We start from the raw sequence: 57,671 nt of genomic DNA on the forward strand, positions 1-57,671 counted from the left end.
GCTGATTTTGGCTTTTGCTCTGATAGCGACTGGGCAGAATATCCGCCCCTTGCCTTAGCTGCATTTCAGCTTTTTTTAATACACCTTCATACCAAGGTCTATTGCCCTTAAAATGGCTGTTTTGATTTGATGACGAGCCTGCCCCTATAATGAGAGGCGGTGACGGCAAAAAGGCCGCTTGGTACCGCTGATTAACCACGCCCATACTCAATGCAGATAGAGGTTTAGCTAAGCCATCACTAGCCAAATCTGCGAGCATCTGTGCCACCCAGGCACGTGCTTCAGCCAACGCTTGTGACGTCGCCTGATCTTGTGTCTGACTCAGCGCGGTGACTTTGGGCAAAATCTCCAGACAAGCACCGCTGGGCAAGACTAGTTGTGCCAGATAATGACCCACAACCAGACTCATTTCGCCTCGGCTAACTTCAATACGAAAGCAAGGCAACGCTTGCTCAATAAGATATCTAAAGTCACCGGGAGATTCAAAATCCGCTATCGTCAGCCTTTGATGCTCCAAGCAGCTTATCACTGCTTTCACTCGACTATTCACCCTACTCAACCCTATTCACCCTAGGCCGGTTAGCAGAAGACTGCTTGGAGACGCTGGGTGCTAAGCTTGGGAGAACACTGTCTTTGTTTGGCCAGCTAGCGGGCGTCATAGGGGTCTTCACTTGAGACACTGTATAGCTGCTGATATGGCGCTGCTGTGAGATAAATAGATTGTGATTCGAGGCTTAAACTTGGGTTTTCCGCCACCGCCACAAAGGCTTGTGCAAATAAGCCAGATTCGGCCGAATGGCGCTGCTCATAAGCCTCAGCAGCAAAGAGGCTTGCATGAGGTTCATCTGCAGCATAGTTGAGCGCATCTGGGTGATACAGTAAGCTATAGGACACAGAGTTATCACCATACAAGATCTGATGTAGGCTCTGTAGTAGATACGCCTCACCTCTATGTAAGCTAATAAAGGCCATGATTTGTGGCACAATCTGGCGATACAAACGCTTAGCAAGCTGGCGTATGTCATCAATACCCATGAAATAGGACTGCCCTAATTGTGCTTGCTCACCGCACAAGGCGGTTAATCGCTGATTTATACTCAGCATCATTTGTGCTAAATCAACCTCTTTTCCTGCATCATCTTTTAATACGCTAAGCAAGCTGGCATCCGAATAGCAAGTGACAAAATCAAAGCGGCGCCTAAAGGCCATATCAAGCACAGCGAGCGAATGATCTTGGGTATTCATAGTGGCATAGATATCTACGTTGCTGGGCACCATAAACTGCCTTCCTGAGTAGGCCAGACGCACACTCATAGGGGTTGCCCCACCCGCACGTTTGCTCGGCTCAATCACGCTCATAAGCTCACCAAACACCTGCGCTGTATTGGCCCGATTTATCTCATCGATAAGCATTGCGTAACGGTGCTCAGGGTCACTTGCCGCCTTAGCACACAGCGCCAAGAATGCCCCTTGCTGAATCTCATATTGCATCTGACCGGTCTGTGCATTGATAAGCGGCCGAATGCCTTCCACAAATTCATCATAACCATAAGACTGATGGAAACTGACTAGGCAGCTACGGCTAACTGTATGCGTCTGATGATAATGATGGCGTGCACTGTCATCATATAACGACAGTAACTCAGACAGCTGCTCCGTTAAAATAGGTTTTAGCTCATCGAGCAAATACCACTGGCTCGTTTCGGTCTTATCGAAGTAATGATTGGCTGAGCGCTGGGCGCTATTGACTGTGGTTGAGTCAGGATGGGTGTGCGTGTTGAGCTGTACCCATAAGGTCTGATTGATGTTTTCATTGCGCTTATTGGCTGCTGCCTTATCGATAATCAGCGGATGCTGCATCATCTCTGGCACGGTCATCAGCCGATCTTCGAGCAGCAGTACCGCACAGACCACATCACACCAGCCATAATGACTGATCTGCTGTATGCGCCAACTGTCCCAGCAGACTGCGATGCTGTCATCATAGCGCTTTTGTAACTCAAGCAAACGGTAGGTCTTACCTGTCCCAGCGACGCCAGTAAAAATCACGTTGGTCGGCTCAGTGGGCAGTGCAGCTATTGGGGCATTCAAAATATCTTTCACTCACTATCAGATGTCGGTATTTGCGTTGTATATTAAGCCATATCTCAATGCCGTAGCACAATGGTCCTGCTAATTACTTAATCGGCAACCTATTTTTGTGAACTGACTGTCACCTAGAGTTGGCGAAGCGCTTTGCTATAATAAAACACAAGGTATAACACCACAGTTGTCTATCATGACAACATTCGATGAATGAAAGGACGCGTTATGAGTCAGTTAGGAAGTTTATTACAGCAAGCCACAAGCCTTAGCAAAAGCGCGGGCAAAGTTGCCACAAAGGCGGCCACTCGCCTAAATCTGCCATTACAAGGTGCTCAATTAAAAGCTACTGAGACGTCGCATCAACCTTTAGATGTGAACAACCCTTTTACCAAAATCCTAAAAACAGTTCAGCGGTTGCCTGACAGCACTCAGTCTTTTGTATTAACCAAAGTCTTTAGTAAGATTGTACCCTATGTGGGCACCACAGGTATTGTCTATGAAACAGTCACGCCCAATAAATTGGTCGTCAGCTTAAACAATAAAAAAGGCGTGCAAAACCACATTGGCACGGTGCACGCTGTGGCAGTAACTTTATTGGCAGAGACTGCCACAGGGTTTATATTAGGAGTGAACTTGCCGTCAGATAGAGTGCTCTTGGTCAAATCTTACGAGGTAAATTTCTATCGCCCTATTAAGACAGGTCAAATTGCCGCCATTGCCACTTTAAGCGACGAGCAGCGCCAATATATATTGGACAATGCCAAAGGTGAAATGGTCATTCCTTGTGTGATTGAAGACCGTCAATCAGATAGCGAACGCGCCCCGATTACTGTTGAGATGACCTGGGCCTGGATTCCTAAATCCGAGCTAAAGCAGCGCCGTGAAGGTAAAGATAACAGTAACTCTACTACAAAATAATGCGCCACTTGATCGATTTAGCTGAATAAGCCGGCAGGTTAACGGGCTAATACTCCACCATTCCGCCGCGCATCTCATCGATCAAGCTCATAAACTCGCCTCGCCACTCGCGAATGGTCTGTTCATCAGGCAGCCACTGGTTGGACAAGGTCACCACATTGACGATTAAATCATGAGTTGAGGTGTCCATACCCGTGCTGTCTGGGGCCGGAGCATACTGACAGCGCTGATAAGCTTTAGTGATATTAGCCAGTACGCCCGACTCAAGTGACAGCTTAATACGCTGTAGCTCAGGAGATATTAAGGTTTTGTTGTGCAGAGCCTTCTCAATATACTCAATACTCGGGGCACTGGTGTCCAAATTATAAAAATAGGCCAACTCTTGTAAAAAGGCCAATAGTGCGCCTTGCAAATGAAATATCGCAGTCTCACAGTGCGCCTGATACAGCTGCTTATCAGTGGTCTCTCCAGCCTGTTTACAAGCCAATCTACAAAAATAGAACTTTTGGTTGGTGCGGTCTGCTTGATAGCGCGCCACTCTGCCCTTGTCTGCCATAATCATCCCCAGTTGGCACTTATTTAAAACATAACTGTAGCATAAAAAATACTATTGCAGCAGACAGTTAAACGCACTCAAGATTCATTATTTACTCGGAAAATCATAGCTCTTATAAATCTCTAGCACACCCTTTTCTTTGTCAATAAACAGTCTTTGAACCCCAAATCCACGATTTATCATGTCTGGGTTTTTATGGTAAATATCAATGGTTTTGGCCGCTTTAAAGTCAGATGAATAACTGTTTACGCCTCTGTTTTGCATCAACGGCTTTAGCTCACTGCCATTAATACGATAAGCAATCACCGCCGAGTTGGGAATAAATGATTGTTTTGAGCCTAATCGGCTACCCTCAGGAATCTTGACATAGCCATCGGTCAACAGTAAACGCTCTAAGTCAAAGCTATATTTGTCTACCTTAAAATCAGTACGTACTTTAGGGTCGGTATACCAGCGGTAATTGTATAAATCCACACCGCGATTGAGCTGTTTGTATAAATGATCAGTGATACCTTTGTAGCTGTCTGCCTTCATTTTAAGAGCTTTGCCATCATACGTGGCGCTAAACCCTGGACAGCTAATGCTAAAGCTTGGATCAGCATCTTTATTCAGATCGCCCATACTCACGGTCTTTGAGCGATTTGGCACACTGCTGGCAACTTTCCAATTGGCATTAACATCTAAGCCATCTTTCATCGACATGAGCATGATATTTAGACTATCACAATCTGGCACCGTCTCTGAGGCGTAAGCTGGCATACTCAAAGCTAAGGATACAGCGGATGTTATTAATATAATTTTTTTCATAACCGCCTCAAAATAAAATCAAACATAATCAAAATTGCTAATTATCCAAAACTATAGGGTATAAAAATTTATCAAACAACAGCTTATCGAGCATCTGTCTATTTATTCAATCTATTTATTCAATGCCTATCACTAGGCTAACCATAACTTTAACTCAGTCCACAATTTTAACTCAGTAACCATACAGACACCTTAACCTAGTCGTCATTTTGGTTAATATTCTAAAAGCTAGCTTACACTGATAAAGGTTAATTAATAGTCAATCAATCTTGGTTTATATATTTTGAGTGGATTAAGTCACTATAGCATAATTTTTAGGCACAAAAAAAGCCGGCATAGCGCCAGCTTTTTTTATCTCATAACAGTATGCTTGAAGCTCATTTAATAGCAGCTTTGGCCTATTTGTCTTGACTCAACTCTTGAGCAAACGCTTCATCGAAGCTTCTGAAGTCTTGAGCTGAGGTCGTGGCTTCGATATCAAAAGCGGCATCTAGAGCACTTTCAACATCATAAGCAGGTTTGCCTTCTTTGGCTTTTTTGCGCGCCGCATGATAAGCAAGACCTGTACCCGCTGGGATCAGACGACCCACAACCACGTTTTCTTTTAGACCACGTAGCTCATCAACTTTACCCTCAACAGCAGCAGCAGTTAATACGCGTGTGGTTTCCTGGAACGAAGCCGCTGAGATGAAGCTTTCAGTTGCCAAGCTGGCTTTGGTGATACCCAATAACTGACGTTCAAACTGTACTGGGAATTTATCTTCAGCAAGCAGTTTTTCGTTAGTGGCTTTCACATCAGCGTATTCCACCTGATCGCCCTTGAAGTAGTTTGAATCACCGGCATCAGTAATTTCTACTTTACGCAACATCTGACGGATAATCACTTCAATGTGCTTATCGTTGATCTTAACGCCCTGCAAGCGGTATACATCCTGTACTTCATCCACAATGTAGTTAGCCAGCGCAGTTTCGCCTTGTAGACGCAAGATGTCATGCGGATTTAATGGGCCATCTGCAATAACTTCACCACGGGCAACGGTTTCGTTCTCGAACACGTTGATTTGGCGCCATTTTGGAATCAGCTCTTCATGTACTTCGCCATCTTCATTAGTGATGATGAAGCGGTTCTTACCTTTAGTTGATGAGCCGAAGCTTACCACACCTGACATCTCTGCCATGATGGCATGATCTTTCGGACGACGTGCTTCGAACAAGTCAGCAACACGTGGTAGACCACCGGTAATATCTTTGGTACCTGACGTGGCTTGTGGTACACGGCCTAATACCGAACCTGCTGTCACTTCTTCGCCATCAGAAACACGGATAATGGTCTCAGCAGGTAAGAAGTAAACCACTTCTTTACCGCCCGTAGTATCTAGAATAATCGCTGGACGTAAGTCTTTTGAGTTACTTGGACGGTCTTTTGAACCCAAGATTTCAAACGAGCTCATACCGGTTGCTTCATCAATCTTAACGGTGGCAGTTGAGCCATCGATAATGTCGCTGAAACGTGCCTTACCCGCGAATTCTGTGATAATTGGGTGCGTGTGCGGATCCCATTTAGCAATCGCTTGTCCGCTTTCAACTTCATCACCGTCTTTCACCAGTACGCTTGAACCATAAGGAACTTTATAGCGCTCACGCTCACGGCCAACATCATCAGCAATACCGATTTCAGCTGAACGCGATACGATAACTAAGTGACCATCCACGTGGTCCACCGTCTTCATGTTATGGAAGCGGATGAAACCTGTGTTGCGGGCAGAGATGCTATTGTCTACTGAAGTAGAACTTGCGGCACCACCCACGTGGAACGTACGCATGGTTAACTGAGTACCTGGCTCACCGATTGACTGAGCCGCCATAACACCCACAGACTCACCAATATTCACTTTGTGACCACGTGCCAAGTCACGGCCATAACACTGAGCACACACACCGTGTGGTACATCACAAGTAATAACTGAGCGTACCCATACTTCATCGATACCATTGTCATCAATAACCGTTACGCCATGCTCATCAATCAGCGTACCTGCGGCTAATAACACCTCATCTTCACGGCTCATCACATCACGAGCAACCACACGACCTAGAACACGGTCACCTAGTTTCTCAATGATTTCACCGCCTTGAATGTGTGGTGTCATGCGAACGCCTTTTTCGGTACCACAATCGTTCTCAGTGATTACCAAATCTTGCGCCACGTCAACCAAACGACGAGTCAAGTAACCCGAGTTGGCTGTCTTAAGTGCCGTATCGGCAAGACCTTTACGCGCACCGTGGGTCGAGATGAAGTACTGAAGAACCGATAGACCTTCACGGAAGTTGGCCTTAATCGGGGTTTCAATAATAGAGCCATCTGGCTTAGCCATTAGACCACGCATACCGGCCAACTGACGAATCTGCGCTGCACTACCACGAGCACCAGAGTCTGACATGATGAAGATAGAGTTGAATGATTTTTGCTCTTCTTCTTCACCTTGTGCGTTGATAACGATATCAGTCGCCAAGTTATCCATCATCGCTTTAGCCACTTTGTCGTTGGTACGTGACCAGATATCGACAACTTTGTTGTAGCGCTCACCAGCGGTTACGAAACCTTGCTCAAACTGTTGTTCGATTTCACGAACTTCAGCATCAGCCGCTTCGATAAGCTCTTTTTTCATTGGCGGGATAACCATATCCTCGATACCAATAGACACACCTGATAGGGTTGCTTGAGCAAAACCTAGGTACATTAATTGGTCAGCGAAGATAACACTTTCTTTCACGCCGCGCGTACGGTAGCAAGAGTTCATTAGTTTTGAGATGTTTTTCTTAGTCATCTCAACGTTACACTCAGCAAAACGCATACCTTTTGGCATGACATTCCAGATAAGTAGACGACCGGCCACAGTTTCTTGCAGCGTGGTTTGTTTGGTCGAGTTACCCTCTTCATCAAAGATGGTCTCAGTCACACGTACTTTAATTTTGGCGTTTACATGTAGGTCGTTTGAACCAATAGCGCGTAATGCTTCGTTAACGGTCGCAAAGATCATGCCTTCGCCTTTAGCCTTAACTGCTGAACGGCTGATGTAGTACAGACCCAGTACAACGTCTTGTGATGGCACAATAATCGGATCACCGTTAGCAGGTGATAGAATGTTGTTGGTTGACATCATCAACGTACGGGCTTCTAGCTGTGCTTCTAGAGTCAATGGCACGTGTACTGCCATTTGGTCACCGTCGAAGTCAGCGTTAAACGCGGTACATACCAGCGGATGCAGCTGAATGGCTTTACCTTCAATTAGTACAGGCTCAAATGCTTGAAGACCCAATCTGTGTAGCGTTGGCGCACGGTTTAGTAATACTGGATGCTCACGGATAACCATGGCCAGCATATCCCAAACTTGTGGCTCTTCACGCTCTACCATCTTCTTCGCTTGTTTGATGGTTGTTGCCATGCCGTGTGACAATAGTTTTGAGTAAGTAAATGGCTTGAATAGCTCAAGTGCCATTTTCTTAGGCAGACCACACTGATGTAGACGCAGTGTTGGACCAACAACAATCACCGAACGGCCAGAGTAGTCAACACGCTTACCTAGTAAGTTTTGACGGAAACGACCTTGCTTACCTTTAATCATGTCAGCAAGCGATTTCAATGGACGCTTGTTGCTGCCCGTGATGGCACGGCCACGACGACCGTTATCAAGTAGCGCATCCACTGACTCTTGTAGCATACGTTTTTCGTTACGTACGATAATGTCAGGGGCGTTAAGCTCTAATAGACGCTTTAAACGGTTGTTACGGTTAATCACACGGCGATATAAGTCGTTTAGATCTGAGGTCGCAAAACGGCCGCCTTCTAGCGGTACTAGAGGACGTAAATCTGGTGGTAGTACGGGCAAAATGCTCATAACCATCCACTCAGGCTTGTTATTAGAGTCACGGAAAGCTTCTAATAATTTTAGACGCTTAGACATCTTTTTAAGCTTGGTTTCAGAACCAGTATTTGGAATCGCTTCACGTAGATCATCAATTTCTAAATCGATATCGATATCTTTTAACAGGTCTTGAACCGCTTCAGCACCCATTTTAGCGATGAACTCATCACCAAATTCTTCTAATGCTTTGTAGTAGTCTTCATCATCAAGAAGCTGATACTTCTCTAAAGACGTCATGCCAGGATCGGTTACCACATAGCTTTCAAAATACAATACGCGCTCGATATCACGTAGTGTCATATCAAGTAATAAACCGATGCGGCTTGGTAATGACTTTAAGAACCAAATGTGCGCAACAGGGCTGGCAAGATCGATGTGGCCCATGCGGTCACGACGAACTTTGGCAGTGGTCACTTCTACGCCACATTTTTCACAGATTACGCCTTGGAATTTGCGGCGCTTGTACTTACCACATAAACATTCAAAGTCTTTTACTGGACCAAAGATTTTGGCACAGAATAGACCATCACGCTCAGGCTTAAAGGTACGGTAGTTAATGGTTTCTGGTTTTTTTACTTCACCATGTGACCATGATTTAATAGTCTCGGGAGCTGCCAATGTAATCTGAATGCTATCAAATTCACGTTTGCCGTTGTCGGCAGGGCTTTTCATAATATCGAGTAAATCTTTCAAGTTGCTTCTCCGTTATATGTGTTCACAGTATCTGGGTCAAATTAATAATTTGAATAATGACCCTAAGCTACCGTTTGAAGGCAATGAATTAGGCTGAGTTTAAGGGAACGACTAACGCAGTAGATGCAAACCATTTAACAAAATGTTCTGCATCTACCCGATTCAACACTAGTTGCTTTCTTTTAGCTCAATATTAATACCCAGTGACTTAATCTCTTTGGTCAATACGTTGAACGATTCAGGCATGCCTGGGTCCATGTACTGCTCACCATCGACGATGTTCTTATACATACGCGTACGACCTTCAACATCATCCGATTTCACTGTTAGCATCTCTTGCAACGTGTAAGTTGCGCCATATGCTTCTAGTGCCCAAACTTCCATCTCACCGAAACGCTGACCACCAAACTGTGCTTTACCGCCTAATGGCTGCTGTGTTACTAATGAGTATGAACCGGTCGAACGGGCATGCATCTTGTCATCTACTAAGTGGTTTAGTTTCAGCATGTACATGTAGCCCACCGTCACAGGACGGTCAAACTTCTGACCAGTACGGCCATCATACAAAGTCTGCTGACCTGAGCTTGGGTAACCGGCAAGCTCTAGTAGCTCGTCAATTTGAACCTCACGGGCGCCATCAAATACAGCGGTACCCATAGGCACACCATCACGTAGGTTTTGAGCCAATGCACGGATATCATCATCGCTCAAGCTGTCTAAATCAACTTGTTCACCGCCTACTTTGTTGTAAATCTTGTCTAAGAATTCACGTAGCTCAGTGACTGCCGCTTGCGCTTTGATCATGCCGTTAATCTTGTCACCAAGACCTTTAGCTGCCATACCTAAGTGAGTCTCAAGTACCTGACCGATATTCATACGAGAAGGTACACCCAGTGGGTTTAGTACGATATCAACTGGATTACCGTTTTCATCATAAGGCATGTCTTCAACCGGCATGATGCGAGATACCACACCCTTGTTACCATGACGACCGGCCATCTTATCACCTGGCTGGATGCGACGTTTCACCGCTAGGTAAACCTTAACGATTTTTTGTACACCGTGTGCTAAGTCATCACCAGCAGTCAGCTTGCGTTTTTTCTCAGCGAACTTGGTATCGATGTCTTTTTGCTTATCGACCAAGAACTCTTGAATTTGAGTCAAACGCTCAGCGATTTCTTCTTCAACAGGCTGAATGTCTAATAACGTTTCTAAAGACATTTCTAGTAGCTCAGACTCAGCCAGTACTGTACCTGACTTAAGACCTGCACCACCACTGATGGCCTGACCATCTAATAAGTGGCTGATACGGCTACGTGCGGCTTCTTCAAAAATACGTAGCTCTTCTTTTAAGTCTTTGCGGTAGTTGTCCAGCTGCGACTTCTCGATTGATTTTGCACGAGCATCTTTTTCTACGCCATCACGGGTAAAGACTTGAACATCGATAACCGTACCTTTGGTAGAGGTTGGCACACGTAAAGAGGTGTCTTTAACGTCTGCTGCTTTTTCACCGAAGATGGCTCTTAGTAGCTTCTCTTCTGGCGTTAATTGTGTCTCACCTTTTGGCGTTACTTTACCAACTAAGATATCGCCTGCATCTACTTCAGCACCGATATAAACGATACCTGACTCATCAAGAGCAGATAGCGCGGCTTCACCCACGTTTGGAATATCGGCAGTGATTTCTTCAGTGCCTAGTTTTGTGTCACGCGCCACACAGGTTAATTCTTGAATGTGGATGGTTGTGAAACGGTCTTCTTTCACCACACGCTCTGATAATAAAATCGAGTCTTCGAAGTTATAACCGTTCCATGGCATAAAGGCCACACGCATGTTCTGACCTAGAGCCAACTCACCTAAGTCAGTTGATGGACCATCAGCTAGGATGTCACCACCAGCGATTTCGTCACCTTGGTTAACAATGATGCGCTGGTTAATACAGGTGTTCTGGTTAGAACGGGTGTATTTGATTAAGTTATAGATATCGATACCCGCTTCACCCGCTTGCATCTCATCTTCATTAACACGAACCACGATACGTGACGCATCAACGTCTTCAATCACACCACCACGGCGAGCGATAACACACACACCTGAGTCGCGAGCTACGTGACGCTCCATACCGGTACCTACTAACGGCTTATCAGCACGTAAGGTAGGAACAGCCTGACGTTGCATGTTCGAACCCATCAAGGCGCGGTTAGCATCATCATGCTCTAGGAATGGAATTAAGCTTGCTGCAACAGAGACAACCTGACTAGGTGATACATCCATATGCGTCACTTTATCACTTGGCATACGTACCGATTCACCACCGCTACGTACCATTACCATCTCTTCAGCCAGTACGCCGTTTTCATCCAATTCAGAGTCAGCCTGAGCGATAACCGTGCCGACTTCTTCGATAGCTGATAGGTACTCGATATCGTCAGTAACTTTACCATCTACTACTTTACGATAAGGGGTTTCTAAGAAACCAAATTCGTTGGTCTTAGCAAAGGTGGCTAATGAGTTGATTAGACCAATGTTTGGACCTTCAGGCGTTTCAATAGGACACACACGACCATAGTGAGTATTGTGTACGTCACGAACCTCAAAGCCTGCACGCTCACGAGTTAGACCACCTGGGCCTAATGCTGAGATACGACGCTTGTGAGTAATCTCTGATAGCGGGTTGTTTTGGTCCATGAACTGAGACAACTGGCTTGAACCAAAGAACTCTTTTACCGCAGCCGCAACAGGTTTTGAGTTGATCAAATCTTGTGGTGACAAATTATCAGATTCAGCAGAGCTTAAACGCTCTTTCACCGCACGCTCAACACGCACTAGACCAACACGGAATTGGTTCTCAGCCATTTCACCAACAGAGCGAATACGACGGTTACCTAAGTGGTCAATATCATCCACTTCACCAATACCGTTACGGATATTGATAAGCTCTTTTAACACATCAATGATGTCTTCTTTGGTTAATACGCTCTGCTCACGTTTAACATCTGGATCATCACTATTAACAAACTCACGACCTAAACGGCGGTTGAACTTCATACGGCCAACGTTAGATAAGTCGTAACGATCGGCGTTGAAGAACATGCTCTCAAACAACTTCTCAGCAGTATCAATCGTTGGTGGCTCACCTGGACGCATCACTTTATAGATTTCGATTAATGCTTCTTCGCGGCTACCGGTGCTGTCTGCACGTAAGGTATCAGCGATATACGCACCATGATCGATGTCGTTGGTGAATAAAATCTTGAATTCTTTGATTGATTCACTGGCTTCAAAGGCACTTAGCTTAACCAATAACTCATGGTCAATTAGGGTGTTTGCTTTTGCAATCACTTCATCATTGACAACGATATCTTCGGCAAGAATACGCTCATATAGGTACTCATCAGGCACAGCCAGTTTTTTCATACCAGACTGTTCGATTTGACGAATACGGCGCGCATTGATACGTTTGCCTTGCTCAACCAACACTTCACCGTCTGGTGATACGATATCGAACTGAGCCATTTCACCACGTAGGCGATCTGCAACTAGGTCAATTTCAAATTGCTCTTCGCCTTTATAAACCGATACTTTTTCAAAGAAGGTATCTAGGATCTCATTAGTGTCCATGCCTAGAGCACGTAGAATGATAGTGCCTAGCAATTTACGACGGCGGTCAATACGAGCGAATACTAAATCTTTAGCATCAAACTCGAAATCTAACCATGAACCACGGTAAGGAATGATACGGGCGTTATAAAGCACCTTACCACTTGAGTGTGACTTACCTTTATCGTGGTCGAAGAACACACCAGGTGAACGGTGTAATTGCGACACGATAACACGCTCAGTACCATTAATAATAAAGGTACCGTTATCGGTCATTAATGGGATTTCACCCATATATACATTTTGCTCACGGATGTCTTTAATAGCAGCCTTGCTATTTTTGTCTTTGCTATCTTTGTCTTTGATAACCAGACGGATTTTGACACGTAAGGGTGCTGCAAAAGTAGAACCACGAGAAATACACTCGCGCTCATCGAACTCTGGTGCACCTAAGTAGTACTCAACAAATTGTAGTTCGGCGTTGTTTGAATTACTTTCGATTGGGAAAATAGATGAAAATGCAGCTTGTAGGCCTGTATTCTCACGCGCTTTAGGCTTTTTATTTTCCTGCAAAAATTGCTCATAGGAATCCACTTGAATTGCCAACAGATAGGGAATATCCATTACATGTGGCAACTCGGCAAAACTTTTGCGAATACGTTTTTTTTCAGTATAGGAATATGCCATCGAGAGTCCTTACAGTAGACAGTAAAATAAAAATGATTCATTTTTAAAAATTAAGCGATCAGTAATTAACTAAAAGACCCAAATTCTAAATAGGAATCATCAGATTGAAACAGTGAGAATGACCTTTGATAAATGCCTGTTGTGCATAACAATCATGACGTTTTGACTCATTATTTGAGTGTCGACGCCGCCAAACCCATTACAAACGTTAATAGCCAATGGTTATTATAGTAATTGATACAAAAAATGTGGTTAAATTAGGTTAAAAGAAGCCAAATGACAGATGCAAAAAAACCCCAAGCACGAGCGTACCTAGGTCTAAATAAAAAGGATAGAAGCTAACGATGTTTTAAACATGCAAATTGTCTGTCCCTTGGTCTGTATTAATCGCTAAACGTTCGTTAAGCTGAAAATAAATAAGATATTAACGTGACGCTTGCCAACCATTTAGGCTAATACAAAAGGTCAAGTGCGAGATTATACAATACCTCATTCCCAAACACAACCCCTAAAGTGCTCGATAAAAAAAGCCAACAATGCATAGTACATTGTTGGCTTCGTGGTTAAGTAGGGTTTGATCCCTGCTTAACCAAACTCATAACAGATAAAAATCTATTATTTAAGTTCTACAGTAGCGCCAGCTTCTTCAAGCTTTTTCTTAAGCTCTTCTGCTTCTACTTTGTTAGCGCCTTCTTTGATTGGAGCTGGAGCGCCTTCAACTAGTTCTTTAGCTTCTTTCAAGCCAAGGCCAGTTGCTTCACGTACGGCTTTAATTACGCCAACTTTCTTGTCGCCGAAGCTTGCAAGAATTACGTCAAACTCGTCTTTTTCTTCAGCAGCAGCAGCGCCACCAGCAGCAGCAGCAGGTGCAGCAGCAACAGCAGCAGCAGCTGTTACGCCGAATTTTTCTTCCATTTCGCTGATTAGTTCAACGATATCCATTACTGACATTTCAGCGATTGCGTTTAACACATCTTCTCTAGATAGTGCCATGGGATTTCTCCATTTTCTGATAAATTTAAAGGGATTAATTAAGATCAATACAGTTTAATTATGCCACTAGGCGATAGTCTTGCTGTATCGATCGAAAATAACTTAGTCGCTTACTTATATAAGTTAAGTAGCTATAAACTAAGCGGCTTCTTTTGCGTCTTTTACTGCTGCAACAGTACGTACAAACTTGCCTGGTACTTCTTTCATAGTACGTGCAAGCTTGGTTACTGGTGCTTTCATTGTTGCCATCAAGATAGATAGTGCTTCGTCGCGTGTTGGAAGTTTAGCTACGCGCTCAATTTCCTCAGGACCAAACAACTCACCACCAACTGATACAAGCTTTGGCTCTAAAGCTTTGTGTTCTTTAGCGAATTCGTGAATTACACGAGCAGCAGAACCTAAATCTTCAGTAGAAAAAGCCAGTAACAATGGGCCAACCATCTTATCTGACATGCACTCAAAGCTAGTACCTTCAAAAGCACGCTTAGCTAGCGTGTTTTTAACAACTTTAAGTACAACACCTTTCTCACGAGCTTGGTTACGTAGCTTAGTTAACTGAGCTACTTCAAGGCCATGATAATCAGCAGCAACTGCTGAATAAGCATTTGCAGCAACTTCAGACACTTCAGCCACAACTTTTTGTTTCTGTTCTAGCGTTAATGCCATGAGTTGACTCCTTGATCTCATCATCATTGCCGCAGCAATGTTGAATTGACGTTTCTATTACTAAAGTATAAATACCGGTTAAGCCAAGACGTACTTGTCATCAACCAGCGACTTTAATAACGCTGAATACGGCACCTTTATCAGAATGAAGGAGAAACCAAATTAGTAAACTAACCCATTCCCACGATCAAACTTTTTTGGGTCACCGTCTGCGTAGGCCAATGCTAGGCTAAATAAAACACAATGGTTCGATTTAACACTGACATCAATTAACAGCATCGAAGGCAAACCTAAGATACCTACCTACGGTCTTAGACAGCATAGCTTTGGCTAAGCTGACCTAATATTATAAATTTTTAAATTCGGTAGGAATTAGGGCGATTATTCGCCCTATTCCTTATGTTTTTTCTTTATCTTTTAAGCTTACTTAGCTACTCGGTATGGTAGTGGATCTAATGCGATACCAGGACCCATGGTGCTAGATAAAGTAATTTTTTTGATGTAGATACCTTTAGAAGTAGCTGGCTTAGCACGACGGATGTCTGCTAATAAAGCCTGTACGTTCTGCTGGATTTGTTCAACAGTGAAACCAACCTGACCGATAGTGGTGTGGATGATACCTGCTTTATCTACACGGTAAGTCGCCTGACCTGCTTTAGCGTTTGCAACTGCTTCAGCAACGTTAGGAGTAACGGTACCTACTTTAGGGTTAGGCATTAGGCCACGTGGACCTAGGATAGTACCTAACTGACCAACAACACGCATTGCGTCTGGTGCTGCGATAACAACGTCAAAGTCTAGGTTGCCCGCTTTAACTTGTTCCGCTAGATCATCCATACCCACTACATCAGCACCGGCTTCTTTAGCAGCATCAGCAGCAGCGCCTTGGGCGAATACAGCAACACGCTTAGTTTTACCAGTACCTGCAGGTAGGTTAGTTGCACCACGAACCACTTGGTCTGATTTACGTGGGTCTACGCCTAGGTTGATAGCGATATCAACTGACTCTTTGAATTTAAGAGGTGGTAGGTCGTTTAAAATGCTTACCGCTTCTTCAAGCGTATAAAGCTTTTGGCTTTCTACACGCTCAGCGATCATTTTTTGACGTTTAGTAAGTTTACTCATTTACACACCCTCCACATCGATGCCCATTGAACGTGCAGTACCAGCGATGGTACGTACAGCAGCGTCCAGGTCAGCAGCAGTCAAATCAGCATTTTTAGTTTGCACGATTTCTTCTAGCTGTGCACGAGTAACTTTACCTACTTTAGTAGTATTTGGAACACCAGAACCTTTAGCGATACCAGCAGCTTTACGCAGCAAGAAGGCAGCAGGTGGTGACTTCATGATAAATGTGAATGATTTATCAGCGTATACTGTGATTTCAGTAGGAATTGGCAGACCTGGTTCCATGCTGGCAGTTGCCGCATTGAACTCTTTACAGAATGCCATGATGTTCACACCTTTTTGACCTAGTGCAGGACCAATTGGTGGTGAAGGGTTTGCTTTGCCAGCAGGCACTTGTAGTTTGATGTAACCATCAATCTTCTTAGCCATGAGTTTTCTCCTTTACGGGTGATAACGCTTTCTGCTCACACTTACTATCTTGATGTAAGCAGAGCCATCCGCTCCCCGGGGGTTAAAATATTTAGCTCAGTTGCTATCGTCGTCAGCCAATCAGCTTAACTTCTCAACTTTACTAAACTCTAATTCGACCTGAGTTGGTCTGTTAAATACGTTTACAGTCAGTTGTAGCTTAGATTTCTCGTAATCCACTTTTTCGACTAGGCCTTTAAAGTCAGTGAAAGGTCCGTCAATAACCAGAACTTCTTCACCTGGCTCAAATAAAGTCTTAGGACGTGGTGCTTCTTCACTTTGTTTAAGACGATTTAAGATACGATCGGCTTCAACTTTAGTAATGGGTGCTGGATTCTCTGGTGTACCGCCAATGAAGCCGGTAATACGCGGACAGTCATTTACAATATGCCAAGTATCATCATTCATTTCCATTTCTACTAATACGTAGCCTGGAAAGAATTTACGCTCACTTTTACGCTTTTTGCCGTCTTTCATTTCAACGACTTCTTCGGTTGGTACCAGTACTTCACCGAATTTATCAGCGAACTCACTGCGATTGATACGATCCGTCAAGTAGCGTTGGACTTGCTTTTCATATCCTGAAAATGCCTGCACGATATACCAGCGCATATGTTTCTCCATGACGTCAATCAAACGATTGCTGATTAAAAAAAACAGGCTGTAAAGCTGATATAACCCTTATGAAGTTATATGAAGCCCAGCCCTAACAATTCTTTTTTATAACTAATTTTTTAACTTGTACTGCCGCTTATCTTATTTATCACTAACCCAGTGATTAACCGATAAAGATACCAACCAACCAGTTAAATAGGTTATCAAGTAACCACACAATAACGGCTACGATACCGATTACCAATAAAGACTGCCAAGTATACTGAATGGTTTCATTCTTACTTGGCCAGGTAACACGGCGTAACTCTATGCTGGCGTCTTTAAGCAATACCTTAAAGCTGCGTCCTTGATTGGTCAGTGCCAAACAAATAATGGCCAACACAATCAGTGAGGCGATAATACCAACACGAACCCAAATATCGTTAGCAGGCTGCCAAATACCAGGCAGCTTATAATTAACTAGCGTGGCACCAATTAGAGCAGCAAATGCGATAATCCAAAGCATGATGTCTTTTGGAGAGCGTATTTTGGCTACTTCTACTGCACTTTTACCATTAAGCGATTTTCTTAACGTATTATGAGCGCCCTGCTTAGCGTCAGATACCTTACTATCTAGGTTATCTTGTTGATTGCTCATAGTTGAATTGCCTTACGACGTAGACGATAGAGTTAAAGCCGCCTATCTGTATGGTAAAAGAAGAGTGCTGGTTTAGTTAATTAAGCGTAGACAGTTATCAGTCATATAAGTGGCAGGCGATGAGGGACTCGAACCCCCAACCCTCGGTTTTGGAAACCGATGCTCTACCAATTGAGCCAATCGCCTTTAGTTAAGGTTGACTATTATACAATCTTTTTTATGGATTGCAAGCCTTGTGAGTGCTTGAAACTAGGATTCTTTTATATAACCCCTTCTAACAGCGGCTATCATTGCAGATCACTAGATTTAGTCGTGTAGTATTATAGCGATTTTAATTAAGTTGTCTACTCAATTACCTTGATTTTTGCACTGATTAAAGCGTTTAAATAACCTGTGACATAGACTAAAAACAGACTAAAAGTAGTGACCATAAAAAAACCGCCTCAATGAGGCGGTTTTTTTGCTTGATAGCGTTATTAACACTTAAAGAGATTAGTCTTTAACGTTAGCAACAACACCAGCACCTACAGTACGGCCACCTTCGCGGATTGCGAAACGTAGACCTTTGTCCATAGCGATTGGGTGGATAAGCTCTACGCTCATCTCAACGTTATCGCCTGGCATTACCATTTCAGTACCTTCTTGTAGAGAAATAGCACCAGTTACGTCAGTTGTACGGAAGTAGAACTGTGGACGATAGCCGTTTAGGAATGGTGTGTGACGACCACCCTCTTCTTTTGATAGTACGTATACTTCAGCGTCAAACTTAGTGTGCGGAGTGATTGAACCTGGCTTAGCTAGTACTTGGCCACGTTGTACGTCTTCACGCTTAGTACCACGTAGTAGTACACCACAGTTCTCACCAGCACGACCTTCGTCTAGTAGCTTACGGAACATCTCAACACCTGTACAGGTAGTTTTTTGAGTGTCACGGATACCAACGATTTCAATCTCGTCACCAACTTTAACGATACCAGACTCAACACGGCCAGTTACAACAGTACCACGACCTGAGATTGAGAATACGTCTTCGATAGGCATCAAGAATGGCTTATCGATGTCACGCTCTGGCTCTGGAATGTAAGTGTCTAGAGTTTGTAGTAATTCGATAACTGCTGGCTCACCATATTTGCCATCTTTACCGTTTAGGGCTTCTAAAGCTGAACCTTTGATGATTGGTGTGTCATCACCTGGGAAGTCGTAGTCTGAAAGTAATTCACGTACTTCCATTTCTACTAGCTCTAGTAATTCTTCGTCGTCAACCATGTCACATTTGTTCATGAATACCATGATGTATGGTACGCCAACCTGACGTGATAACAAGATGTGCTCACGAGTTTGTGGCATTGGGCCGTCAGTAGCTGATACAACTAGAATAGCACCGTCCATCTGAGCAGCACCAGTGATCATGTTTTTAACATAGTCAGCGTGACCTGGGCAGTCTACGTGTGCGTAGTGACGGTCAGCAGTGTCATACTCAATGTGTGAGGTGTTGATTGTAATACCACGGGCTTTTTCTTCTGGTGCTGAGTCAATTGCAGCGTAGTCTTTGGCTTCGCCACCAAAAGTTTTTGCAGCTACAGTTGCGATAGCAGCTGTTAGAGTGGTTTTACCGTGGTCAACGTGACCGATGGTACCGACGTTTACGTGCGGCTTGTTACGTTCGAACTTGGCCTTTGCCATGAGTGTGTCCTCTTTTTATGGGTTTACTAAAATAAATAGTACTACTAAGGTTATAACGGTTGTTATTTTCTATTATTTAGTAAATTACAACACTAAAAGGCAACACTAAGTGCTGCCTATCAAACAATTAACTATAAGATGTTATATGGTGCAAGGTCATTATTTGCCCTTGTAAATTTTTAATTAAAGTTTCAACTTTATTAAATAGTCACCTAACTTTATTTGCCTAGCCTGCTACAGGCCTAGCCGATTTTTTTAATTTAATGTTTAAACAAGTAAGCTCGCTTACCAACTTAGTTCTAATGAAATATAGGAATTAGAAGAATTAAAACAATGGAGCTCATATCGAGAATTGAACTCGAGACCTCTCCCTTACCAAGGGAGTGCTCTACCGCTGAGCTATATGAGCTTAATGTGCTTTATTTTAAATAAGTTGGAGCGGGTGGCGGGAATCGAACCCGCGCCATCAGCTTGGAAGGCTGAGGTTCTACCATTAAACCACACCCGCAGTATCACAGCTTTCTTTAGCTGCCATATGCATGGGATTTGGCAGTGTGCTGCTCTAGGTAGACGGATACTTGAACACTAATTGAAATTGTAACTAGAAAATGGTGGTGGGGGAAGGATTCGAACCTTCGAAGCTTTCGCGACAGATTTACAGTCTGTTGGGTTTGACCGCTCCCCAACCCCACCTAGGTTGTAAAACTAACTTATTGATAGTTTTACTAAAATTGCTTAAAGCAAAGTACTTTGAGAGACGAATGGTGCCGACTGCCGGAATCGAACTGGCGACCTACTGATTACAAGTCAGTTGCTCTACCAACTGAGCTAAGTCGGCTTGTTCTCTCGAAGTGGGGTGTATTCTAGCAAATATTTTTTAAAACACAACCCCTAATTTCATTTTTTTTAAAAAAAATGCAATTTTTTTTATTTTTAGGCCAATGTGCCACTGTTATAAAGCCATAAAGCTACGGCTAAGACCAATAAAATCAAGGCCATCCACAAAAAGCCTTTGTTTGATCCAGAATTTGCATTTTGTGGTGCAGAATCCGTTTTATGAATGTGTGCCACCTTGTGCTGCGGCTGCTCATTCACCGTATTAAAGCTGTTGGCTGGATTTTTTTCAGATACGGGTGCCTGAGTTTGGGTATTTATCTCATTTTCTGCATCGCCTGTCAGCTCTTTGACGGGTTTTTTAGCGTCTGGCTCTACGGTGTCATGCAAATTAGTGGTGGCTGACATCTGGGCAGCAGCTGCTTGTTTGGATTTATGCACTTCAGGATCTGCCTCACGAGCCAACTCTGCAAAGTGCTCAGTGTCATCTTTATGCAGATGGTTTTGCTCTGAGTTATAAACACCGGTAGGCTGCTCAAGCTCTTCTTCTAGCTTTTGTTCAAGCTCAGCTTCGGTCATGTTTTTAATACCCGATTTTTCAATAGCTTCTGCGTTTTCTTCAGCCTGGTGCTCTGCCCTCTCAGCGGCTTCAAATTTATCAAATTCACTGTCGGTTTTTTCTGGTTGCGCAGTAGGTGTGATAGGCTCAGCTAACGGCTCTACTGGATGAGTCGCTGGCGCTTCTACTATTTCTGCAGTTTCTATAGGCTCGACCGTTTCTGGCTCGATGGCTTCAGGTTCTACTGTCTCAACTTCAGGCTCGATGGTTTCAATTTCAGGCTCAATGGTTTCAACTTCAGGCTCGATAGTTTCAACTTCAGGCTCAAGTACTGATACCGCCGCCGAGGCTACTGGCTGAGTTTGTTTTACTTGGAAGCTAAAAGCGGCGAAAGTAACCACATCATCTACCACCAAGCTTTTTGGCTGATGCGGCTCAAGTCTGACATCATTGACCAAAGTACCATTTGATGACCCTAAATCTTGTACCAGTAGCTCATCATCAACGACAGTTAGCTCAGCATGTTGTCGAGAGACCTGCTTGCTGCCTAGTACCACATCATTGTCTTGACCACGACCAACGGTTAACTTATGGTCTACGTTGAGCTCTAGATTACCCAAAGCTTCGGTTAAGGCGGTCAGTTGCCACTGCGTTTGGTTTGTGTTGTTATAATCACTCATAAAAATCTCCTCATAGATTCCATTTTATTTAATTTTGCTATCAATTCTGGCGGCTTACGCCTATTTTATCTATTTAATGCGATGTCTTACTATATAGCGTTATTCTTCAAAATAAGCCAGTTTATTTATTTTAATTTTAATGCGGGATGTATTTGGGCTTTAATATGCCTTTTAGCTGATTATAAGGTACTGTCAGCTCCGGCATACCGTAAGCATAAGCAGCTATCTCATAAGGCTGGTATCTTAGTACCACCCCTTTATCGGTTAACAAGGCATTATCAGTTAGCGTAAAGGGCCACATTTTTTCGTATGCTTTGAGTTCGTTATTATCTTTACGCACCCAAGCTTTGTACTGCTCATAAGCCAACGCTTTAAATTTAGATTTTTGGCCTGCCAACAGCATATCGTCCAACTGGATATGACGCTTAGATGAGGTATCAAACATCATATATTCAGAAGTGCCCAGCCCATGAGCCCCGCCTAGATAAATATAACTGTTGATTTCAAACAGCTCAAACTCCCCCATATGCCCAAGGTAACTGGGTGAGGCCTCAAAGCTATAGTTGATACTGCTGCCCTCTGGGATGTCCTCTAATTGCGATTTGGCAAAGCCATCCAAGCGTTTTTTTACCTCAGCTTGGGTCAAGACTTTAGCGTTTGATGGCGGCTGCGTTCGCTCAGTTTCAGACTGTGAGCCCGGTACAATTTGATTGATGCGGGTATTAATCAAGGTATTTATCCAGCCTTGACTGCTGGCTGCATATTTAATATCAATCTGCGGACAGCTGTAGTCGCTGCGACTCTCACACGTGTCGGTGACTAAGCTTGGCAAACGATAGTCCAGATAATCCTCAGCATACACTAAGTTGGCAGCGTATAGGGGAAAAGGGGTCAAGGCCGCTAAAGCACAGATACTAAAAAGGCGTAAGCTGCGAGTCCCTATCAAGTGTGTTGATGACATACCGCCTCCTGATTTGGTTAACTTGTCGATATTTTTATCCTAAGCCTTATTATTATCATTTAGCGGCGTTAGGGTTAGCGCTTTAGATATGGCTTTAAATATATAGCAAAGCGGGTGCTCACTGTGTTTAAACTGTGTTTATTGCTACAAAATTTAAAAATCACGCATCTGTTACTCAGTTGGCCACTTTATATTGACTGACATTAATGCAACACCTTATAAAAAAAGACGCCCTTATCGCTAAGAGCGTCTTTGTACGGGTAAGCGGTTTATATCGCTTTGTTAGTGGTCGTATTGTTAGTGGTTATATTTTTGACGGTGAAATTAGTGCTCACGAGTATTGCTAAAGGTAATCTCTGGATAACGGTCTTGCATCAGCTGCAAGTTCACTCGGCTGGGCGCCAAATAAGTGAGGTGACCACCGCCATCAACCGACAGTTGATCATGCGCTTTTTTCTTAAATTTAGCCAATATTGCCTCATCATCACAGTGGATCCAGCGCACTGTGGCAATCGATACCGGCTCAAAGATACACTGCACTTTATACTCTTCTTTTAGACGATGTGCCACCACTTCAAACTGCAGCACACCCACAGCGCCCAAAATTAAGTCGTTGTTAATTTGTGGCATAAACACCTGAGTGGCACCCTCTTCGCTCAGCTGCTGTAAGCCTTTTTGTAGCGCTTTTGACTTTAGCGGATCTTTTAGCACCACACGGCGGAATAACTCTGGCGCGAAATGTGGAATACCGGTGAAGTTTAGCTCTTCGCCTTCCGTGAAGCTGTCACCAATGCTAATCGTGCCGTGGTTATGTAGACCAATGATGTCACCAGGATACGCCTCCTCCAATGCCTCACGGTCACCGGCTAAGAAGGTCAATGCGTCAGAGATACGTACATCTTTACCTAGGCGTACGTGCTTCATCTTCATGCCTTTTTCGTATTTGCCGGAGCAGACTCGTAAGAAGGCGATGCGGTCACGATGACGCGGATCCATATTGGCCTGAATTTTAAACACGAAGCCACTAAAGCTGGTCTCGTCAGCGGCCACAATACGCTCATTGGTAGGATGGCTTTTTGGCGGTGGTGCATGTTCAATTAACGTATCTAGCACCATATTGACACCGAAGTTACCCAGCGCTGTACCGAATAATACAGGTGTCATCTCACCTTTTAAGAACAAATCAACATCGAAGTTCTCTAACGCCATTTGTACCAGCTCAAGCGACTCTTCAAAGGCTGAAAATGCCAACTCACCCAGACGCTGACGCACGTCAGGATAATCATAGCCTTCGCGGGTTTCAATCTCAGTAATCTCGCCGCCGTGGCCTTTTTTATATAAATAGGTTTTATCTTCAGTTAAGTGATACACCCCAACGAAGTCCTGCCCCATACCGATCGGCCAAGTCACCGGCACGCACTTGATACCCAAAACGGTTTCAATTTCATCAAGCAGCTCTAACGGATCACGGATCTGGCGGTCTAGCTTGTTAACAAATGAGATAATTGGGGTGTCGCGCATACGACACACTTCCATCAGCTTAATGGTACGCTCTTCGACACCTTTGGCGCCATCGACCATCATTAATGCACTGTCTACCGCAGTTAATGTGCGGTACGTGTCTTCTGAGAAGTCAGCGTGGCCTGGGGTATCTAGTAGGTTTACGATATGGTCTTTATAAGGAAACTGCATTACCGAGGTGGTAATTGAAATACCACGTTCTTGCTCCATACTCATCCAATCTGAGGTGGCATGGCGATCTGTTTTGCGACCTTTCACCTCACCAGCGACCTGAATGGCTTGACCCCAAAGCAGGAGCTTTTCGGTCATGGTGGTTTTACCGGCATCGGGGTGAGAGATAATAGCAAAGGTGCGGCGCTTGGCCACTTGTTTATTTAAGGTTTTTGGATCTACGCTCATAATTTGGGCTTCAACTGTTAGGTGATAATATATGAAAAATAACTGGTTTTAAAAAGCAGAGCTTTAATATGGCCGCTTAAAAATGCTATTTAAACTAAATAGGGAAAATGAATGTGCGTATTGTAACGGATTTCAGTTAAGACTGCAGAAAGATGTTGGCGTCTATGACAGATTAAGATAACGTTACAAACAAGAGGTAAAGCTTTACTAGCCATCAACGCAACATAGCAAGCATTTTGTTATGCTAAGCCTAGATGTTGTAAAAACCTCTTAAAATGTAATGACTATAAATTATAAAAAAGGAATGATATGAAAACTTTATATACCACTCAAGCCACAGTAACTGGCGGTCGTACTGGTTCAGCGGGATTAAATGACAGTGATTTAACCATTGACATGAAAGCGCCAGGTACCGGTAAAGGTAATAACCCTGAACAGCTCTTCGCTATGGGTTATGCCGCTTGCTTTGATAGTGCGTTAGGTGTGGTCAAGCAAATGCAAAAGATTAAATTTGATTCTACTACGCAAGCTGAAGTTCGCCTATTACAAGGTGATGGTCATGACTACAATCTGGCAGTTAAATTACATGTGATCGCGTCTAACACCGAGGCAAGTGCTGAGGAGATTCAAAAGGCCGTAGAAGCGGCTCATGAAGTGTGCCCCTACTCTAAAGCCACACGTGGCAATATCGACGTTGAAGTCAGCTCTGAGCTTAAATAGAGCTTTTAACGCCAACCGTCTTTAAGTGCTCTTAGTACATTCTCTACCTTTAATAGCCCAAACCGCCTTTGCGCCGTTTGGGCTTTTTATTCAGCTGATTTTCTAGAGAGCATGATGAACTGTCTGGTATCAATCACTCACTAATGATCCTAACGACAGTGAAAATTTTAGTTATAATGAGGCTAATTATGATGACCTCATAGCACAACGCTTAGATGGGCCACTAAGCTGCTTAAATAAAAAAACTATTATTAAGCCTCCTTCCTTTAAAACCAACTTCTGATTATTAAAACTTTGACTAAAAGTGATCTCCTATGACCGATAAAACCACTAAAGACACTAACCTCAAAACTGCCGATACCACAACCGACACCTCCCATGCGGCATTAGATCCCAATATATTGCCGGATTTCGAGGCCATGCCTAATGTGGCACAGATGCCTACAGATCATATCGATAAACAGCAGCCACCTTTTGTGCTGGTAGATGGCTCTTACTATCTGTTTCGCACTTACCATGCGCTGCCTAAGACCATGATGACCACTCAAGGCCTGACTACTAATGCCATTCGCGGTACGCTCAATGCGCTACTCAAAGTAATGCGCCGCTATCATCCCACCCATATGGCCGTATGCTTTGACACCAAGTCACCCACGTTTCGTCACACCATGTCAGAGGAATACAAAGCCAATCGGCCAAAAATGGATCCTGAGTTGGCCGAACAAATCCCTTATATTCACCGTTTGGTACGGGCACTTGGCATTCCACTGCTGCGTATTGAAGGCGCTGAGGCTGATGACATTATCGGTACCCTGACCCACCGCGCTATTGAAGAGGGTCATCATGTGGTCATCTCAACCGGTGATAAAGACATGATGCAGCTGGTCAACGACTGTGTCATATTGGAGGACAGCTTCGCCGGCAAAGTGGTCGATGTGCCAGCGGTTGAAGAAAAATTTGGTATTAAACCCAATCAAATCATTGATCTACTTACTCTTATGGGGGATGCTTCTGACGGCATTAAAGGCATCCCTAGTGTCGGTCAAAAAACCGCAGTTAAATGGCTTAATCAGTACCAAACCGTAGACAATATCCTTGCTAACGCTCACAACATCAAAGGCAAAGTGGGCGAAAAGTTGGTGGAGTTTGCAGATAATATTCCCCGTGATCGGCAGCTTGCCACCATTGTGACCAACCTAGATATCGGTCAGGATTGGGAAGACCTGCGCATTAATACCGATAGCAGCGCTTTTGTGGCTGAATTGCGAGACTTATATAGTGAGCTTGAATTCAAAAATGAATTGGCATCATTGGATCATCCCAATCACCCTGCCAACTCAAACGTCCATAGTGTGGCTGATAGCAAAGCCGATGCTGAGTCACAAGCACAAGTGGCCAAAACCCTACAACACCAAAAACAGAGCTCTATTATTGAGCATATCAAAAATAGCAACACGCATGACAAAGCTTGGCACACCATCCTTGATGAGTCTGCCTTTGATAATTTATTAAACAAACTACAGGCAGCGCCTTACTTTGCTGTCGATACCGAGACCACCAGTATCAACTGGCGTGAAGCACAGATCGTGGGCCTGTCCTTTTCTGTGCAAGCGCATGAGGCTTATTATTTACCACTGGCACATGTGGACTATAACGAACCGCAAAAAAAGGCGAAGAACAAAAAAGAAGAAGCCGAGCAAGCAAAACTACTTGCAAATGCAACAGTTGATCCGCTAATAGCCAAACAGCTTGACCGTGATACAGTGCTTGCCAAATTAAAGCCTATTTTAGAGAACCCTAACATTGGCAAAATCGGTCAACATCTAAAATATGATGCTCATGTATTGAGCAAGTATGGTATCGAGTTAAATATGTCACCCAAAAACTGGGAAATGGATACCATGCTCGCAAGCTACGTGTTAAATGCAGCAGCTACCCGTCACAGCATGGACGATCTTGCCCGCCATTATTTGCATACCCAAACCATTAGCTTTGAAGACGTCGCGGGTAAAGGGGCTAAGCAGGTGACCTTTGATAAAGTCGCTATTAACATTGCCAGTGACTATGCGTGTGAAGACGCCGATATTACCTATCAATTGTTTGAGCTGTTCCAAGATAAGCTCAAAGATGACGCGGTCAACCAACGCCTATTGCATGAGCTTGAGATTCCTGTGGCACAGATATTGTGTCAGATGGAGTCCGAAGGCATTATGATCAAACGCTCATTCTTAAACGAGTTGTCTGAGCGCTTTGATGAAGAGATTGTTGCGCTTGAAAAGCAAGCCTACATTGAAGCCGGAGAAGCGTTTAACCTAGGCTCACCTAAGCAATTGGGTGAAATGCTGTTTGATAAGCTTGGCGTTATTGGCGGTAAAAAAACCAAATCCGGTCAATACTCAACCGGTGAGGCAGTATTGTCAAAGATTGAGCACCCACTGGCTGAGATTGCCCTAGAATATCGTAGCTTAGCTAAGCTCAAAAACACCTATACCGATGCACTCGATGCGGTAGCCGATAACGATACTGACCGTGTGCATACCAGCTATCATCAAGCCTTAACCAGTACCGGTCGCCTCTCCTCTACTGATCCAAACTTGCAGAACATTCCTATTCGCACCAAGACTGGCCGCTTAATTCGCCAAGCCTTTATCGCACCTAAAGGCCGAGTGCTACTGGCGGCGGACTACTCACAGATTGAGCTGCGCTTGATGGCACATTTCTCAGGTGACGACAACCTGACTCGCGCCTTTAATGAAGGCTTGGACATTCATAGTGCCACAGCAGCTGAGGTGCTTGGTAAATCAGTCGATGATGTTACCCCAACCGAGCGCCGTAACGCCAAAGCCATTAACTTTGGTTTGCTCTATGGTATGAGCGCCTTTGGTCTGGCCAAGCAAATTCAAATGGGACGCAGTGAAGCACAAGACTATATCAATCAGTACTTCGCACGTTATCCTGGCGTGCAGCGTTATATGCAAGAGACTCGAAATAGCGCGGTAGACAATGGCTATATCGAAACCATCTTAGGGCGTAAGCTTTATACCCCAGACATTCAGCACAGCAATCAAATGGTACGCCGCGGCGCCGAACGTGCTGCGATTAATGCCCCACTACAAGGCAGTGCCGCTGATTTAATTAAGCTTGCGATGATTGCGGTGGATAAAGTATTGCCCAAACAAAATGCCAAAATGCTATTACAGGTGCATGATGAATTGGTATTTGAGGTGGATGCCGATAAGGTCGATCACATTGCTAAGCTTATTAAAAATGCGATGCAAAATGTACTGAGCGATACCGCTAAGCAGATGGGCTGGGATGTTGATTTTGCCGTACCATTATTGGTGGAAACTGGTGTCGGTGATAACTGGGATGAGGCGCATTAGAGGTTGTTTTTTTAGTTTTGAGCAGGGATTAATTCTTAGTAACTAATCCCTGCTTCTTAGTGCTATATTTTTTAACAAAATAACTTTGATTTTATATAGGACATTAATGGGTGCTCAATATGTAGCCTACATCCATAATCCTAATCATAAAGCTCTAACCCTTTAATGGAAATCTTATGCTACTGAACAAATCGCTTACCCAATCTTGCAATTGGCTTAGTAATTATAATTTATACCCAAAACCAAAACATCAAACGCTTAAAGTCGAGCATCAATACCTTATTAAAATCGACTCAAAATGGCGAAGATAAATGCCTAGTTTATCTAAGAGAAAGCTTGAGACATCTCGATAATATTGAGGCTTTTAAAGCCCTAGCCAATTTAGCCGTGAGTACAGACGATTTTTTAATGTCAGTCCCAGTCAAGATAGTGTTTAAAATCTTGTTTTACTTATCCTTGATTTTGACAAAACGCTATGGCTATCGTTAAAGCGGCTCTCATGTTACATATTAATGGCAGAACCTAATCACAAGTTAGCACCTTATTCATAAAATATTTTTTATCATAAATAGGCTACCCACAACCTATTACAGGCAGCCTAATATGCTAAAAAAATTATTTAAGCCAAAATTTGCCAAATTCGATGAAAAATATACCACGTTGAGCGCTCACGACGAATCGATTATGCAAATGGTAGTCGCCGACATCACAGACTATGTCAAAAAGTCCAAAAAAATCAATCATCTCGATCATCACACACGCGCCGTTCATGCCAAAGGCTATTGCGCGCTAAAAGCCAAGTTTGAAATACTGGATAATCTACCCGAAGCCTATGCACAAGGCTTGTATGCCAAAGCTGGCACCCATGATGCGGTGATTCGTTTTTCTAATGCCCAAGGCAATATAGCCCCAGATAGACGACTTGGTATGGGTATTGGACTGGCCTTCAAGATATTTGATGTTCCCGGTAAAAAGCTGACCCCTGATGACCCAGATTGCACCACCTTTGATTATGCACTGGTCAACTCACCGATATTCTTTACCAACTCTGTAGAGGATTATGCTTATTTATCGAAACTGGTGTTTGGCGTTAATGAGTATCTGGGTAATAATAATCTTGGTTTAATAAAATTTGGCTTTCACTGGCTCACTAAATACGGCAAAGAGCTTCCTGATTTACAAGGGCTACAAACCCTAAATGCGTTTCGTAAAATAGCGACGGTTAAGCCCAAAAACCCTTGGCTGTACGATTGCTTTTCACAAGGCGTAGTACGTCATGGCGACTATATGGGTAAAATTAGAATCACCCCAACCAAATCCGCCAAACAAAAAATCAAACAGCCCAAAATTCATTTATTTACAAAAGATGAGGCGATTAGACCGGTATTATTGGATGAAATTCGTACCCACGATTATGAGTATGACGTTCAAATTCAGCTGTGCCGTAATGTCAAAAAACAACCTATCGAAAAGATCACTCAAGAGTGGGATGAGTCTAAAGCGCCCTTCGTGACCATTGGCAAGCTGACTATCCCTAAGCAAGAGGTCACTGACGATGGTAACTTTGCGGCCATGGAGCACTTATCCTTCTCTGTGTTTAGAGCCTTGGAAGAAAACCGTCCAATTGGACGTATTCAACAGTCTCGCCTGCAAGCCTATCGCACCTCATCTAAAGTTCGCCATGAACAAAATGCGGTGCAGCGCCGTGAGCCGGCCAGTCTTGCACAAGTTTTTGATACGTCCGCTTTTGTTTAATAGGCGTGGTTTTTAAGTGTTATAGGCGGGGCGGTTTATTGGCATAGTAAGGGTCATTCTCTCTTAGCCACCAGTTCATATTATGCTGGCGGCCACGTCTAAACCGCTCAATTTGCTTATCCAGTACCGGGTGCAGCCGGCGTGCGGTATCAATACCAAACAACACGGGCGCACTTAGTAGTATCCCTTGTCGCAGTGGTAGCTTAGGTAGGTTCAAACCGTCACCGATATCATCACCAACAAAGGTGCGGGTCACACTGGCATTGACCAGCTCAACGGCATGCCCGCGCCAATTGGTCTCACCCATAATCTCTGATGGCAAATCATGCAGCGCCTTTGCCAGTGGTCTGCCTACCTCAAAGTCAAGCTTCTGAGTGGATAAATACGTATATAGCCACTCCCAAGCGTCTTGCTCTGTTTTAGGAATACGCGCTAGATCCACCCCCATCCACCAAGTCGCTAAACGCCACAGATGCATAATGCCTTTTGCCTCTTCATCGGTGATGCGTGCACCTAGCCATTTTAGACCCCGTGAGATTAGCAAGGAGAACTGCAAATGGGTCGCAATCATATCTGACTGATTCACCGGCTGCGCCCAATACTCACTGTCCCAGCCATCTTTGATAAGACCTTTGCGGATAAAGCTATGCAGCTGGCGCACTCTAATGGTCTGTCGCCATGCCTCCCCGCCAATCGCTAAAACCGTCGCATCGTCAGTCACCTTAGGGTGCTCGGAGACTGCCATCATATAGCCATACGTACGATACAGGCGTGCTAATGCATCATGCACCAATGATCCGGTTTTTATCAGCGGTAACGATAAAGCTGGAATGCTATAGCCTGCCATTAACGCCACATTACGCAGCAGCCAGACCAAGGTCAGCGGATAGCGCCTGTAGGCAACGGCTCCTTTTTCAGCCAGCTTGGCATCGAACCAATCGGGATGGGTGGCAAACTGATCGTGCAGATCTTTAAAATCAGGGTCATCCATTAAGTAGGCTTTATCAGAGGCTACAAACGCCTCTTTATCGATGATTGACTGCTGCAACGCATCTGCAAATTTGCCATGCTTTTTGATGAGGTTATCGACAATGGGATCGGTGAGCTCATAACCATCAGCAATCTGCTCTAATAACTCAGGCTTGAGCGTATAATCTTTTGGCAATAAAAATCGGCGCATGCGCTGTAACACTTGCAGCGTGTCATTAGCACCAAAGCTTGCACTACGCCCATAATTATAAATCTTTAAGGCGCTTATCGAGTCAAGCTGCGTGTTATGAGAGGGCATAATACTGATGTCCTTATTTGCTCTATTCAATGATTAGTCTAGCCCGCTATGCGCTCTATTTTGACTAAATAGCGGCCTATGAATAACCCAGCCAGTCTAACCCTTTACGAATAAGATTGGTGGCTTTTTGCATACGCGGGCTCAGCGGTTTGTCATGCTTATTGATTTTGCCCATGTCACCCTTGTAATGCGCGACTACCCTTTTATTCATGATGGCAAACCATAACGGCGGTATATAAGCTGGCACAATCATACTGGCATAACCGCTGGGCAACTGCGGAGACTCATCAAAGTGGCGCAGTACTTGATACGGACGATTGGGATGCGCATGGTGATCAGAATGGCGCTGTAATTGGTATAAGAATAAATTAGTCACCGTGTTATTACTGTTCCAGCTGTGATCGGGGCGGGTTGGCTCATATCGGCCTTGGCTGTCTTTTTGACGCAATAAGCCATAATGCTCAAGATAATTAACAGACTCTAATAAGCTAAAGCCATATAACGCTTGAATAGCGATAAACGGGAGCACTTTTTTACCATTTAGTTGGTACAAAGCGGCATATAAGCCCGCGGTAATCGCCCAGCCTTGCAATAACTCATTATCTTTGTGCCAAAAGCCTTTGTTTCTGCGCGCCAGCCGCCTACGCTCAATAGCAATGGCTGAGCGCAGCCCGCCAATTACTGTACGCGGTAAAAACTGCCAAAAGCTTTCATTATAACGACTACTGGCAGGGTCCTCGGGTGTCGCCACCCAGCGGTGATGCCCATAATTATGCTCAATAGCAAAATGGCCATAGGCAGAAGGCGCCAAGCTCACTCTGGCCAGTGTCCGATTCAACTTATCATTTTTATGGCCCAGCTCGTGTGCGGTATTGATGGCAATACCACTACCAATACCGGCAGTAATTGCCACCCCCAGTTTGTTATACCAAGGCAACTGCCTATGGCTAAATTGATGGGCTGCAATAAACAGGGCGATATAATTTAGGGGAATAAAAGCATGGGCAATTTTTTGATAATACGCATCAGTCTGTAATGCTTTAAATAACGGCTCTGGTAAATTGTCACTGTCTTTACCAATCAGAACATCCAAGGCTGGAATAAAGGTATAGGTAAAGAGGCTACCTGACCAAGCCATCACGGTATTTTTTAGATCAAAGCCTTGTTGGTCTTTAACCCCTAAGTACATCGCCCAACCGATAATAGGCGCCAGTGGACTCAGTAGCCACAATTTGCGTTTGGGGTCTTGGCTCTGGGCATAGCTTGCGGCTTTGATAACCTGATATCTGTGTTCAGGTTGTAAATTTGTCGTCATTATATACTCCTTGTCAGCCCAGAATTCATCAAAGTGAGCTCATCCTTAACTTAACACTAGATTAGAATATTTAAAATATAATCGCAACTTAAATTAAATAGCCTTTTATATCTATCTTCATAGATAGTTTTGCTAGCACTAAATAGTCATGACTCAAATATAGAAATTTTTCCAATTCAGTATTACAATTAAGAATACATCAAAAATTAATGGTAGTTATTAATATAAACTTAAATTAAATTTTTTTTTGTTTTAGCATTTCTTGTATGTATCCGATGACAACCTGCCTATCCCTGAATTGTCTAACCTTTATTAAAGTATTATTATTAAAGTACTAGGAGTCGCTTATTATTACTGAAGATAGCCTCATCGAGATTTTTGAAGCCATTGCTTTGTTGATCTGTTTAATTCCCTGCGCCAAATATGCCTTAAATAGCCAACTTAAGATCGCTCGATATTTCTGGTTCGGCGCTGTGTTGGTATTTTTCTCTGCGATATGCCGAGAGTTAAGCTTTGTTCCAGACATGTTGGTTCCTAAAGGCTTTATCTTATTAGGACAGTCCTATGAGTGGTGGGAAGACAGCTTCTTGTTGGTTGTGACATTGACCGCGTTGGGCAGTTTAATTTATAGCTGGCGCTATGTGGTTGCCGTGCTAAAAGGCGTACCTAAATGGCTTTATGCATTCACAGGTACCCTACTGTTTTTTCAGTATCTTGGAGAACACCACATTGGCTTTGATCATAACCTTGGAGTATGGGTAGAAGAGGTCTCTGAAGGCATTATCTACCTTACTGCTTTGATTTATTTATGGCGCTTTAAGCTCACAGAATTTAATCAGCAATTACAGCAGCGTTTGCCTACAGCTGCGCTAAAATCTAAGACGCTAGTTGAGTAATCGCTATCAGCGCCTAAGACTCAACTTCTACTGGTACTTTTTTTGCTTGATGTGAGACTCAGCGGTAGGTCACCCCACAAAAGTTACAACTTATTAACGTGTCTCACACAATTCGCACAACTCATAACTCAGCTTTACTCATAACGTGAAGTACTGCTCTTATAATGATTGCAGCATTAGCAATTTACTGGTCATATTTACCTCTTTGGCCTTACATATATCATTTGATAACTATATACCTAATAAATTAGATCTATAAAAAATAATTTAGATATATAAAAAGCGGATTAGCGTTGGCCAACGTTTTGTAATGACTAAAATAAATAAATTATAAGGATAAGATAATGAGCGACAAGCGTATTTCTGACAGTATGGAAAAAGCACTAAATGAACAGATGAATAATGAAGCTGCGCAAGCTCAAGCCTATTTATCATTAGGTGTGTGGGCAGATTCAAATAACTACTCTGGTATTGCTGAATTCTTCTATAAGCACTCAGAAGAAGAGCGCCAGCATATGTTCAAGTTTTTAGAATATATTCAGGCGCGTGGCGGTGAAGCAAAAATCGGCTCTATCCCTGCGCCGCGTGATAACCCAGTGGATCTTGAGTCTTGTATTGAAGATGTGTGGCAACACGAACTTGATAACTCTAAAAAAATCTATGCGCTAGTAGACAAAGCGTTAGAAGAAAAAGACTGGCCAACGTTCAACTTTTTACAATGGTTCGTAAAAGAGCAAATTGAAGAAGAAGCCTTAATTGATGGTCTGCGTGATAAGTATGCCTTGGCCTCTGAGAGTAAAGATAACAATGCCAACTTCTACTCCTTAGACCGCGATATGGCAGGCGCCTCTCAAGAAGCTGAGCTGCCTCGTGATCAAAAACTGTAGTCGTAAAACTGGTTTATCCTTCATATTCACAAGTATATTTACAAGGCCTAAGTCATTTAAGGCATAGGTGAGGACATTGTTATGAAAAACCCTATAGATATTGCCATGGACTTAGATGCTATGGACAATAATGATATTCCTGCAGAAGGACTCACCCCCATACACCGTCAGAGTATCGATGAGTCGCGTATTGATGAGGTATTGGTAGAGGATGCTTTGGATGATAGTGACTATCCCACCATTCGTGATATCGCCGATAATGACGCGGTAAAGCACAGCTATGATAATGACGATGAGTGATGACTTATAGTCAATCATCTAAAGCTAAAAAAGCACCCTGGCGTCAGTCAGGGTGCTTTTTTATTGTAGGCTAGTTAATGGTAATCTAGTTGGTCACAAACGCTAGGTCCACCCCTCCAAAGTAGAAGCCCAGCCAGCAACTAAAGGCTTGGCCAATGCTTCCATTAAGTCGATATGTGCCTCATCATCATTAAGCGCAGGAATATAATGATATTCTTGGCCGCCAGCATTAATAAAATTGTCTCTATTTTCCATTGCCAGCTCTTCAAGTGTCTCTAAGCAATCTGCCGAAAACGCTGGGCTGACCACCTGTACTGAGCGTACACCTGCTTTGCCCCACTGCTCTAAAGTCACATCTGTATAAGGCTTGACCCACTCTTGCTTGCCAAAGCGTGACTGGAAACTAATGATCCATTCATCCTGACTAAGCCCTAGTTCCTGCGCCACTTGGGCTGCTGTACATTTACAGCGTTTAGGATAAGGATCCCCTTTGTCTGCATAGGGCTGCGGAATGCCGTGGAAGCTAAACATCAACTTATCTGGCTTGCCATGTACTGCTTGAAAGCGGCGAATAGAGTCAGCCAAGGCTTTGATATATAAAGGATGCGCAAAGTAGTCTTTAACAATGGTGTAACTGGGTAGGTTGCGCTGCTTTAGCGACCATTTAGTCAGTGCATCATAGACCGCCCCGCCTGATGTGGCTGAGTACTGTGGAAATAACGGCAATATCACAAAATGCTCTACCCCTTCAGCGCATAACTTATCCATCACATCAGGTAAGCCTGGATTACCATAGCTCATGGCAGGATGTACACTGATGTTAAAAGGTCCCATACTTCCCTCAAGGCGGGCATGCAATTTATCTACCTGCTGATTTAATATCTTACGAATGGGGGAATCGCCTTCCCAAACACTGGCATAGGCTTCTGCCACACGCTTAGGACGGGTTGGTAATACAAATAAATTAAGGATGATTGCCCACAAAAACTGAGGAATCTCAATCACTCTAGGGTCAGATAAGAACTGCTTAAGATAACGGCGAACCGCAGGGGCTGTGGGCTCATCTGGTGTACCGAGATTGACCAATAAAACAGCAATGCGTGGAGGGTTATTGGGTTTCATATTACAGAAGATATCCTTGATAGTGGGGGCACAACACTCACTTAGGCCAATCACTTTGACAAAAGCTTACCTCAAGTTTTTATCAAAGCCAATTGAGTGGTCATATTGATTGGCCATAAAGCTTCAGTGTACCATTATTAAGAGGCATTTGACCAAAGTTGATACCCGAAAACCGGCGTGACTAGGCGCGGTATCTAAGCTGCCATAAGCCAAAAAAGTGCGCTGCCAGATGTCAGTTGTACTCAAAGACATAGGCGCCTACAATAGCGGATAAAAGCGAATAGTTTTCAATAGTTTCAAGGCTTGCATCACCTGGTTAATCGATATACCCTAAAGCTGACATCTTAACCCTTTTTATTGAGGTAATTTTGAGTATCCAATCGACTGCGACAGATCCAAAACTTGCCAACTCTGTGGGTATCGTAACCCCGCAGACCATGCATTTTGATACCCCGTTGACCTTAGAGTGTCACCGTACTTTGCCTGAGTTTGATTTGGTTTATGAAACCTATGGCCAATTAAATGACCAAAAATCCAATGCGGTGCTGATTTGCCATGCGTTATCCGGCAGTCATCATGCGGCCGGTTACCATAGCGAAGAGGACGTAAAGCCCGGCTGGTGGGACAATATGATTGGCCCTGGTAAAGCCATTGATACCACAAGATTTTTTGTCGTATGCCTCAATAATATTGGCAGCTGTCATGGCTCAACTGGCCCCACAACTCCCATTCCACAATCAAGCTCTGAGGGTACACCTGGCACCCCTTATGGCCCTGACTTCCCTTTGATTACCATTAAGGACTGGGTACGCACACAGGCCATGCTGTCTGACCGCTTAGGCATTGATACTTGGCACGCTGTAGTCGGTGGCTCAATGGGGGGTATGCAAGCACTACAATGGTCGGTCGATTACCCTGATCGCTTAAGACGCTGCGTTATTATTGCCAGTACCCCTAAGCTGTCTGCTCAAAACATTGCCTTTAATGAGGTCGCCCGCCAGTCTATCTTGTCAGACCCTGACTTTAATCAAGGCCGTTATTTAGAGGCCGGCACTTATCCTCGCCGCGGCCTAATTTTGGCACGTATGGTAGGCCACATCACCTACTTGACTGAAGAGGCGATGAAGTCCAAATTCGGCCGTGACTTAAAGTCTGGCAAATTTATGTACGGTTATGATGTGGAATTTCAGGTTGAGAGCTACTTGCGTTATCAAGGTGAGCGCTTTAGCAAAAACTTCGATGCCAATACCTATCTATTAATGACCAAAGCACTAGATTATTTTGATCCGACTCGCGGTTATGTCAGCGATGAGAGCTTATCAGACTTAGAAGCTCTAAAGCAGACTTTAAAGCACACCCGTTGCCAGTTTTTAATTGTGTCATTTACCACAGATTGGCGCTTTGCTCCCGCCCGCTCTGAAGAAATCGTGGACGCCTTAATGGCCAATGACAAGCCTGTCAGCTATGTCAATGTCGATGCACCGCACGGCCATGACTCCTTCTTATTTGATATCCCGCGTTATATGGGTGCCATTAGAGGGTTTTTAAACTCACCTTTTTTGGGTGCTCACTCAAACACCGACTCTGCCAAACCTGCGGCTACCACTAAGCCCCACACCCAGGAGCGCTTAACATGAGAATAGATCATGAACTTGCCAAACAATGGATTGCCCCATACTCTCGTGTATTGGATTTAGGCTGCGGCGATGGCTCATTATTAGAGCACATGCAGTACTCACTTGGCGTCACTGGATATGGCCTTGAGCTTGATGAAGAAAACATTAACATCGGTATTAGCAAAGGCTTAAATATCATTGAGCAAGACTTAAATGATGGTTTGGCACGTTTTGCTGATAATAGCTTTGATACTGTGGTCATGGCACGGGCGCTACAGGCTGTGAAGTCCCCTGATACCTTGCTGCTAGATATGCTAAGAGTCGGCCGAGAAGCGGTGATTACCTTTCCAAACTTTGCACACTGGCAAAACCGATTACACCTAGGCTTAAAAGGCTTAATGCCCGTCTCCGAAGCGCTGCCTTATGAATGGTATAACACGCCCAATATTCATTTGTGTACCTTTAAGGACTTTGAGCGTTTGTGCTCAGACAACGATATTGAAATTATCAATCGCTTTGCGGTGACCGACTCTGCCTCTGGGTCAAAAAAATACTCGCCCTTAATGGCCTCTATCATCAGACGTGCCCCCAACCTGTTGGCAGATGTGGCCATATATCGGGTGACTAAGGCCAAATAAGGTGCGTTATTAGAGGTAAATAAAGCCTAAAATAGCAGCAGCGGCTAAAAGACAGTTCAAAAAATATATTTTTTAGCCCCAATTATTAAAAAGTAGTGATAAGATAAGCAAGTAGGTTTAATTTGTTACATAAACCTTACCCGTCTTACCTTGTTACAACTGGTTGCCATATTTTGGCTATTAAAACGTTTATATAGGGTATTTGTCGGTTAGCAGCGTTTGAGTTTCGTGATTGTCGATGTTAAGCTATGTAAATCTTGTCGATGATATGTTATCGACACTAATCAATTTAAGTCATTAAATTCACACTGCGATTATTATCGGTACCCATTTAACGCCCAAGCAGACGTTAACTTGGCTTACTTTAGATTTTAAGTATTTATATTAAATCTTATAACTGCGCGTTAATTTGAATTTTTTTAAATACAGTCAATTTCTGGATATACCCCGTATGAAACTATTAAAAGCCACTTTATTTACCGCCTTGTTTACCACTGCCGGCCTAGCTCAAGCTGACTTAGTCTCTAACGTACCTTTAGACACTTCTCGCTTTGAAATGATGGCTATGGATGAGCTAATCAGCCGTGCCAGCCAAGGTAATGATCACGCCCAATTTTATTTAGCCAAGCGCTACCAAAAAGGTGAAGGCATCGCCAAAAACCCAATCAAAGCCATCGAATGGTATACCCGCGCTGCCAATCAAAATGTAACCCCTGCTCAGCTAAACCTTGGCATCATGTATGCTCGCGGTGAAGGCGTTGCGGTTAACGAACAGCAAGCTCGTTACTGGTTAGAGCGTGCCGCCAAGCGTGGTGACAACCGTGCCAGCTATACCTTAGCCTTAATCGATGAAAAGCAGCGCAAGCTGGTTGATGCCTATAAATGGTATGAGCTATCTGCCCGTGACGGTATGTTAAATGAACAAGTACGTAACAAAGCCCGCGGTAAAATTGGTAAATTGGCCTTAAACTTATCAAGCTCTGATGTGGCCTCTGCTCGCAATCAAGCAGACAGCTGGTTCCAAAGCAAATAAGTAAGATACAGGTAGCCAAACTCTAAGACTTGCGGTCGGGCTTGGCAGTCTAGCTGTAGGAATCCCCTCACTTTAAGGAGGGGAGGAAGTCAATGCCTATCTAACGATACGATATGATATAAGTAAGCCAAAAAAAACCAGCTTAAAAGCTGGTTTTTTTATGTCTAAAAAAGGAGGATGGCCACAAAATCCGTATCTATTATCATCTTAATGTTAGATTTTCGCCACTGCTGACAACCAACTGCTTGATTTAATGCGGTGTTTTTAAAGTCACCTTGGCTATCTGCTCACCATTATCGGCTACTTGAGCCAACACCAGCTCGTGCCCGCTATCCGACTCAGCATCACTGATAACCTGCCAGATACCTCGTGATTCATCGGCGCTTGGGGTACCGGTGGCACTGACTGAGATGCTTTTGTTTTTTAGGCGAATCATAGGGGGCTTATGCTCGTAAGCGTGATGCTGATAATCTTGCTGCTGCTGACCTAAGATATGCTCTACAATACTGGCCGCTTGAGCACGTAATGGAGCCACATAGCGGCAAGGCACACCATCAATAGACATACAGTCGCCTATCGCGTAGATATGAGACACACTACTTTGCAGACTGGCCTCATCTACAATAATGCCTGCGTGTGCATCAAAATCTAGGCCAGCACTCAGCGGCAGAGTATCGGCCACCTTTAGGCCGGTACTGATTAATAAGTGATCCACCTGCAGGCTTTGGCTCTCCCCGCTTTGGCAGTTTTTTATAGTCAGCTGATAACCGCCTTCACTGCGGGGTGCCGCACTTTGTACCAGATGACCGCCTAAGAAGGTAATGTCTTGCTTGTGTAGCGCCTGCAGAATTTTATCGGTGGCCAGTGGCGGTAATAGACCCGCCAGTGGTGCGTCATTGATGTCGAGTAACGTCACCTTATGGCCTGCAGTGGTCAAGTCTTCTGCTATCTCAGTGCCTATCATGCCAGCGCCAATCACCGCAATGTGTTTGTTTGCGCCAGTCTCTCCAGTAAGGGCGGCCTGAATTTTGCTAAAGCCTTCAAGATCATTGACGTGCCAAATATCCTGATCTGCAAAGCAAGCAGGTATGGCAGGTGCGGCACCGAGTGCCAACACTAGATTGCCATAGCTAAGCTCACCTTTATCCGTCTGTAAAGTACGATTTTTGCTATCGATACTGATAACTTGTGTCTGGCTCATTAGGGTGATATTAGCCTTTTGGGCTGCTTGTACGCCACTCATACGCACCAAGTCTTGTGGGGTTTTGTTTTGACTTAAAGCCACCGACAGCATCGGCTTATGATATCTATCGGCCATATCTTGAGTGATTAAAGTAATGCCAATATCTGGCTGCTTGGCACGCAGCGCATCAATCACCGTCCAGCCTGCGAGGCCAGCGCCCACGACTACCACATCTTGACACTGCTGTGAGCTGTTTTGCATGCTAGAGGTTAAGGTAGCAGCACCTGGTGTTTCATCTACGTCTAATGGCTTAAACTGCGCTTTGCCTACGCCGCATAGCGGGCAGCAAAAGGTGTCAGGCAACTCATTAAAGGCGATGGGCTCGGGGTTGGCAGATTCAGACTGAGCGGGATAAATCCAGCCACAGGCTTGGCATTCGTAACGGGTTACACTCATGGAACATCCTGTTTATTCAAAAGCTATTTATAAGTAATTTATTATTGGGCAATTATTTTAATGACGTCAATATGTCATTGACCACTATAGGTCAAAACAACAAATTTTACCAAAAAAAACGCCCCTATCCTAAAGATGGGGCGCTTTTAATTGCATTGTTAGCGGGAATATAGGCTATTTGGTTTCGTTAAATAACTCACGGCCAATAAGCATACGGCGAATCTCGCTGGTACCGGCACCGATTTCATACAGTTTGGCATCACGCCATAAACGGCCCAGTGGGTATTCGTTGGTATAGCCATTACCGCCAAAGATTTGAATGCCCTCACCGGCCATCCAAGTGGCTTTTTCGGCACACCACAGGATCACACTGGCACAATCTTTGCGTACTTCACGGCTATGACCTGCTCCGCGCTTATCTAACATATCCAAGTTTTTGCCGACAGTGTATAAAAAGCTGCGAGCGGCTTGCAAAATAGTATACATGTCCGCCACTTTACCTTGGATTAATTGAAACTCACCAATAGATTGTCCAAATTGCTTGCGGTCGTGGATATAAGGAATGACATTGTCCATCACCGCTTGCATAATACCCACCGGACCGGCCGCCAATACGGCACGCTCGTAGTCTAAGCCACTCATTAATACCTGAACGCCATTGTTTAGACCACCCATTATGTTCTCTTCAGGGACGAATACATTATCAAAGACCATTTCACCGGTATGGCTGCCACGCATGCCAAGCTTATCTAGCTTCTGAGCGGTACCAAATCCTGGCATACCTTTTTCTACTAAAAAAGCAGTGATCCCTTTAGCGCCAAGCTCTGGATTGGTCTTGGCATAAACCACCATGACATCAGCATCTGGACCATTGGTAATCCACATCTTACTGCCATTTAGCACATAGCCGCCATCTTTTGCTTCAGCACGCAGCTTCATGCTGGTGACATCAGAGCCGGCACCCGGCTCACTCATCGCCAAAGCACCGACAAATTCACCACTAATCAGCTTGGGTAAAAACTTCTGCTTTTGTGACTCACTGCCATTACGTTTGATCTGGTTCACACACAAGTTGGAATGGGCGCCGTAACTTAGACCGACTGAGGCAGAAGCCCGGCTAATCTCTTCCATGGACACCATGTGTGCCACATAGCCCATATCAGCGCCGCCGTATTGTTCAGGGACTGTGATACCATGCAGCCCCAGATCACCCATCTTCTGCCACAAATCCATTGGGAACTCATCACTACTATCAATATCAGCAGCGCGTGGGGCAATCTCTTTTTCAGCAAAACTTCTCACAGAATCGCGCAGTGCTTGAATGTCTTCGCCCAATTGAAAATCTAATCCTGGTAAACTCATAAATATCCTTTTTTATGTCGGTGGAGAATGAAGTTAAGTATTATATGCTGCTAATCTTGCAGCTTCGCCAACAAAGCCTTGGCTGCTCTTGAGCCATTATTACGCCCCAAAAAATCACTGATACGCTGACCCACATGGATCAGTTTGTCTAAATCAACGCCGGTATCGATACCCATGCCGTGCAGCATATACACCACATCTTCTGTGGCCACATTGCCAGTAGCGCCTTTTGCATAGGGACAGCCGCCTAAGCCTGCAACTGAAGTATCATACTGCGCCACGCCTAAGCTAAGCGAGGTCAAGATATTGGCCAATGCTTGCCCATACGTGTCATGAAAATGACCTGAAATGTCTTTGACATCGATGTACTGCATGGCAGCTTTTAGCGCGTTTTGTACTTTAATGGGTGTGCCAACACCGATCGTGTCGGCAACCCCAATATGTTCAGCACCAATATCAACCAAGCGCTTGGTCACATAAGCCACCTGACTTGGTGCAATCTCACCCTCATAAGGACAGCCCACGGCGCACGAGATAACCCCACGTACTTTAATACCCGCCGCCTTGGCTGCTGCTGCCACGGGGGCAAAGCGCTCGATACTCTCATCAATACTGCAATTGATGTTTTTTTGGCTAAAGGTTTCGCTGGCTGAGCCAAAGATGACCACCTCATCTGCAGCAAATTTTAAAGCACCCTCAAAACCGCGCATATTAGGAGTCAGTACCGAGTAGCAAACCTCAGGATGACGCGCCTGATTAATCAGCTGCATAAGCTCACTGTTGTCGCCCATCTGCGGCACCCATTTTGGGGAGACAAAGCTTGTCGCCTCAAGCTTTTTAATGCCGGCATCAATTAGGCCTTCAATGAGCTCAAACTTTATCTCAGTGGGCACGGTTTGCTTTTCATTTTGCAGTCCATCACGGGGACTGACATCAATAATTTGAACACTACCTGGAACATTCATTGGCGTACTCTTTTTTATAAAGGTTATGTCTATGGCGTTTATGCAAAGTGAGTCGATTGGTTGTATAGTCAAAGAAGTCTAAAATGGTTACAAGGCAGCCGAGCGTAAGTACTACAAATGTAGGCTTAGCGAGGTTAACACCGTAACCGTTTAGTCGTTCGCTGACTAGATATAACTAGTCTGTATCTAGACGTAACAGCTCATCTCCATCTGCCACCAAATCGCCTGGCGCAAATAACAGCTCAGCCACCACCCCGTCGGCAGGCGCATTGATGGTGTGCTCAATCTTCATCGCTTCAATCACCGCCAAAGGTTGACCTTGTTTTACGCTATCGCCAGCGGCCACTTTAAAGGCCACCACTTGACCGGGCATCGGTGATTTTAAACTACCGACAGCTTGGGTATCGCCATCAACATGCGCCATGGCATCGATTAATACAATCTCACCACTGCCGCTGTCGGTAAAGACGTGTACCGTTTCATTTTCAGTAAAGCTTTGTAATCTAATACGCTGACCCTCTAGCCATACCACATAGCTGTGCTCATCGTCCGCTTGATACTGTACCTGACCTTGATAACAGCTTTGAACGCTTTGCTTGGCATCAGCGTCTGAGTTTAGCAGATTAATAGTCAGCTCAAAGCTTTGGCCGGTTTGCTGATTTAACGGCTCAACGTGATGGATAACTGCTTGATAGGTCTGCTCGCTATCGCCTTGCGTTACTACCAAATCAAATTGGCGCTGATAATCGCTATAGCCGCGCCAGCCGCCAAACTTGATAAAGGGGTCTGCATTTTGTGTGGCCACGTTCGCATGGCCGGCTCGCTGCTCTTGGTTTAGTTTGTTGATAACCGCGGCTGAAACCAACGTTTGCAATGACAAAGGCTGCTGGTCAAATAAGCGCTCTTTTTCACGCTCAATCAATGCCGTATCTAGCTTGGCTTGGCTAAAAGATGGCGTGGCTAGGATATGACGTAAAAACGCCACATTATTGGGCAGCCCCACAATACGAGTTTGCGCCAAGGCCTGATCTAACTTTGCCAAGGCCTGCTCACGGGTTGGCGCATGCACAATTAATTTGGCAATCATTGAGTCATAAAAGGGGCTGATCACATTACCCTCTTCTACCCCATCATCGACTCGCACCGCACTAACACTAAAGGCCGTGTGCACAGGCTTACGATAGGTAAACAGTGTGCCTGTAGCAGGTAAAAAATCATTGTCTGGGTTTTCAGCACAGATGCGCGCCTCAATGGCATGGCCGTTAATAGCCAAGTCTTGTTGTTTGACCGGAATCTCACCGCCTGCGGCCACAATAAGCTGCCACTCTACCAAGTCCATACCGGTAATGGCTTCGGTCACCGGATGTTCTACTTGCAAACGGGTGTTCATCTCCATGAAGTAAAAATTCATCTCAACTTTACCATCGGCGCTTGGGCGCTGCTCGACAATAAACTCGACGGTGCCGGCGCCCACATAGTCGACCGCACGCGCAGCATTAATGGCAGCAGTACCCATGGCCTGACGCATCGCCTCATCAACATTGGGTGCAGGGGCTTCTTCTAGTACTTTTTGGTGGCGGCGCTGCACCGAGCAGTCGCGCTCAAACAGATGCACATAATTGCCATGACTGTCACCGAAGACTTGAATCTCGATATGACGTGGATTTAAGGCATATTTTTCAATTAATACCGCGTCATTGCCGAAGCTGGTGATGGCTTCGCGGCGGCAAGAATCTAACAGACTGATAAAGTCCTCACGGCGCTCAACCAAGCGCATGCCTTTACCGCCGCCACCTGAGCTGGCTTTGATTAACAGCGGATAACCGATCCGGTCCGCTTGCTGCAATAAAAACTCAGGGTCTTGGTTGCTGCCATGATAACCGGGAATCAATGGCACGCCAGCGGTTTCCATCAGCTGCTTTGACTCCGCCTTTAAACCCATAGAAGTAATTGCCGCCGCAGAAGGACCAATAAAGACAATACCGGCCTCCTCACACGCCTTGGCAAAAGAGGCGTTTTCACTTAAAAACCCATAACCGGGGTGGATGGCCTCAGCCCCTGTCTGCTGCGCAATTTTTATCAGCAAGTCGCCTTTGAGGTAACTGTCTTTTGGCGCTGAACCGCCTAAATAGACAGCTTCATCACAGACACTGACATGCTTGGCATAACGGTCGGCATCAGAGTATACAGCGACAGTGCGAACGCCCATGCGCTTGGCTGTTGCGGCCACTCGGCAGGCGATCTCTCCGCGGTTGGCAATGAGTATTTTAGAAAACATGACAGTCCTTATCGTTTAATCTATATTGCAAAATTTAAGAGTAGAATTTATTACATGGCTATTAATGAATTAACTTTTAATCTGAGGTCTTGGCAGGTCTGATATCTGGCTGATAAAAGCACAGTTAGCTCAAAAGCGCTAACACCTCTTTAAATGGGGGTAACCCCTCAAAATTAGCGACTTCTGAATCAATGCTATGCCAATCAGACTTTGAGCGTAAACAAAAATTCGCGACGACTTCTACCGTAACTGAGTGGTCAGCCATCTCCAGCAGACCGACAGGTATCCATACATATTTACCCGCAAAGTCATTTGGCACTGGGCAGCCACATTCACCACAAAAGTGGGCACTAAATCCAGTCGGCTTTTTCCAAATCTTTATATTATGCCGCTTTATCCATTGAAAATGAGTGGCTTCGATAATCGTAGCTGAGTTAGCGCTTGAACCAGATTGTTTTTTGCATAAGAAGCAGTGACACTGATAAATTTTAAGCGGCGTAGTAGAGACATCACAGCTAAATTCAATATTGCCACACAAGCACTTTCCTTGCATCGTCATCTTGTCCCAAAAGTAGTTAGTAATTAGTAGTTACTATTAATTTAACCAATTAGGTTTGCGTTTTTGCAAAAAGGACTGCACGCCCTCTTTACCTTCATCAGAGGCTCTGATATCTGCAATACCAGCTACGGTCTGGGCAATTAAAGCCTCATCAATGGTTTCTCCTGCGACATAGTGCAGCAGCTTTTTGCACTCTTTAACCGCATTTGGGCTGTTGTTACGCAGCTTTTTGGTAATTGCAGCGACTGTCTCATCCAGTTTATCAGTAGCCACAGTCTCATGAACCAATCCAATCCGCTGTGCTTCAACCGCATCAAATATTTCTGCAGTTAAGAAATAACGGTGAGCGGCTCGAGCACCCATCGCTCGAATCACATAAGGGCTGATGGTCGCAGGTACTAAGCCCAATCGAACCTCGCTCAAGCAAAAGTTGGCTGAGTCGACTGCTATGGCCATATCACACGCAGAGACAAGACCAATACCACCGGCATAAACGTCGCCTTGAATGGCGGCAACCGTCGGCTTAGGACAGCTATAAATCACCTTGAGCATTTGCGCCAGTTTATCGGCATCTGCAAGATTCTCATCACGGCTATAATCAGCCATGGCACGCATCCAGTTTAAATCGGCGCCGGCACAAAATGCCTTACCTTCGGCTGCTAACACAATAACTCGCACTGCATCGCTATTGCCTAGATGGGTAAACGCTTGGTTTAATTCTTCAATGACGTCATCATTAAAGGCATTACGCTTGTCTGGGCGTGCCAGAGTGACGGTAGCAATATAATCCTCAACGCTGACGTTTAAGGTATCAAGCTCAGCTAACGGCGCTAATTGAGAGGGTAAGCTGGTTGTCATAAGTTTCTCGTTATCTTCTTATTTTTGCATTCATGAAATGATTGGGTCTGTGTTTAATCTAACACCCTTAGGACTTACGCAGAAATTAAGCGTTATTGCGACTGGGTATCCTTTATTCGCTTGCCGTACGGTAGTTCCAGAGGCTTCACAAACAACACCCAGTCGCCTATTAAATACTGTGCTTTGCGTAAGTCCTAAGCCTAAATCATTAAGCCTAAATCATAAGGCTCTCAGGTTAATTTAATGAAGGGTTAGGTTTACATTCTAAACACACCAAACTTGGTCTCTTCAATTTCAGCGTTGTAAGCGGCGCTTAACCCCAAGGCCAATACCTTTCGAGTATCAGCAGGATCAATCACCCCATCATCCCACAAGCGGGCGCTGGCATAATAAGGATGACCTTGTTTTTCGTACATCTCTTTGTACGGGGCTTTAAACGCTTCTTCTTCCTCAGCGCTCCAGGTTTCACCTTTGCGCTCAATATTGTCACGTTTGACTGTGGCCAATACTGACGCTGCTTGCTCACCGCCCATCACTGAGATGCGTGCATTCGGCCACATCCACAAGAATCTTGGGCTATACGCTCGGCCACACATACCGTAGTTACCGGCACCAAATGAGCCGCCGACAATGACTGTGAACTTAGGTACTTTGGCATTGGCCACCGCCATCACCATCTTCGCACCATGACGCGCGATACCCTCGTTCTCATACTTGCGGCCAACCATAAAGCCGGTGATATTTTGCAAGAATACCAATGGAATATTGCGCTTACAGCACAGCTCAATAAAGTGGGTTCCTTTCTGAGCCGACTCACTAAATAAGATACCATTGTTGGCAATAATGCCGACTTTCATGCCTTCAATATAAGCAAAACCACACACCAGCGTTGTCGCAAAACGGGCTTTAAATTCATCAAACTCACTGGCGTCCACAATACGCGCGATGATTTCACGAATATCAAACGGCTTACGGGTATCGGTTGGAATCACGCCATACAGCTCTTTGGCATCGTATTTTGGCTCACGTGGCTCAATTTGATTGGGGATGTGTTTTGGCGGACGATTGAGGTTACCGACAATATCACGTGCCAGCGATAAAGCGTGCAAATCGTTTTGGGCAAGATAATCGACCACACCAGACAGGCGGGTATGCACATCACCACCGCCTAAGTCCTCAGCACTCACCACCTCGCCAGTTGCCGCTTTCACCAGTGGCGGACCACCTAAAAAGATAGTACCTTGATCTTTTACGATGATAGATTCATCACTCATCGCCGGTACATATGCACCACCTGCGGTACAGCTGCCCATCACCACTGCAATTTGCGGGATACCGGCCGCACTCATATTGGCTTGGTTAAAGAAGATACGCCCAAAGTGCTCTTTGTCTGGGAACACCTCATCTTGGTTCGGCAAGTTAGCACCGCCTGAGTCAACCAAATACACACAAGGCAGGTTGTTCTCTTGGGCGATTTCTTGTGCGCGCAGATGTTTTTTGACGGTCATCGGATAGTAAGTACCGCCTTTGACAGTCGCATCATTACAAACAATCATGCACTCAATACCATTGATACGGCCAATACCTGCAATCACGCCTGCCGCAGGAATATCTGCATCATACATATCGAAGGCAGCCATCGGTGCCACTTCTAAAAATGCCGTGCCTGGATCTAGCAAGCGTTCAACACGCTCACGCGGTAGTAGCTTACCTCGTGCTAGATGCTTAGCACGAGAGCGTTCTGGACCGCCTTGGGCTATCTTCTTTAGATGGGCGTGTAAGTCATCGACAACCGCCTGCATGGCAGCAGTATTTTCGGCAAACTCTTTTGAATTCGGACTTAGCTTACTGGTAATAATGGCACTCATGACATCCCTTATCTATGATTTTACTCGCCACTGTTTGTACTAAGTATTGGTGTACAGTGGCGGTTATTTATAATTGGTTATTTATAATTAATGGTTACAAATGCTGGGCAGTTATAATCCCAGCTCTTCAATCATCATTTCCGTGATCTTGTATTTTTGGATTTTACCGGTAATGGTCATCGGGTACTCTTCAACAAAGCGAAAGTACTGTGGCACTTTGTAATGCGCGATGTTGTCTTTACAAAACTGCTTAACCTCATCCTCTGTCAGCTGCTCGCCTTTTCTAGCAATAATCCAGGCTGCCAGTACCTCGCCATATTTTTTATCCGGAACGCCCACAACTTGCACGTCACTAATCTTTGGATGGCGGTATAAATAGTTCTCAATTTCTACCGGATAGATGTTTTCACCGCCGCGGATGACCATATCTTTGCTGCGGCCGACCACTTTAATATAACCGTCTTCATCCATGGTGGCTAAGTCGCCGGTGTGCATCCAGCCATCTTGAATGGCTTCACGGGTCTTAAAGCGGCTGCCCCAATAGCCTTTCATCACCGAATAGCCACGGGTTAATAGCTCACCTGTTTCACCGATAGGCACTACCTCTCCGGTCTGGGTATCGACAATTTTCACCTCTAAATTAGGCTGCACTAAGCCCACAGTAGAGACTTGTTTATCAAGCGGGGTGTGTTTGTTGGTCTGGCAAGATACGGGGCTGGTTTCGGTCATGCCGTAAGCGATGGTGACCTCGCTCATGTGCATCTCATCGATGACGCGGCGCATCACCTCAATGGGGCAGCTTGAGCCGGCCATGATACCAGTACGAAGGGTCGACAAATCGTATTTATCAAAGTCTGGGTGATCAAGCTCTGCAATAAACATGGTGGGCACACCGTGCAGTGCGGTGCATTTCTCATCTTGTACCGCTTGCAACACGCTAAGCGGCTCGAAGCCATCATTGGGATAGACAATACAGCCGCCATGGGTCAAAATCGCAAGGTTACCAAGCACCATACCAAAGCAGTGGTATAAAGGTACCGGAATACATAAGCGATCCTCAGGCCCTAAATCCATCGCCTCGCCAATAAAATAGCCATTGTTTAAGATATTGCGATGCGTCAAGGTTGCCCCTTTTGGGGTACCTGTGGTGCCACTGGTGAACTGAACGTTGATGGGATCAGTATTTTTTAATTTGGCCTCACGCTCAGCCACCCGTGGATCATTAGCATCGCCCTCTTTCATCCACTCTGAGAATTTTTGCATAAAGCCAAACGTCTCATCCGTGTCTGGCTCATCTATCCAGATAATACGCTCAACAGTAGGTATCTCAACCAAGTCTAATTGGGTGTACTGCTTGTGATAAATCTCAGGACATAATTCGCGAATGATATTGGCATAATCACTGGTTTTGAAATGGCGCATAAGCACCAAAGCTGAGCAGCCCAATTTATTTAGCGCATATTGCAGCTCAAAGCTACGGTAGGCGGGGTTAATATTTACTAAAATCACGCCTACCTTGGCAGTGGCCAATTGCATAAGCAGCCATTCAGCGTTGTTATGTGACCAGATACCAACGCGATCACCAATCTCCAGACCCATTTCAATCATAGCGCTGGCCAGTTGATTGACTTTTTGTTGCAGCTCACGGTAAGTCCAACGTATGCCTTGATGGCACACCACTAGGGCTTCTTGATCGGGATATTTTTCTACCACGGCATCAAAAAAGTCACCAATAGTGACTTCGATTAACGCCGTCTGGGGGCCTTGATCTTGGCTCAGCTTAAGCGGCGCATTGCTCGATTTGGCGCCCATACTAATGCGAGGGATCGTATCTAAATCTATAGAAACAGAGGAAGAATCGATGTTATTGGAGGGATGTGAAAAAGAGGTAGAGCCAAACATAACGAATCCTTTCGTTGCAATATTGGATAAAAATTTCGATAAAAAATGTCACTATGGTATGCGACTGTGCAGCCTACAATCTGTAGGTTGATGGCACAATCATCCCCCATAATGACCTAAATCCATTTAATAATATATCTGCGATATATGACAGATAACGCGTCATCTTTCATATTTTAAAACAACCACTTACTTCTAAAAAACTGCGGTTTATTCTAGGTTAGCGTTGTTTCCTGTTCTAATATAAAGGCTAATGACAACTGGTGTCAACAACTACTACTAATAACAATAACTTAGTTCATCATTAATTAACTAAATCCGATAAATTCACCTCTACAATATCCCTGTTAACCAAGGCAGCTCGCCTCTGTGCTAGGCTTTAGTGATAAAAAACTTATCTGTGAGCGGATTTTTATGTTGATAAATACCCCATTACCCCAATATAAATGACATTGCATGAAAGATGAGTCTATCTAGCAGACAACTGCTCTATATAATTAATTGAGACCCCCTATGACCGAACTTACTGATTTACGCCAACGCTTTTTTATCGCTGACTCTCCTGTACGCGGCGATGTGGTGCGCTTAAAGCAAAGCTATGCCACCATTACTGCCCAAAAACCCTACCCTGAGTCTATTAAGCGTTTGCTTGGTGAGATGCTAACTGCAGCCAGCTTATTAATTGGTACCCTAAAAATTGAGGGTAGCTTATCTATCCAGTTGCAGTCCTCTGATGAGAGCAGCTTATTGAACTGGGCAATGGCTGAATGCAATCAGTCTGGCATCATTCGCGCTTTAGCCAGCTGGAAGCAAGACACCGAAGAGCAGCAGCAAGCTTGGGCGAACAAGGCGACTGCCGATGATGCTTTTGCTGAGCTCGGTGCTGTGGGTAAAGGCGTCATGTTTATCAACATTCAACCTGAGCGCGGCGAAGCTTATCAAGGTATCGTTGAGCGCAGTCATGACAACTTAGCTGAATGCTTGGCCCATTATCAATTGCAATCGGCGCAAATCCCAACTTTGATTAACTTGGCTTGTGATGGCCTGCAAACTGGTGGTATCTTGGTACAAATGCTGCCCCGCACTGCCGAGGAACAACACGCTATTGAGCAAGATGAAACGGCCGGTATTGATGATGATCTATGGACCCGCTTGACCTTATTGACGCGTACCTTAAAGTTTGAAGAGCTAACCACCTTAGAGGCCAGCGAAATCATCTACCGCTTATACAACGAAGAGAGTGTGGTCGCCCCTGAGCCTATCTCTTTAGAATTTGGCTGCACCTGCTCACGTGAAAAATGTGAAGGGGCTATTTTGCAAATCGGCGAAGCAGAAGTTTTAGAGATTGTAGAGGAGCAAGGCGGTACCTTTGAGATGGATTGCGGTTTTTGTGGCTCTATCTACAAGTTTACCAAAGAGGATGTCGAGCACATCTTTGCTTAAGCGTTAAGCGGTTAATTACCCAAAAATATACCTCCCCCTTAGGCTCGAGCCTAAGGGGGATTTTTAATTTCAGCGTGGTTTTGTGACAGCGATTATGGCCGTGATTACTTTGTCATAGGCGCATCTTATGATTGCGCGGTATTAGACCACCACCTCAATCTCATCAGGAAAGGAGTGAATACGCGGCTTTAAGGCTGACTCACTGTCTCTATTGGCCTGTAACCACTCACTGACTTGATTATGCACACGCTCATCGTACTGCAAGTTGATGTGATTGACCCCATAAAACACCGCTTTTCGACCCTCAGGCACATATAAATGGTGATTTTCATGAGTCTTACCAGCCTCACCGAGCGCCGATTCTATCATCACCAAGCCATCACCCACCAAGTTACTCGCCTTAGATTCATACACCCCCTCAGCAATAGAGCCGGCAATAAAAAAGGTATTGATGTGACGTGGCAACTTGGTCGGATGGCGAAAGTCTTCGGGCAATACATCCCGTACTTTAAGCCCCTTCCAATCCTCATCGCGAATACAGCCATGACGAAGGTCAATAATACCGGCACTACGTATATCACCAAGCTTAGATAACGAACCTGCAAAGGGCACTTTGGCCATAATATCTAATAGGTGATAGCTGATGCGCTCAAGTATGGCACCTTGATGCGGTGAGCCTATGGTTACTAAGTTGCCCACGCGCGCTACCCAATTTTGGCGCTCTTGCTCACCATAAAACAGCGCACTACGAGACACCAGTCCCCCCATGCTATAGCCTACTAAATCTATTTGGGTAATGTCTGGATTTTTTATAACCAGTTGCTGTAGTAAATTGGCCAAATTATGACCGTTTTGGGAGATGCGTCTACCCGTATTGTAATCTAAGTAAAGCACCGTACTTTTAGGGACACTCAGTGCAATATGCTCACCTAAGCTGTCCTCTTCACAAGGATGCCAGCTTAGATAACTCAAGCACAGACCATGACATAACACAATCACACGCCCGCACAACGGATCTGCCTTAGCGCCTAGCGGTTGACCATATCTATCATAGAGCACCATGGGCACCGCCAGTGGATTGTTGCTAGCAACCAGATGATCGCCAACCATACCATTAATCACGTTGACCAGCTGCTTTAGACGTTCAGGAAGTAGGCGACGTTTTTGATTAATGAGGCTTTTTCGGTACAGCTGCATGCTGCTGCTCGTGACACCACGGCCTACACTTTGCATGGTATAGCGCACCACATTGTACAATCTGCGAGTCACTCCTTGCTGCCAACGATTGAGATGATCTTCATTAAAGCGGCCCAAAGGACGCAAGAGAATCTCAGAGTGTATGGCCTCAATAATCTCAGTGGCCCCCACCGCACCTGTGGTAGCAAGCTGCACCAGACCCTCAAGTACATTGCTCACCGACAGTGGTGGTTTTTTTGATGGTGCACTCGGCTCATAGGCCATATTAATTAGGGCATTTTCATCGAGGTAATCTAGATGGTCTAACTGCTGGTGCAAGTCCTCTAAATACACCGGATTGGACGCATTAATAAGCTCACACGTCTCATATAAAGAATATTGCTGCGATAAGTCTTCAGAAGCAGGCGATGTGGGTGAAGTGCTGTTTGACATAATAGTTATATTTTATAAGTTGGGATGGCTTCATATTATCTGTTAATTTAGATAAAGTAAAAACCCCAAGTGTTAACTTGAGGTTTGTTTTTAGTATAATTATCATAACTTTATTTTCACAATTAAAGATTGGCTTGTCTTTAACGGTTTGCTGCTTTAACGATTGCCACCAAGCTTAAAGCCTAAATAACCCACAGCTGCCCCATAAGTATCTTTATAATTGCGCTTAATGAATGGCATAACTTGAGCGGCCACTTTAGTGTTTTTTTCGATCCCTTCACCTGAGTGCTGAAAATTACTCATAATATACGTATAGCCATTCATTTCATCTACTGCATGAAGGCCGGTTGACTCTGCACCAGCTGGTGTCGATAAAATGCGGACCAATTCATGAGTATCTACATTGTAGGCCCATAAAAAGTTATTAACATGGGTGCCTGAGTCTTCACCGATAAATAGCGTGCGCATTTTTTCGGAGAATTTTAAGTTATCCGGGCAAGACACTTTATCCGGATGCGATTGATTGCCCAACGCATCCGCCTCGATATCTTGACCGGCCAAATTCGGTGGTACAGCCATACTGACTGGTACCCAATCTGAGTGGATAGGCTGCTTAGTATTTAGGGTCACTTGGCCACTGCGCAGCTGATGGGCATAGACTGCACCTGACTTATTTTCAGCCACGTGCACATCATAGTCACCATATTTAGTAGGATCGACCATAGATTTTTCAATCCTTGCCATCGCCGAATATACGATTTTATCTTTGACATTCACCGTGGTCCCCTCCATTTTAGTAAAGGCCATAGAAGCACCTTTTAGCGCCGCATAACGATGGGTCTCTAAGAAGGCAGCGGCTTTTTCAGCATGCCTGTTGCTGGTATTTAATTTAATCCAGTTGGGTTCTCCGCCATAATAAATCTTGGTGTAGCTGGCATCTTTTGGGTCAGTGTATTTAACACTCATGATATCTTCAGGCTTAAAGCTGTTGGCCATCGCTTCAATTTCGCTGCTGGTGGCATGACCCAAATGAATCCAGCGTGTGGTAAATTCGCCTGTGCCCACACCCTTAGCTGACGTCTGAGTGACTTTTGCGACGTATAAATTACCAGCTGATAAGTCTCTGGGCTTGTCGGCCACAAACATAAACAGACCGCCATTGGTGGCATCATCGCCCATGATAGCAGTACGCTCATCTGGCATCATCTGTATCAATTCATGTGAGATACGTCCCAAGTTATAGTGTTTTTTGACAAAGCCTGTACCGTCTGGATTAACAAACACCTCTGGCATATGACCATAATGATAAGGATTGGCTTTGTTTTGATCCCCATAAAGCGCTTGACTAAAATCCAAAAACTTACCCCCATCTTGCTTTGCTAAATCATGGGCATCCGGCTCATACTCTTCAGAGGATAAATGAGTACCCCAAGGAGACAATGAGGCACCGCAAGTAATCCATAGACCATGTACAGCTGAGGTATCAACATTATGATACTTCACCAAGCTCAGCTCACCAGTATTTGGGTTTTGATCCAAAGTAAGTACTGCAATAGGAGATGGCAGGCGACCCCAGGTGTCCTTACCGGCACGGTTCATGCTGGCATATTCAAATTGCACTACCGCAAATACTGTATTGCCTTTTACGCCCGGTACACGAGCGCCTTTAACAGCAATCAATGAAGAGCCATCTGGGCAATTAGAATAAAAAGGCACCGGCTCGCCTGCTGACGCATCATATAACGGTCGGTTATTGATGTCGTACAACTGGCCAGCACGGGTGAGTCCTCCTAGACCATCGGGCACCATATCACCGGTCACAAAAAACGGCGTGTAAGCCAAATCAAATACTTGAGTGCTGCCATCGGTGAATTCTGCCTGCATTTTTGAATCGACATAGACTGTAGCCATCTGCTCAGGATTGGCGAGCGACGGCGCTTGCATACCCAAAAATCTCACCTGTTTAATCGCCTTAGCTAAAGGCACAGCGCCGGTTGCAACAGGCACAGCATTGAGGCGAGCTGAGGTATTGCAGCCTGCCAAAGGTAGCATGGGCACACCGGCCAAAAAGGCAATCACACTGCGGCGAGTCGCTGACATATTGGCCAATTTGCTGCCGGATTTTTCAATATTGGCGTGATCAGCGAAGTCTAAGTTTATGTCAGCCGGTGTTTGGCGAATGCTGTCTTGGCTAGAACAAAGGGCAACTGGGCGGCGCATCATAAATTCCTCAAAAAAATGTTCAACGGGGGATAACTCTGGACAAAGAGTACAGTGCCCTAGCCTACTTCGATGAGATGACAGCTTGTTTAAAGATTTATGACACCCAGATGACAAAAAAGCCAGTGCGATTATGGCACTGGCTTTTGACTTAATGTGAGGGTTAGCCGCTTATCTGAGGTGGCTAGCTTATATGAAGTAAGTAGCTTATCAGGGACTAAGGAATGGTGGTGGGCGCCACCTCAGGTGGTACATAAGTGTGATGACGATTCATACGCTTCTCTAAGAAGCGGAAGGTTAATAAAATCACCCAAGACAACACTAAATAGATTAAACCTGCCGCAAAATACAGCTCAAAGATGGTATAGGTGCGCGCACTGATGGTCTTAGCAATACCCGTAATGTCCATTAACGCAATGGTCATGGCAAGCGAGCTGCCTTTTAGCATAAAGATAACTTCATTACTGTAGGCAGGTAGCATGATGCCAAAAGCACGCGGCAAGGTAATTCGGGTAAGTTTTTGCCAACGCGACATACCTATGGCGTCAGCTGCCTCCAATTCACCAGGTGGAATAGACTGAATGGCCCCGCGAATAATCTCAGCAGTATAAGCACTGGTATTTAAAGTAAAGGCGATAATTGCACACCAAAAGGGCTGCTTTAACACCGGCTCCCACAGCGCTGAGTCTTTGATAAACTCGAACTGTGACAGACCATAATAAATCAAGAAAATCTGTACCAACAGCGGTGTGCCGCGGAAAAAGAATATATACAAAAATGGCAACACTTGAACCCAGCGACTAGCCGATAAGCGCAATAATGCCAGACCCAGTCCAAAAAACAGGCCAAGTACACCAGAGATAACCACCAACTGCGTGGTCAGCACAACCCCACTTAGTAAATCAGGTAGGTATGTAAAAATTACTTGCCAATTCCAATCCATAATTGCCCCCTACCCTTGTGCTGCATCTAGTGAGTGTGAAACTTGCTGCTTTGCCAATTTTTTTGCATAGCGTTTTGACGGGTTGGCCCGCCACTCAAGCCACATCATAAAGGCGGTCACCACTATGGTTAGACCCAGATAAATAAAAGCGGCCGCCATATAAAAGGTAAAGGCCTGCTGCGTGGCCTGTGCCCCGCGCGCCGCATGGTACATGATGTCCTTTAGCCCCACCACAGAAACCAGTGCCGTATCTTTTAACAATACCAAAAACAAGTTTCCCAGACCTGGCAGCGCCAAGCGCCAAACTTGGGGCACTATGATGCGAAAATAAAGCTGCATTGGCTTCATACCTATGGCTTCAGCTGCTTCCCATTGCCCTTTGGGAATCTCTTGGATCGCCATGCGAAAAACTTCGGTCGCATACGCCCCAAAGGCAATAGATAGTGCCAACACACCTGCCAAAAACGGACTCACTTCCACATAGTCGTTATAGCCAAATTTTTGTAATATGGCCATAATCAGCATGGAGCCGCCGTAGTATAAAAACAGCACTAATAACAGCTCTGGGATGCCACGCATGGTCGCGGTATATACCGTCGCCAATTTACGTAATATCCAAATTTTTGAGAGCTTCGC

General features: G+C 44.7%; 42 protein-coding genes and 5 tRNA genes (2 of these 47 running past the window's edge). 11 read left to right on the forward strand and 36 right to left on the reverse strand.

The window, feature by feature from the left end:
- Both DLE54_RS09655 and DLE54_RS09660 read right to left on the reverse strand, forming a co-directional pair.
- Positions 1-538 carry the 5' end (the start) of a 5-methylcytosine restriction system specificity protein McrC gene (locus DLE54_RS09655; protein ID WP_110817013.1) on the reverse strand. Its footprint begins 980 nt before the window's first position, so the window shows 538 of its 1,518 coding nt (coding positions 1-538); the start codon lies at positions 536-538; its stop codon lies off the left edge, out of view.
- Positions 539-645: 107 nt separating this feature from the next.
- A complete protein-coding gene (locus DLE54_RS09660) occupies positions 646-2,103 on the reverse strand; it encodes an McrB family protein (RefSeq protein WP_227535216.1) in 1,458 nt (485 codons plus the stop codon).
- Between the two features lie 207 nt (positions 2,104-2,310).
- On the opposite strand from DLE54_RS09660, the gene DLE54_RS09665 reads away from it, so the two are divergent.
- The gene (locus DLE54_RS09665; protein WP_011961246.1) at positions 2,311-3,003 is read left to right on the forward strand and encodes a DUF4442 domain-containing protein; all 693 of its coding nucleotides are present in this window, start codon (positions 2,311-2,313) and stop codon (positions 3,001-3,003) included.
- A gap of 46 nt (positions 3,004-3,049) precedes the next feature.
- On the opposite strand, the gene DLE54_RS09670 is transcribed toward DLE54_RS09665, so the two are convergent.
- From DLE54_RS09670 to DLE54_RS09760, 19 genes are all read right to left on the reverse strand, one after another.
- The gene (locus DLE54_RS09670) at positions 3,050-3,559 is read right to left on the reverse strand and encodes a DUF6586 family protein (protein WP_011961247.1); all 510 of its coding nucleotides are present in this window, start codon (positions 3,557-3,559) and stop codon (positions 3,050-3,052) included.
- An 87-nt stretch (positions 3,560-3,646) separates the two neighbouring features.
- Complete coding sequence (locus DLE54_RS09675; protein ID WP_227535218.1) at positions 3,647-4,318, reverse strand: hypothetical protein; 672 nt, start codon at positions 4,316-4,318, stop codon at positions 3,647-3,649.
- A gap of 446 nt (positions 4,319-4,764) precedes the next feature.
- A complete protein-coding gene (rpoC, locus tag DLE54_RS09680; RefSeq protein ID WP_110817016.1) occupies positions 4,765-8,985 on the reverse strand; it encodes a DNA-directed RNA polymerase subunit beta' in 4,221 nt (1,406 codons plus the stop codon).
- Positions 8,986-9,153: 168 nt separating this feature from the next.
- The gene (gene rpoB / locus DLE54_RS09685) at positions 9,154-13,272 is read right to left on the reverse strand and encodes a DNA-directed RNA polymerase subunit beta (protein WP_110817017.1); all 4,119 of its coding nucleotides are present in this window, start codon (positions 13,270-13,272) and stop codon (positions 9,154-9,156) included.
- A gap of 615 nt (positions 13,273-13,887) precedes the next feature.
- Positions 13,888-14,265, reverse strand: coding sequence for a 50S ribosomal protein L7/L12 (gene rplL / locus DLE54_RS09690; RefSeq protein WP_110817018.1), 378 nt, complete (start codon positions 14,263-14,265; stop codon positions 13,888-13,890).
- A gap of 138 nt (positions 14,266-14,403) precedes the next feature.
- Entirely contained in the window at positions 14,404-14,931 is a 528-nt protein-coding gene (gene rplJ / locus DLE54_RS09695; RefSeq protein ID WP_011961252.1) for a 50S ribosomal protein L10, read from the reverse strand.
- Between the two features lie 423 nt (positions 14,932-15,354).
- A complete protein-coding gene (gene rplA, locus DLE54_RS09700; RefSeq protein ID WP_011961253.1) occupies positions 15,355-16,056 on the reverse strand; it encodes a 50S ribosomal protein L1 in 702 nt (233 codons plus the stop codon).
- Positions 16,057-16,488, reverse strand: a complete 432-nt coding sequence (rplK, locus tag DLE54_RS09705; RefSeq protein ID WP_007395730.1) for a 50S ribosomal protein L11 — start codon at positions 16,486-16,488, stop codon at positions 16,057-16,059. It abuts the gene before it with no gap.
- 120 nt (positions 16,489-16,608) lie between these two features.
- Entirely contained in the window at positions 16,609-17,139 is a 531-nt protein-coding gene (gene nusG / locus DLE54_RS09710) for a transcription termination/antitermination protein NusG (protein WP_011961254.1), read from the reverse strand.
- 166 nt (positions 17,140-17,305) lie between these two features.
- On the reverse strand, positions 17,306-17,779 hold the full coding sequence (gene secE / locus DLE54_RS09715; RefSeq protein WP_110817019.1) for a preprotein translocase subunit SecE: 474 nt from the start codon (positions 17,777-17,779) through the stop codon (positions 17,306-17,308).
- Between the two features lie 110 nt (positions 17,780-17,889).
- Positions 17,890-17,965: transfer RNA gene (locus tag DLE54_RS09720), tRNA-Trp, on the reverse strand.
- A gap of 306 nt (positions 17,966-18,271) precedes the next feature.
- The gene (tuf, locus tag DLE54_RS09725) at positions 18,272-19,462 is read right to left on the reverse strand and encodes an elongation factor Tu (protein ID WP_011961077.1); all 1,191 of its coding nucleotides are present in this window, start codon (positions 19,460-19,462) and stop codon (positions 18,272-18,274) included.
- 334 nt (positions 19,463-19,796) lie between these two features.
- A tRNA-Thr gene (locus tag DLE54_RS09730) sits at positions 19,797-19,871 on the reverse strand.
- A 25-nt stretch (positions 19,872-19,896) separates the two neighbouring features.
- A tRNA-Gly gene (locus tag DLE54_RS09735) sits at positions 19,897-19,970 on the reverse strand.
- A 101-nt stretch (positions 19,971-20,071) separates the two neighbouring features.
- Positions 20,072-20,155, reverse strand: a tRNA-Tyr gene (locus DLE54_RS09740).
- 69 nt (positions 20,156-20,224) lie between these two features.
- A tRNA-Thr gene (locus tag DLE54_RS09745) sits at positions 20,225-20,300 on the reverse strand.
- A gap of 95 nt (positions 20,301-20,395) precedes the next feature.
- Complete coding sequence (locus DLE54_RS09750; RefSeq protein ID WP_110817020.1) at positions 20,396-21,535, reverse strand: FHA domain-containing protein; 1,140 nt, start codon at positions 21,533-21,535, stop codon at positions 20,396-20,398.
- A 136-nt stretch (positions 21,536-21,671) separates the two neighbouring features.
- Positions 21,672-22,496 carry an RsiV family protein gene (locus DLE54_RS09755; protein WP_110817021.1) on the reverse strand — a complete coding sequence of 275 codons (825 nt, stop codon included), beginning with the start codon at positions 22,494-22,496 and terminating at the stop codon, positions 21,672-21,674.
- A gap of 324 nt (positions 22,497-22,820) precedes the next feature.
- The gene (locus tag DLE54_RS09760) at positions 22,821-24,416 is read right to left on the reverse strand and encodes a peptide chain release factor 3 (RefSeq protein ID WP_110817022.1); all 1,596 of its coding nucleotides are present in this window, start codon (positions 24,414-24,416) and stop codon (positions 22,821-22,823) included.
- A 309-nt stretch (positions 24,417-24,725) separates the two neighbouring features.
- On the opposite strand from DLE54_RS09760, the gene DLE54_RS09765 reads away from it, so the two are divergent.
- The 3 genes from DLE54_RS09765 to DLE54_RS09775 all read left to right on the forward strand — a co-directional run bounded on the left by DLE54_RS09765 (position 24,726) and on the right by DLE54_RS09775 (position 30,274).
- Entirely contained in the window at positions 24,726-25,136 is a 411-nt protein-coding gene (locus DLE54_RS09765; protein WP_110817023.1) for an organic hydroperoxide resistance protein, read from the forward strand.
- A gap of 419 nt (positions 25,137-25,555) precedes the next feature.
- Entirely contained in the window at positions 25,556-28,519 is a 2,964-nt protein-coding gene (polA, locus tag DLE54_RS09770; RefSeq protein ID WP_413775377.1) for a DNA polymerase I, read from the forward strand.
- A 603-nt stretch (positions 28,520-29,122) separates the two neighbouring features.
- Positions 29,123-30,274: a catalase family protein gene (locus DLE54_RS09775; RefSeq protein WP_110817025.1), complete on the forward strand. Its 1,152-nt coding sequence runs from the start codon at positions 29,123-29,125 to the stop codon at positions 30,272-30,274.
- A 19-nt stretch (positions 30,275-30,293) separates the two neighbouring features.
- Here DLE54_RS09775 and DLE54_RS09780 read toward each other — a convergent pair whose 3' ends face one another.
- Both DLE54_RS09780 and DLE54_RS09785 read right to left on the reverse strand, forming a co-directional pair.
- Entirely contained in the window at positions 30,294-31,562 is a 1,269-nt protein-coding gene (locus DLE54_RS09780) for an oxygenase MpaB family protein (RefSeq protein WP_110817026.1), read from the reverse strand.
- Positions 31,563-31,638: 76 nt separating this feature from the next.
- A complete protein-coding gene (locus tag DLE54_RS09785) occupies positions 31,639-32,877 on the reverse strand; it encodes an alkane 1-monooxygenase (protein WP_110817027.1) in 1,239 nt (412 codons plus the stop codon).
- A gap of 473 nt (positions 32,878-33,350) precedes the next feature.
- Here DLE54_RS09785 and DLE54_RS09795 point away from each other — a divergent pair, with 473 nt between their 5' ends.
- From DLE54_RS09795 to DLE54_RS09805, 3 genes are all read left to right on the forward strand, one after another.
- Positions 33,351-33,773 carry a hypothetical protein gene (locus DLE54_RS09795; RefSeq protein WP_162617742.1) on the forward strand — a complete coding sequence of 141 codons (423 nt, stop codon included), beginning with the start codon at positions 33,351-33,353 and terminating at the stop codon, positions 33,771-33,773.
- Between the two features lie 344 nt (positions 33,774-34,117).
- Positions 34,118-34,660, forward strand: coding sequence for a ferritin (locus DLE54_RS09800; protein WP_011961268.1), 543 nt, complete (start codon positions 34,118-34,120; stop codon positions 34,658-34,660).
- A gap of 81 nt (positions 34,661-34,741) precedes the next feature.
- Positions 34,742-34,960, forward strand: coding sequence for a hypothetical protein (locus tag DLE54_RS09805; protein ID WP_110817030.1), 219 nt, complete (start codon positions 34,742-34,744; stop codon positions 34,958-34,960).
- A 102-nt stretch (positions 34,961-35,062) separates the two neighbouring features.
- Here the strand turns inward: DLE54_RS09805 and hemH are convergent, their stop codons facing one another.
- The gene (hemH, locus tag DLE54_RS09810) at positions 35,063-36,082 is read right to left on the reverse strand and encodes a ferrochelatase (RefSeq protein ID WP_011961270.1); all 1,020 of its coding nucleotides are present in this window, start codon (positions 36,080-36,082) and stop codon (positions 35,063-35,065) included.
- Positions 36,083-36,456: 374 nt separating this feature from the next.
- On the opposite strand from hemH, the gene metX reads away from it, so the two are divergent.
- From metX to DLE54_RS09825, 3 genes are all read left to right on the forward strand, one after another.
- Complete coding sequence (metX, locus tag DLE54_RS09815) at positions 36,457-37,719, forward strand: homoserine O-succinyltransferase MetX (RefSeq protein WP_265089767.1); 1,263 nt, start codon at positions 36,457-36,459, stop codon at positions 37,717-37,719.
- Positions 37,716-38,336 carry a methionine biosynthesis protein MetW gene (gene metW, locus DLE54_RS09820; protein WP_011961272.1) on the forward strand — a complete coding sequence of 207 codons (621 nt, stop codon included), beginning with the start codon at positions 37,716-37,718 and terminating at the stop codon, positions 38,334-38,336. Before metX ends, metW begins: the two co-directional genes overlap by 4 nt.
- 451 nt (positions 38,337-38,787) lie before the next feature.
- Positions 38,788-39,369: a tetratricopeptide repeat protein gene (locus DLE54_RS09825; RefSeq protein ID WP_011961273.1), complete on the forward strand. Its 582-nt coding sequence runs from the start codon at positions 38,788-38,790 to the stop codon at positions 39,367-39,369.
- Between the two features lie 250 nt (positions 39,370-39,619).
- On the opposite strand, the gene DLE54_RS09830 is transcribed toward DLE54_RS09825, so the two are convergent.
- From DLE54_RS09830 to DLE54_RS09865, 8 genes are all read right to left on the reverse strand, one after another.
- Positions 39,620-41,008 carry an FAD-dependent oxidoreductase gene (locus DLE54_RS09830; RefSeq protein WP_110817031.1) on the reverse strand — a complete coding sequence of 463 codons (1,389 nt, stop codon included), beginning with the start codon at positions 41,006-41,008 and terminating at the stop codon, positions 39,620-39,622.
- Positions 41,009-41,182: 174 nt separating this feature from the next.
- On the reverse strand, positions 41,183-42,370 hold the full coding sequence (locus DLE54_RS09835; RefSeq protein WP_110817032.1) for an isovaleryl-CoA dehydrogenase: 1,188 nt from the start codon (positions 42,368-42,370) through the stop codon (positions 41,183-41,185).
- A 50-nt stretch (positions 42,371-42,420) separates the two neighbouring features.
- Positions 42,421-43,335, reverse strand: a complete 915-nt coding sequence (locus DLE54_RS09840; protein ID WP_110817033.1) for a hydroxymethylglutaryl-CoA lyase — start codon at positions 43,333-43,335, stop codon at positions 42,421-42,423.
- Between the two features lie 175 nt (positions 43,336-43,510).
- Complete coding sequence (locus tag DLE54_RS09845) at positions 43,511-45,613, reverse strand: acetyl/propionyl/methylcrotonyl-CoA carboxylase subunit alpha (RefSeq protein ID WP_110817034.1); 2,103 nt, start codon at positions 45,611-45,613, stop codon at positions 43,511-43,513.
- 124 nt (positions 45,614-45,737) lie between these two features.
- The gene (locus tag DLE54_RS09850; protein WP_227535226.1) at positions 45,738-46,172 is read right to left on the reverse strand and encodes a GFA family protein; all 435 of its coding nucleotides are present in this window, start codon (positions 46,170-46,172) and stop codon (positions 45,738-45,740) included.
- 36 nt (positions 46,173-46,208) lie between these two features.
- The gene (locus DLE54_RS09855) at positions 46,209-47,030 is read right to left on the reverse strand and encodes an enoyl-CoA hydratase/isomerase family protein (protein ID WP_110817036.1); all 822 of its coding nucleotides are present in this window, start codon (positions 47,028-47,030) and stop codon (positions 46,209-46,211) included.
- Positions 47,031-47,287: 257 nt separating this feature from the next.
- On the reverse strand, positions 47,288-48,898 hold the full coding sequence (locus tag DLE54_RS09860) for a carboxyl transferase domain-containing protein (protein WP_110817037.1): 1,611 nt from the start codon (positions 48,896-48,898) through the stop codon (positions 47,288-47,290).
- A gap of 111 nt (positions 48,899-49,009) precedes the next feature.
- Positions 49,010-50,710: an AMP-binding protein gene (locus tag DLE54_RS09865; RefSeq protein ID WP_110817383.1), complete on the reverse strand. Its 1,701-nt coding sequence runs from the start codon at positions 50,708-50,710 to the stop codon at positions 49,010-49,012.
- Between the two features lie 603 nt (positions 50,711-51,313).
- On the opposite strand from DLE54_RS09865, the gene DLE54_RS09870 reads away from it, so the two are divergent.
- A complete protein-coding gene (locus DLE54_RS09870; protein ID WP_011961282.1) occupies positions 51,314-52,243 on the forward strand; it encodes an Hsp33 family molecular chaperone HslO in 930 nt (309 codons plus the stop codon).
- Positions 52,244-52,384: 141 nt separating this feature from the next.
- Here DLE54_RS09870 and DLE54_RS09875 read toward each other — a convergent pair whose 3' ends face one another.
- From DLE54_RS09875 to DLE54_RS09890, 4 genes are all read right to left on the reverse strand, one after another.
- Positions 52,385-53,872, reverse strand: a complete 1,488-nt coding sequence (locus DLE54_RS09875) for an esterase/lipase family protein (RefSeq protein WP_110817038.1) — start codon at positions 53,870-53,872, stop codon at positions 52,385-52,387.
- Between the two features lie 156 nt (positions 53,873-54,028).
- Positions 54,029-55,972, reverse strand: coding sequence for a PhoX family protein (locus DLE54_RS09880; RefSeq protein WP_110817384.1), 1,944 nt, complete (start codon positions 55,970-55,972; stop codon positions 54,029-54,031).
- 337 nt (positions 55,973-56,309) lie between these two features.
- Positions 56,310-57,035, reverse strand: a complete 726-nt coding sequence (locus tag DLE54_RS09885) for an ABC transporter permease (protein WP_110817039.1) — start codon at positions 57,033-57,035, stop codon at positions 56,310-56,312.
- A 9-nt stretch (positions 57,036-57,044) separates the two neighbouring features.
- A protein-coding gene (locus DLE54_RS09890) for an ABC transporter permease (protein ID WP_011961286.1) crosses the window boundary here: on the reverse strand, positions 57,045-57,671 show its 3' portion. The gene runs 114 nt beyond the window's last position; the window shows 627 of its 741 coding nt (coding positions 115-741); its start codon lies beyond the right edge, outside the window; its stop codon occupies positions 57,045-57,047.

The sequence above is a fragment of the Psychrobacter sp. YP14 genome, from assembly GCF_003209315.1.
Classification (GTDB): Bacteria; Pseudomonadota; Gammaproteobacteria; order Pseudomonadales; family Moraxellaceae; genus Psychrobacter; species Psychrobacter raelei.

What these genes read in the sequence shown, in the direction of transcription:
- DLE54_RS09665 (WP_011961246.1), top strand. Translation starts at nt 2,311, where the DNA reads ATGAGTCAGTTAGGAAGTTTATTACAGCAAGCCACAAGCCTTAGCAAA.
- DLE54_RS09670 (WP_011961247.1), bottom strand. Translation starts at nt 3,559, where the DNA reads ATGGCAGACAAGGGCAGAGTGGCGCGCTATCAAGCAGACCGCACCAAC.
- DLE54_RS09675 (WP_227535218.1), bottom strand. Translation starts at nt 4,318, where the DNA reads ATGCCAGCTTACGCCTCAGAGACGGTGCCAGATTGTGATAGTCTAAAT.
- rpoB (WP_110817017.1), bottom strand. Translation starts at nt 13,272, where the DNA reads ATGGCATATTCCTATACTGAAAAAAAACGTATTCGCAAAAGTTTTGCC.
- rplL (WP_110817018.1), bottom strand. Translation starts at nt 14,265, where the DNA reads ATGGCACTATCTAGAGAAGATGTGTTAAACGCAATCGCTGAAATGTCA.
- rplJ (WP_011961252.1), bottom strand. Translation starts at nt 14,931, where the DNA reads ATGGCATTAACGCTAGAACAGAAACAAAAAGTTGTGGCTGAAGTGTCT.
- rplA (WP_011961253.1), bottom strand. Translation starts at nt 16,056, where the DNA reads ATGAGTAAACTTACTAAACGTCAAAAAATGATCGCTGAGCGTGTAGAA.
- rplK (WP_007395730.1), bottom strand. Translation starts at nt 16,488, where the DNA reads ATGGCTAAGAAGATTGATGGTTACATCAAACTACAAGTGCCTGCTGGC.
- nusG (WP_011961254.1), bottom strand. Translation starts at nt 17,139, where the DNA reads ATGCGCTGGTATATCGTGCAGGCATTTTCAGGATATGAAAAGCAAGTC.
- secE (WP_110817019.1), bottom strand. Translation starts at nt 17,779, where the DNA reads ATGAGCAATCAACAAGATAACCTAGATAGTAAGGTATCTGACGCTAAG.
- tuf (WP_011961077.1), bottom strand. Translation starts at nt 19,462, where the DNA reads ATGGCAAAGGCCAAGTTCGAACGTAACAAGCCGCACGTAAACGTCGGT.
- DLE54_RS09750 (WP_110817020.1), bottom strand. Translation starts at nt 21,535, where the DNA reads ATGAGTGATTATAACAACACAAACCAAACGCAGTGGCAACTGACCGCC.
- DLE54_RS09755 (WP_110817021.1), bottom strand. Translation starts at nt 22,496, where the DNA reads ATGTCATCAACACACTTGATAGGGACTCGCAGCTTACGCCTTTTTAGT.
- DLE54_RS09760 (WP_110817022.1), bottom strand. Translation starts at nt 24,416, where the DNA reads ATGAGCGTAGATCCAAAAACCTTAAATAAACAAGTGGCCAAGCGCCGC.
- DLE54_RS09765 (WP_110817023.1), top strand. Translation starts at nt 24,726, where the DNA reads ATGAAAACTTTATATACCACTCAAGCCACAGTAACTGGCGGTCGTACT.
- polA (WP_413775377.1), top strand. Translation starts at nt 25,556, where the DNA reads ATGCCTAATGTGGCACAGATGCCTACAGATCATATCGATAAACAGCAG.
- DLE54_RS09775 (WP_110817025.1), top strand. Translation starts at nt 29,123, where the DNA reads ATGCTAAAAAAATTATTTAAGCCAAAATTTGCCAAATTCGATGAAAAA.
- DLE54_RS09780 (WP_110817026.1), bottom strand. Translation starts at nt 31,562, where the DNA reads ATGCCCTCTCATAACACGCAGCTTGACTCGATAAGCGCCTTAAAGATT.
- DLE54_RS09785 (WP_110817027.1), bottom strand. Translation starts at nt 32,877, where the DNA reads ATGACGACAAATTTACAACCTGAACACAGATATCAGGTTATCAAAGCC.
- DLE54_RS09800 (WP_011961268.1), top strand. Translation starts at nt 34,118, where the DNA reads ATGAGCGACAAGCGTATTTCTGACAGTATGGAAAAAGCACTAAATGAA.
- DLE54_RS09805 (WP_110817030.1), top strand. Translation starts at nt 34,742, where the DNA reads ATGAAAAACCCTATAGATATTGCCATGGACTTAGATGCTATGGACAAT.
- hemH (WP_011961270.1), bottom strand. Translation starts at nt 36,082, where the DNA reads ATGAAACCCAATAACCCTCCACGCATTGCTGTTTTATTGGTCAATCTC.
- metW (WP_011961272.1), top strand. Translation starts at nt 37,716, where the DNA reads ATGAGAATAGATCATGAACTTGCCAAACAATGGATTGCCCCATACTCT.
- DLE54_RS09825 (WP_011961273.1), top strand. Translation starts at nt 38,788, where the DNA reads ATGAAACTATTAAAAGCCACTTTATTTACCGCCTTGTTTACCACTGCC.
- DLE54_RS09830 (WP_110817031.1), bottom strand. Translation starts at nt 41,008, where the DNA reads ATGAGTGTAACCCGTTACGAATGCCAAGCCTGTGGCTGGATTTATCCC.
- DLE54_RS09835 (WP_110817032.1), bottom strand. Translation starts at nt 42,370, where the DNA reads ATGAGTTTACCAGGATTAGATTTTCAATTGGGCGAAGACATTCAAGCA.
- DLE54_RS09840 (WP_110817033.1), bottom strand. Translation starts at nt 43,335, where the DNA reads ATGAATGTTCCAGGTAGTGTTCAAATTATTGATGTCAGTCCCCGTGAT.
- DLE54_RS09845 (WP_110817034.1), bottom strand. Translation starts at nt 45,613, where the DNA reads ATGTTTTCTAAAATACTCATTGCCAACCGCGGAGAGATCGCCTGCCGA.
- DLE54_RS09850 (WP_227535226.1), bottom strand. Translation starts at nt 46,172, where the DNA reads ATGACGATGCAAGGAAAGTGCTTGTGTGGCAATATTGAATTTAGCTGT.
- DLE54_RS09855 (WP_110817036.1), bottom strand. Translation starts at nt 47,030, where the DNA reads ATGACAACCAGCTTACCCTCTCAATTAGCGCCGTTAGCTGAGCTTGAT.
- DLE54_RS09860 (WP_110817037.1), bottom strand. Translation starts at nt 48,898, where the DNA reads ATGAGTGCCATTATTACCAGTAAGCTAAGTCCGAATTCAAAAGAGTTT.
- DLE54_RS09865 (WP_110817383.1), bottom strand. Translation starts at nt 50,710, where the DNA reads ATGGGCGCCAAATCGAGCAATGCGCCGCTTAAGCTGAGCCAAGATCAA.
- DLE54_RS09870 (WP_011961282.1), top strand. Translation starts at nt 51,314, where the DNA reads ATGACCGAACTTACTGATTTACGCCAACGCTTTTTTATCGCTGACTCT.
- DLE54_RS09875 (WP_110817038.1), bottom strand. Translation starts at nt 53,872, where the DNA reads ATGTCAAACAGCACTTCACCCACATCGCCTGCTTCTGAAGACTTATCG.
- DLE54_RS09880 (WP_110817384.1), bottom strand. Translation starts at nt 55,972, where the DNA reads ATGTCAGCGACTCGCCGCAGTGTGATTGCCTTTTTGGCCGGTGTGCCC.
- DLE54_RS09885 (WP_110817039.1), bottom strand. Translation starts at nt 57,035, where the DNA reads ATGGATTGGAATTGGCAAGTAATTTTTACATACCTACCTGATTTACTA.